Source organism: Methanobrevibacter oralis (genome assembly GCF_001639275.1).
Lineage (GTDB): Archaea > Methanobacteriota > Methanobacteria > Methanobacteriales > Methanobacteriaceae > Methanocatella > Methanocatella oralis.
On record NZ_LWMU01000070.1, the window covers coordinates 57,672 to 108,787 of the forward strand.

Genomic DNA, 51,116 nt, shown 5'->3' on the forward strand with positions numbered 1-51,116 from the left:
CGTTTACCTACTATTGTAGGAGCTGTTGAATCATTTGTTCACCCAGATACAATCTTAATAATTGCTATATTAGTAGGTATTGTTTATCTTAATATTGGTTTTATTGTTGGTACAATCAATAATTTAAGATATGGTGATAAAAAAGAAGCTATTGGATCCCAACTTTGTTGGTTTGTTTTAGAAGCTGGTATTATATTATTAGCTTTAGGATTCGTAATGCCTGCAATTGGCATGATTGGAATGATATTAGGAGTTATACTAATACTTGCATGTATTGGAATGTTAGTTTATGGAAATGGTGCTTATGGAGTTATGGATATCTTCGGATATATGGGAGATGTTTTATCTTTTGCTCGTCTTTTAGCACTATGTTTAGCTACTGGTGGTATTGCTATGACAGTAAATATTTTAACTGTAATGGTGGGCGATATGATTCCATATGTAGGTATTGTAGTAGCTATTTTTGTCTTTATTTTTGGACATATAGCAAACTTTGCGTTCCAAGTATTAGGTGCATTTGTTAATTCATTACGTCTTAATTATGTAGAATTTTTTGCTCAATTCTTTATGAGTGGTAAAAATAACTTTGAAGCTTTTAAAGCAAAAAGAACATTTACCAAACTTAAAAATTAAAATTTTCATTTAAAGTTAAATTTATAAAATTAATATATTCAAAAAGGTGAATTAAATATGGTAGAAATTACTTTAGGTACTGCTTTAGCAGCTATTGGTGCTGGAGTAGCAATTGGTTTTGCTGGATTAGGTTCTGGTTTAGGGCAAGGTATGGCAGCAGCTGGTTCTGTAGGAGCAGTTGCAGAAGATAACGACATGTTTGCTCGGGGTATTATTTTCTCTGCATTACCAGAGACTCAAGCTATTTATGGTTTCTTGATTGCTATTTTATTATTAGTATTCTCAGGTTTATTAGGTACTGGAAAACCATTAAGTATTGAAGCAGGTATTGTAGCTATTGGTGTAGGTGCATCTATTGGTTTTGCAGGTTTAGGTTCTGGTATGGGACAAGGTATTGCAGCATCCTCATCTGTTGGTGCTATTGTAGAAGACAATGACATGTTTGCTCGTGGTATTATTTTCTCTGCATTACCAGAGACTCAAGCTATTTATGGTTTCTTGATTGCTATTTTACTTATGGTATTCGGCGGAATATTGGCGGCAGCTTAAGGAGGCAATTTGTATGAGCTCAGGCACAGATAAAATTGTTTCAAGCATAATGTCTGAAGCCCAGGAGAAAGCTGATATAATCATTCAAAATGCTAACGCAGAAGTTTCAACTATTAATGCTCGTGCAGAAAAAACTGCAGAAGCAGAAAAAAGTAAAATTTTAGAAAATGGTAAAAAACAATCTGATATGAGATATCAGCAAATCATTTCCGAAGCTAAGATGAATGCTCGTAGAGCCGAATTAGGTGCTAAAGAAGAAGTAATTGAAGCAGCTTTTACTAAAGCTAGTGAAGAGCTAAAAGCAAAAGCTTCTTCTTATGATGATGAGTACTCCCAATCTTTAATTGCAAATATAAAAGAAGCTGCTAGTGAAATTGGTGGTGGAGATTTAATTGTTCAATTAAATGGTGCAGACTCAAGCAAAATTGAAAATAAACTAAGTGAACTCTCTTCAGATATTTCTCGTGAAATTGGTACATCTACTACTCTTAAATTAGGTGAACCTATTGAAGCTATTGGTGGAGCTATTGTAAAAACCAGTAATGGATATATTGAAGTAAATAATACTATCGAATCTAGATTAGATAGATTTAAAAGTGTATTACGTAGTGAAGTTGCTAGCATATTATTTAAATAAGGAGGATAAATTATGGCTGATGAAATTGCTACATTGATTAGTTCAGTAGGACTTACACCAGAAGCATTCATTGCATTTTGTGTAATTGCAATCCTTGTAGTAGGTGCTGTAGTTGTGATCATTACATCTAGACCAATTTTGGATATTTATCCTTATCTTAATCCAAGTGCAAGAGTAAGAGCTAGAAAAGGAAGATTATTTACAGAAAAACAAATCTCTGAAATCGTTGAAACAAATGATGTTGGAGAAGTTGAAAATTATCTTAAAGGTGTTCCTGAATATGCTGATGCATTAGACGATTATCCTCTTGATAAAGCATTGGATGTTCAGCGTGCTAATACTTATGACTTTATTGCAAGAGTAGCTCCTAAGGAAGTTAAAAAGCCTTTTGTTGTAATGTCTAAGAAAACCGACATTAACAATATTAAAAGTCTTTTAACTGCTAAGGAAGTTGGCCTTACAGCAGAAGAGACTAAAGAATTATTAGTTCCATGTGGATCTTTATATGATGAACTTGAATCTTTAGTTGATGCAGAAAGTGTAACTGATATTGTCACAAGTTTAGATTCAACTGAATATGCAACTGCATTAGAAGATGCTCTTCCAAAATATGAAGAAACAAAAATGGTTCTTTCATTAGAATCTGCTTTAGATAAATTTTATTTAAGCAATTTATTACGCTCTTCAGACGTTCCGTCAGATGAAAACAAACAAATCATATTTTCATATGTAGGAACTCAAGTTGATATTGATAATCTTAAATTAATCATAAGAGCAAAAGAAGATGGATTAGATTATGATACTATTGCTCCTTATATGTTAGAAGATGGATACCAATTACGTGAATGGAAACTTAAAGATTTAATGGAATCTCCTGATGTTACAAATGTAATATCTGGTTTAGATGGTACTAAATATTCTGAAGCATTAACTGATGCTATTCCATTATACAATGAAACTGGATCAATTTATGTATTTGAAAAAGCTTTAGATGTTTATTTAGTTAACTATGCAAAATCTTTATCCTCTAAAAAACCATTAGGTGTTGGTCCAATTATTGGTTATTTAAGTCAAAAAGAAAACGAAATTAAGAATTTAAAAATTATTTCAAGAGCAAAAAGGGAAGAAGGATTTCCTAATTCTAAAATTATGGAGATGTTAATATGAGTTCAGTAGCAGTTATTGGAGATAATGACACAGTATCTGGTTTCAGATTAGGTGGCATCAAACAAGCAATTGTTGTAAATAATGCTGAAGAAGCAATTGTAGCTTTTGATAAATTTTTAGATGATGAAATTTCAATTATTATTATTACTCAACAAATGGCTAATGAGATTAGAGAACATATTAATAAAAGAATTGGTTCTGAAGTTTTACCAATGATAATTGAGATACCTGATAAAGATGGGTCCTCACAAGGATCATCTGATCAAATTAATGACCTTATTAAAAGAGTTATCGGGGTAGAGATGGTTAAATGATTATTGAAGGAAAAATTATTAAAATTGCTGGGCCTGTTATTGTCGCAGATGGTATGAGAGGGGCTCAGATGCTTGAGATGGTTAGGGTAGGTGAACAGAAGCTTATCGGGGAAATCATTGAGCTTGAAGGTGACACTGCAACTATCCAAGTATATGAAGAAACAGCCGGTATTCAACCGGGTGAAGTAGTTGAATGTACAGGAGGCGCATTATCTGTAGAACTTGGTCCAGGTGTAATGAGTTCTATTTTCGATGGTATTCAAAGGCCTTTAAGAATTATCAGAGAAGAATCTGGTGACTTTATTGCAAGAGGTATTGATGTAGAATCTATCGATAAAGAGAAAAAATGGGAATTCAAACCTGTTGCAAAAGTTGGAGATGTAGTAACTGGTGGAGATGTACTTGGTGAAGTACAAGAAACTTCTGCAGTTTTACATAAAATATTAGTTCCTCCAACTATGGAGGGTACTGTAAAAAGTTTAGCTAGTGAAGGCGAATACACAGTTCTTGAAGATATTGCAGAAATTGAAGCTGATGGTGAAGTAAAAGCAGTTCAAATGCTCCAAAAATGGCCTGTTAAAAAAAGCCGTCCATATGTAAGAAAATTAGACCCAGATATACCATTAGTAACTGGTCAAAGAGCACAAGATACTTTTTTCTCAGTAGCTAAAGGAGGAGCAGCAGCCATTCCAGGTCCATTTGGATCAGGTAAAACTGTTACCCAACAACAATTAGCTAAGTGGGCTGATGCAGACATTGTTGTGTATATTGGATGTGGAGAACGTGGTAACGAAATGACTGAAGTACTTACCGAATTCCCTTACCTTGATGACCCTAAAACTGGAAACCCATTAATGGATAGAACTGTTCTTATTGCAAATACTTCTAACATGCCAGTAGCCGCTCGTGAAGCATGTGTATATACCGGTATTACAATTGCTGAATATTACCGTGACCAAGGTTATGATGTTGCACTTATGGCAGATTCAACCTCAAGATGGGCTGAAGCTATGAGAGAAATCTCTGGAAGACTTGAAGAAATGCCTGGAGAAGAAGGTTATCCAGCTTACTTAGCATCCAGATTGGCACAATTCTATGAAAGAGCAGGAAGAGTAGAAACTATTGGTAGTGAATCAAAAGAAGCTTCAATTTCTGTTGTTGGTGCTGTATCTCCTCCTGGTGGAGACTTATCTGAACCTGTTACTCAAAACACATTACGTATCTGTAAAGTATTTTGGGCTTTAGATGCATCTCTTGCAGATAAACGTCATTTCCCTTCAATTGACTGGTTACAAAGTTATTCTTTATATGTTGATAGTATTGAAGGTTGGTGGACTGAAAACATTGCAGCAGATTGGAGAGAAACTCGTGATCAAGCAATGAGTTTATTACAAAAAGAATCTGAACTCCAAGAAATTGTTCAATTAGTTGGTCCTGATGCATTACCAGAAGCAGACCAAGCTACATTAGAAACAACTCGTATGTTAAGAGAAGATTTCTTACAACAAAATGCATTTGATGATGTGGATACATACTGTGCACCAGATAAGCAATATAAAATGCTAAAAACTATTCTTTTATTCTATAAAGAATCTCTTGCAGCTGTTAACAGAGGAGTTTCAATCCATGATATTGTTGCTTTACCTGTTAAAGAAGAGATTGGTAAAATGAAATATGTACCACAAGAAGAATTTGCATCTAAAATAGAAGAAATTCAAGCAGCAATTACTAAACAATGCAGTGAGGCTTAAAAATGAATACAAATATTAAAACAAGAGAATATACTACTGTATCTGAAGTCTCAGGTCCTTTAATGATAGTTGAAGGAGTAGAAGGCGTTGGTTACAATGAAATTGTAGATATTGAAACACCTACTGGTGAAAAAAGAAGTGGACAAGTTCTTGAAGTAACTAAAGATGTTGCTGTTATTCAAGTATTTGAAGGAACTAATGACTTAAACACTAAAAATACAAAAACTAGATTTACTGGTGAAACAGCTAAAATTGGTGTATCTAGGGATATGATGGGCCGTATATTCAATGGTATTGGTAAACCTATTGATGGTGGACCAGAAATCATTCCTGATGAAGAATTGGATATTAATGGAAGTCCAATGAACCCTGCTTCTAGAGAATTCCCAGAAGAATTTATTCAAACTGGTATCTCTACCATTGACGCAATGAATACTTTAGTAAGAGGTCAAAAACTTCCTATTTTCTCAGGATCTGGTTTACCTCACAATGAACTAGCTGTACAAATTGCAAGACAAGCTAAGGTACTTGGGGACGATGCAGAATTTGCAGTAATTTTTGCAGCAATGGGTATTACAAATGAAGAAGCAAACTTCTTTATGAGAGACTTTGAACGTACTGGAGCACTTGAAAAATTAACAGTGTTCATGAACTTAGCTGATGACCCAGCTATTGAAAGAATTTTAACTCCTAAAATGGCTTTAACTACTGCTGAATATTTCGCATTTACCTTAGGCATGCAAGTATTAGTTATCTTAACCGATATGACTAATTACTGTGAAGCTTTAAGGGAAATTTCTGCAGCTAGGGAAGAAGTACCTGGAAGAAGAGGTTATCCTGGATATATGTATACTGATTTAGCAAACATCTATGAACGTGCAGGACGTATTGATGGAAAAGAAGGTTCAATTACACAGATGCCTATCTTAGTCATGCCTCAAGATGATATTACTCACCCAATTCCAGATTTAACTGGGTATATTACAGAAGGACAAATTGTATTAAGTAGGGAAATTAGTAGGAAAGGTATTTACCCTCCTGTTGATGTACTTCCTTCACTTTCTCGTTTAATGAGTGGTGGTATAGGGGAAGGAAAAACTCGTGATGATCATAGTGGTGTATCAGATCAACTTTACTCTGCATATGCAGAAGGTCGTGAATTAAGAGATTTAGTTGCTGTTGTAGGGGAAGAAGCTCTTACACAAAGAGATCAAAAATTCTTAGAATTTGCTCAAGCATTTGAAGATCAATTCATTACTCAAAGTAAAGATGAAGATAGAACTATCTTTGAATCTTTAGATCTTGGTTGGGATTTACTTAAAATCTTGCCTAAAACAGAACTCAAAAGGGTTAAAGAGGAATTCATTGAACAATACCTTCTTAAAGACGAATAGTCTTGTTAAAATTATTTAGGTGATTATATGGCACAAGATATTATAGATGGAATTAATCCAACTCGTATGGAGTTATTGTCTCTTAAAAATAGGACTAAACTTGCTGTTAAAGGGCATGGTTTACTTAAAGAGAAAAGGGACGCTTTAATTAAAGAGTTTTTTGATATCTTGGATCGTGTCAAGGGTATTCGTGAAAATGCAGAAAAAAGCCTTAAAGAAGCTAATACAGCTTTAATTGAAGCTCAAATAGCCATGGGTGATTTGTCTGTTAAAAAAGCAGCTTTATCTGTTAAAGAATCAATTGATGTAGAAATTTCATCTAGAAGTGTAATGGGAGTATCTGTACCTGTAACTAATGTTAAAATGGAAAAAAGATCCATTGTTGATAGAGGTTATGGATTTTCTGATACTACTATACAATTAGATGAGGCTGCAAAGAAATATGAAGAATCAATTAAGTATTTAATCGAACTTGGTGAAGTAGAAAAAACTATATTCTTACTTGCTGAAGAAATCGAAGCTACTAAACGTAGAGTAAATGCTTTAGAACATATTATGATTCCAAGATTTCAAAATACTGAAAAGTATATTGATATGAGACTCCAAGAAATGGAAAGGGAAAACTTTGTAAGATTGAAAATGATTAGATCGACTATTGAGAAAAATAAAGAAGCAGAAAAAAGTGTTCAAGAAGCAGTTGATAATGCTTAAATTTTTCTTAAAGTTTTTCATTTTCTTCTTTTTTTATTTACTTTTATTATAATTTAATATTTTTAAAAAATAGCTTAAATTATTTATTTACTGTAAAATTTTTTTTTACTAGAAATTATAGAAAAACTGGTGCTAATATGAAAAGAAATCCAATAGACCAATTTATGAAAGATCCAGATAATAAAGCTAAATTATTTGTATGGATTACACGTACTATGATTATTACAACATTCTTAGTAACAATTGGGTTTATATTTTTTATATTGTTCTTATTGGGTGTTTTTTAGATTGCTAATAACTTTCTGGTGACTTAATTCTACTTTTTTAAAAACACTTTCAAAATTTTTATCTTTATCAATTATTGTAAGTAATGGCTCTGATTTTTCTGTAATAGATCCGATATGTGGTAAATCATAAATATTATTTAAATTCATGTTTTTATATTTTGTTTTAAATGGAGAGTAAATAATTTTTTTATAAGAGTAGTATTTTGCTTTTGGTATATTTATTATTTCGCCTAAACATGATTTAATGTGGGCTTCAATCATATTTATTCCAAATGACTTTTCAACACATTCAAATGTGCCCTGTATTCTTGGATTAACTTCAATAACATATAATCCATTTTTATTTAAAATATAGTCTACTCCACTAGAACCTATTAAATCAAGTTTATTAGCTATTTTTTCGGAATTAATTTGTAATTTTTTGTTTATTTCATCTGTATTTTTAATATTAGCTAATATTGATTTACTAGTTAATGGTAGAATGTTTCCAACATATATGTAGTTATTATTTTTCTTAAAGTCGTGTATTGTTAAGAGTCTTGAATTGGTAATTGTTTTTTTAGTATCACTGCTGCCTAAAATTGATGAACTTAGATTTATCCCTTCTATATGTTCCTGCAGGATAAATTTTTCATCATTGTTTAGTTGAAGATAGCTATCATTATTTAAAATATTTATATCATACCCACCAGATCCTTTAATGGGTTTTATAATATATCGTTTATTAGGATTATTTTTTTTAATTTCAAACGCTTCATCTACATCATTAAGTAAAAAAGTTTCAGGTGTTTTAAATTCTTCTTTAATTTCTTTGTAAAATTTGTATTTATTTTCTATATTTTCAACATGTACTGTTCCTAAAATCTTTTTTTGTATTTTTTTAGGAAATTGGGATGGTGAAATTCCTGAAATAGGAATAATATAGTCAACTTCATCAATATAATCCTTTGAAATGTCTAAAAGTTTTTGACTATTAAATCCATCTTTAAAAATACCACAACTTTCTCCATTTTCTTCTTTTAAAATTATCTTTTGGTTTTTAATATGTGGCATGTCTGAAGTTGAAAAATAGCTAGTAGAATAAATTGAATAATCTAATTTCAATGCACTTATAAGCATACTTCTAGTATTTGTTCCAATTAATAGAAGTTTATTCATAAAATATCAGTAAAAATAGTTAATTATAAATAAAATAGTCCCGAGCGGAGTCGAACCGCCGTCTCCGGGTCCAAAGCCTAGAAGGATTACCACTACCCTACGGGACTATATTTGTTGTTTTAGTATACTTAGTACAACATTATAAATTTCTTTATCAACTACTATTTAAAGCTTTTGATAGAATAAGCATTTTTCCTGCCAATTACATTTAGGGCAAATCTTATCAACACTTTCTTTTGTATTGAATAAGAAGTCTATCTTTTCAAATAATTCTTTGGAATTATATATTTTTTTAGAATTTAGCTTAGATAATACTTCATTATCCATCATAATTATTTTTTCATTTTGACTTTTGTTTTTGCAAATGTTATTTTTTAGATTAGGACAGGCTTTACAGATATCATCTGGATTGTCAACAAGAACAATATCAGTGTTTTTATTTTTTCTTAGATTATTAACATTAATCATATTTTTAACAAAATCTTCACTATATCCATAACCTTGAAAACCTTTAAGACATAATAAATGATGCCCTCTCAAAATTAGTGTCATGTTAATCAAAAAAAGAAAAAGTAAGATATTAATCTTATTCCTTTGGTAAAAAGATTTTAGAGATACTTGCAGCACCTAATACTTTTATAATATCTCCAAATATAAATGGGATAAAACCCATAATTAATAAATCAATGATTCCTAAAACACTTCCTTGTGTTAAATAAAACCAAAGAGCTAGTCCTAAAAGTCCAGGAATATATATGATTGCAAAATTTGCAATACCAACAGTAACTATCATTCTTTTAAAATTACGTGATTTGGCACTTCTTTGGGATATGTGTCCTATAAAGTAAGAAGCAAATATAAATCCAATTAAATATCCTCCAGTAGATCCGAGTAATGTTTCAAGTCCACCAGTCATGCCTCCGAACCATGGAATGAATGCAACCCCTAAAATAACATAAATTATTTGACTTAAACATCCATATTTTTTACCTAAAATTAATCCAGAACATAATATAGCGAAAGTTTGAGCAGTTATTGGTACGGGGGTCCATGGAAGTGGAATAACAATTTGAGCCATTATACCAGTAACACATGCCATAATAAATGCCATAATTACTTTAGAAAAGGTGCTAGATTTTTGAATTTTGTCAAAAGCAACTTTTCTAGCATCATAATAATTATTAATTTTTATATTCATGTTTAACCTCCATAATAAAATAATCCTTAATTATTTATATTCAATCAATTATTTAATGTTTTTGACTACTAACAGACAACCAAGAAGAAATACAAATAATAGTTAAAGAAATAATTGACATGGCCAAAAAAGATTTGGTTTACACAAAAATTAAACCACCAACAAACAAAAAAAGAGATAAAAAGAATTTTTATCATAAAAAATGCAAATCAAACCTACAGGATAGTTTTTAAAAAAATTAAAAACCATTAGCTTGACAGCAATGGTGTAATTGTGAATATTGTTTAAAAAAATAAAAAATTGAGAATATTAATATTATATCCTCATTAGTACATAGTTATAATCTTTATATTAGATGGTTTTTTAACTATGTTCATAGATCTAAAAGCAACTAATTTATTAATATTTTTAAGAGAAGCAATATCAGCTAATCTTTGACTTATAATTCCATCAAAGATAATAGTATCTGCAGTTTCTATATTTTTAATTTCTTCATATAAATCTTCTACATCTACTTCTTTTGTTATATTTAATGCTTCATCTAATATAGCTCCGCTTCCAGTACCTTCAAATTCTTTAAGCATATCTTTTAATAAGCTGATTTCATCATCTTCGATAACTTCTTCAACTGTAGGTTCTTCTTTTGGAGTATACTTTTGATATTTTTTACCATTGTTTTTATCGTTGCGTTTTTTATTGTTATTATTTTTAGTATTATCATTTTCTTTTTTAGATTCACTGAATATGTTGTGTGTTGCTAAGAATTGTGCAGTTGGAACCTTATCTCTCAAAGCAATTAATGCTTCATCTTTTTCTAAATCTTCAACTTCTTTTCCTTTAGGTGCACGTGTAATATAGTCAACATCACCAATTTGTATGAGTTCTTTTAAAATAAGTTCTCCACCACGATCACCATCTACAAAGGCTGTTGTTGTTCTTTTTTTACTTAACTCTCCAATTGATTGTGGAACACTAACTCCTTCAACAGCAACAGTATTTTTGATTCCATATTTAAGTAAGTTTAAAACATCACTACGTCCTTCTACAACGATAATAGCATCAGAAGTATGTATATTTGGACCTGCAGGTAATTTATCTTCTCCATATTCGGATATTTCGTGAATACGCATAGCCTCTCTTACTTCTTCAATCATTTTCATACTGGCTGGACTAACGCTTTCAACCATGTTTTTATAAATTTCTTTTGCACGATTTACTACTTGTTCTCTTTTAACAGCCCTAACATCTTCAACTTTAATAGTTTTTATTTGTGCTTCACAAGGGCCAACACGGTTAATTGTTTCAAGGGATGCAGCAAGTATGGCAGTTTCAATTCTGTCCAAGCTAGAAGGGACAATTATTTCACCTTTAGCTCTTCCACTATTTGAATGAATCATAACTTGAATTCTACCAATTCTTCCGGTTCTTTGAAGTTCTCTTAAATCTAAATCATTACTAAGTAATCCTTCAGTTTGTCCGAAAACTGCACCTACAACATCGGGTTTTTCTACAATTCCATTTGCAGTAATTTGTGCATGAATTAAATATTTTGTTGTAGTTAATTCTTCACCTTTTCCCATTTTTAAGCCTCCTTAGCTTAATTTAATCGGGATAATTTATTTTTTCTAAAAATCAAATTATTTTTAGGCAATAATATTGCATAAATTATACGATAAACATGTATTTTTATAGAATATACTACATACTAAAAAGAGTTATTAATATCGTGGGAGTATGCTTTTATAAGATTAGAATTCTTTAAATGTACTTTTAGTTATTTTAACTTATAATTTTCAAATAATAATTCTCCCAGTATTTAGTTAAATTAATAATAATTGTAATAAATGATTTAATGCAATAAACTCTATGAGTATATAATATTATGTTTTAGTATTTTTATACTATGTTTACTAATTTTGGTAAAACTAATATATAAAATATTTTATATAGATTTTTCATCATATTATAATATTATAATGGAAAATTTTTTTTATTGGTGAGTAAATGTCAATAACACCTAATGATATTTTAAAAAGAAAAAAAGATTTAAATAAACACTTAAAAATTAAAGATATTAATCTTAATAACATATCTATTGATGATTTAAAATTTAATGGGAATAATTATGATGAGTATATTGCATTAAAGTCTTTGCTTGATTCTGTAAATTCATGTCAAATTTCTGATGCATACAATGAAATTTCAAGGAGATCTGGTATTATATCGGGATTAAAATCTATTAATAATTTAAAAGTTTGGGGCAAAATTTTTCCATGTGAAACTGCTTTTGATGACTGGGGGACTTCTGCACTAGCTATTGATGAAGCTTGTGAGGGTGATGTTTTATTCATAAAAACAGATAGTTGTGATGCAGCTGTATGGGGTGAATTAGCTTCGACTTCTGCAATGAAAAACGGTATTAAAGCTACAGCTGTTTATGGTTCTGTTAGAGATATGGATGCCCTTTATAATTTAAATTACCCACTATTTTCTCTTGATTTTGTATCTAATGCAGGAACTGCTTTGGGTTTAGGTATTTTAAATCAAAGTATTGAAATTGAGGACGTTGAAATTCATCCTGGTGATTTTTTCTTTGGCGATGAATCAGGAGTCATTACTATTCCTAAAGAACTTTTTACACAAGTTATGAACACCACATTAGCTATAAAAATAAAAGAATCTAATATTATTGAAGCTTTAAATGCTGGTAAAACATTAGCTCAAATTATAGGTTTAAAATAGCCAATCGAAAATCAAATAGCAAAGCTTTTAAATATGCATTAACTTTAATATATAAATATATCGATACTTTTATATATTATCCGTTTCATATTTAATAAATGATACAGATTTAATATTAAGCTTGATTTTATGAAATTTTTAGGCAATACTTTGCACATTGCAAGTTCTGGAAAATTAATAGCTAGATCTTCTAAAACACCTACTGAAGGTGGAATTGTTTTTAATAATAAAAAAGACAAAATAGGCAGGGTCAACTATGTTTTTGGACCAACAAAACAGCCTTATATTTCTATTCATTTATTTGAATCCACGAATAGAGATGAAATTAAAAAAAATTATGGAGAAAAACTATTTGTATCAAAATCAAAATCCAAAAAACCTAGAAAACGGAGGATGAGAACACGAAACAAAAAATAAATAGCACTTATATTCAGGAACATAAAAAAACCGAAAAAGAATTAATGCAACAAGATGTTTTTGACAAAGATAAACAAACTGTATGTCCTGAGTGTGGTTCAACTGAATTAATTGGTGATTATGAGAGAGCAGAAGTTGTATGTGCTCACTGTGGATTAGTAATTGATGAAAATCTTGTTGATATGGGTCCTGAATGGAGAGCATTCGACCATGAACAAAGAGATAAGCGTACAAGGGTGGGAGCTCCTATTACCTACACTATTCACGATAAAGGTTTAAGTACCATGATTGACTGGAGAAATAAGGACATCTATGGTCGTGATATTCCAGCTAGAAATAGAGCACAATGGTACCGTTTAAGAAAATGGCAAAGAAAAATTAGAATTTCTGGTGCTACTGAGAGAAATTTAGCTTTTGCTTTAAGTGAACTTGATCGTGACTCTTCAAGATTAGGTCTTCCAAGAAGTGTAAGAGAAGCTGCTTCTGTAGTTTATAGAAGTGCTGTAGATAATAAACTTATTCGTGGAAGAAGTATTGAAGGAGTAGTGGCTGCTTCATTATATGCTGCATGTAGGCGTTGTAATGTTCCACGTACTTTAGATGAAATAGCTGAAGTATCAAGAGTGACTAAAAAAGAAGTAGGTAGAACTTACAGATTCCTTACAAGAGAATTAGGTATTAAATTACCTCCAACTTCACCTGTCGATTATGTTCCTAGATTTGCTAGTGAACTTGGATTGTCTGGTGAAGCACAATCCAAAGCTATTGAAATTATTGAAAAAGCTATGGAAAAAGGATTAACTTCAGGAAGGGGGCCAACTGGTGTAGCTGCAGCTGCATTATATATTGCATCTGTTTTGCTTGGTGAGAGAAAAACCCAAAGAGATGTGGCAGATATTGCTGGTGTTACTGAAGTAACAATCAGAAACAGATATAAAGAGTTAACAGAACAACTTGATATGGGCGTTACTTTATAGGTTTTCTCTATTAAGAGTATTTATTTAATATAAATACGTTTTTCTTTTTTTTTTAAATTATTTGAGATTAGTTTTTTCGTGAATATTTTTCAATACGATATATTAATTCACGCACGATTCCTTTATTATTAGTTTTTTTAACTTTAGCTAGTTTTTCTTGATATTTTGGTAGTCTTTTTAAGAAATTAGCTAGTTTTTTAATACTTAATTTTTCATGATATTCTCCATATCCAAGCTTTTGCACGTAAAATCCATTAAGGGTTTGTTCAAAGTTCCCAATAGCCGGAATACTGTATATTGGTTTTTTAAGACTAATAGCTTCTGATATGAATGTGAATCCTCCATTACAGATTACTGCCTTTGCACTAGCTAAATCATCATAAAATTCATTTTCATTAAATAATTTGTATGTTAAATTTTCATCACGTTCTTCTTTATTAAATCCATATACTATGAATTTTTCATTTTTAAGAGATTTTAGTTTATTAACTAATTTGACGCTTTCTTTACTTGTTTGGTAAACTATAATATGATTTTTAATTGTTGGTTCTAGTTTTAATATGTCTTCACGTATTATTGGAGGATATATTACTGCATTCTTTTTTGATCTTACTTTTGGATAGAAGAAACTTGTTAGAATGTGGACTTTAGGTTTTACAACATAGGTTTTTATTACTCCTTTTGCTTTTAACATTTCTCCGTAATGATTAGTAGGATAGCTGATTTTTGTTTGTGTAATCATGTGGATGTTATCTAGGCTAATCATAGGTATATTGAGAAGTTTTGATACTATACTGGAGTATATTTCGAAATCTGTTACTATAATATCTGGTGATAATTGTCTTGCTTTTTTGTATAAGTTTTCATAACCTATTTTCATATTTGTTGGATTGGTTTTTAAAGCATTAAAAAAGGTTCGTCTATTGTTTACTTTATTATTGATGTATACTGTGTTAAACCCACCTATCTCGTAAACATTATCGAATTTACTAGCTAGATATTTATATGCTCTATCGCTTGAGAATATATGGACCTCATATTTGTCTTTTATTTTATCTACAATGACTCCAGTTCTTATTGCATGACCCATTCCTTCCCCACAAACACAGTAGAATATTACTTTTTTTCCTTTTCTTTTTTTATTTGTTTTAAAGTAAGATCTTGCAGAGTTAATTTTTTGAATTGATTCTTCGTAGTTTTCTATTAATTTTTCAGATTGCTTGGATATTTTATCTAGTCTTGATTTACTTACATGTTCTTTTTTATGTTCAAAACCATAGTTTAGCTCTTCTGCATCTGTTCTAATACCTAAAAAGTCATTTAAAGTACTTTTTCCATATTGTTTAAGTAAGGTTTGAATTCCTTCTTCTTCAAGTCTTCGTGTTGAAACACCTATTTTTGCATTTCTAAGTACTTTGAATCTTTCTTTTTTTGCTAATCTTTCAATATAGTCGGTATCTTCTCCAAAGGTTAGATTTTCATCAAACCCTCCACAGGCATCATGAAGTTCTTTTTTAGCTATTATTCCATAACAACCTGCTCCATGAGGTTTAATATTTTCAACTCCTATCATAAATAGGTTAGCTAAATTGTGGAGTACTTTGTCTTCTGTTTTTTTAGAAAGAGGTTTCATTTGTGTTATTCCAATACCTAATCTTTCCATTTTAAATTCATATATGACTTTTCTTAAATAATCATCTGTAAGTTTTAAATCAGAATCCAGGAATAATAAGTATTCACCTTTAGCTATATTAGCCCCATTATTTCTACCTACTGCAGGCATTCCTCCTTCAACAATAATACAATCATATTTTTGAGCAATTTCGCAGGTTTTATCGGTTGAATTAGCATCAGCAACAATTATTTCGTAGTCTGTAAAATTTTGAGTTTTAATACTTTCTAAAAGGATTGGTAAATACTCTTCTTCATTGTATGTAGGTATAATAATGCTTAAAATCATATACTATTATCTTAGATTTTTAAAACTTATATATTTAGAGGTAAGAGTATATGTTCCAAGAAACCGTGTAGTAGTCACATTTTCCATTTAATGGAATTTTTAAATCATTTATTAATTTCATTTCATTATATGTTGAATTAGCATGGTATGTACAGTTATTAGTACTTTCACCTATTTTTTCTAATCCTAGTTCATTTAAATCAATATTTTCTCCAGGATTTATAATGTTTATTGTATAATAGTCAGCTTCTGCTCCTGCAAATGCAACACTAATTCTTAAAACTAAAAATAATGCTATGGCGATATATGGGAAGAGTCTATTAAATAGGAATCTTTTTTTACTTAGTTGTTTATTTTGATATGGTGTGGGATAATTTGATGATTTTTTAATTAACTTCTCATTTTTAATTAATTTACCAATAAAGTAATCAAAGTAATATCCATTTCTGTAAACTAAAAATATTCCTATAATTCCTGTTGCTGCAGGTGTTGAAAATAAACCACCATCAAAAGAACCGATAATTAAACATGATGAAAAGAAGGCAAGTAAGAATTTACTAACAGCTGGACGTTTTTGATTTGATAAAACTAAGGTTATAAACAATATTGGGATTAAAAACACAATCAAATTAGCAATACTTGGTGTGTAGGCGTATAATCCAGTACCAGTATTGATCCCGTTTTGAATAAATGGACCTATTAAGATCACGATAAGGTTTCCTATAACTGATTTTAGTAAATGTGTATGTAAAATACTGGTTGAAGACATTTCTCCATTCATTGAAACAAAAACACAATTTAAACTAATTCCCATTTGATATCTAAATAATATTTCTAATAAGATTCCTAAAATTAATAACATACATCCAAGAAGTATTGAAATTTTTAGATATTTATTTTCATTTATGTTCTTTTTAAAAACATTGCCAGCTTGACTTAACATTAAAAATAATCCTAAAAGACTAAAAAATATTATATCTTTTCCTTTTGATGATCCCATTAAGAATAAATAGGTAATTGGCCTTATAATAGGATTTAAAGTATTAGTTATAAATATTGTTCCAGCAATTATTATAAATATTATTCCAACTAATATAGTTTTGTTGCTATTCATTAGAATTTATTTTATAATCTAATACTTTAAATATATTTAGAAAATGGTGATTCATGTTTCCTGTTGAATTTTTCATTGGTTTAATATTGATTGGTGTTGCTGCTGGTTTTGCATCAGGGCTTTTAGGAGTTGGTGGAGGATTTTTAATGGTTCCTCTCCAATATTATCTCTTACAACATATTGGTGTTGAAAATAATCTTGCAATGCTCATTTCACTAGCTACTAGCTTAGCAATTATTATTCCAACTACTTTAACTGGTGCTTATAGACATACCAGAAAAATGGATAATATTTTGCATAATGGAATTAGATTAGGATTATTTGGTGTTTTTGGAGGATTATTTGGTGGTTTTGTTGCATCTTCTCTTCCTTCACGCAGTCTTGAAATCATTTTTGGGATTTTATTATTATTTGTTTGTATTAATAACATTTATTCTATTAATAAAGAAATTCAAAAGCCAAAAATTTCTTTTAATTTGCTTTCAACTGCAATTATTGGTTTGGTTGTTGGATTTTTATCAGGGCTTTTAGGTATTGGAGGAGGAGTCTTTTTAATAGCTATTTTAACAATCTTTTTTGGATTTCCAATGATTGAATCTATTGGTACTTCTTCTATATTTATTTCTCTAACGGCTGTTGGTGGTTTAGTTTCTTATATAATTTCTGGTTGGGGAGTTAATACTTTTCCATTTTCTGTTGGTTACGTTAGTTTAATAAATTTAATAGTTATTTGCATGTTTTCTGTACCTGTAGCTAATTTTAGTGCTAAATTAGCTCATAAAATGCCTGAAAAAAAGTTAAAAATTATATTTTCAATATTGGTAGTATACATTTCATTTAAAATGTTGGGAATTTTTTCTTAATTATTTTTTAGTTTTACACCCATTCCTCTAGTAGTTATTTGAAAAAAACCTCCTCCAATTCCAATTAATGAGTAGGTTATTTCTAAATCAACAACACCATTACCATTAGCCGATTTTATTTTATTTGCTAATTTTGTTAAACACTCATCTTTTCCTTTTTTAAGCATATTTAATGATTCTTGCTCACTTTTAACTGGGTCAGTTGTGATTATTTTTTTACTTTTTTCTATAATCACTGTTGTATCAAATTGCCCTAAATTGGTGTAATTTTCTTTTAAAATATATGTACTGGTCATAAATGTAAAATCAAGGTTATTGATTTTTTCATTACTTTCATTTTCATTAAATTGATCGAATTTATATATTTTTAAGTCTTCTTTTTTCAAGATATATTTGAAATAAATTTGTCTTATTTTCTTATAAAAGCAATTGGTTATCTTTTTAAAAATTCCAAGTAAATAGGACATTATTCCTAAAATTACTACTAAAAGAATGTGATTAATTAATGTTGGAAAAGCAGCTTGTAAAATTACAACAATTGCTCCAAAGGTTATAATGTTCATTCCAAGAGTTGGGTTTTTTAAAATAAAACTGTAGAATGTTGTGTAGATAAATAAAATAAATGCACTAATAGCACCTATATCTTCTTTTTTAACTTTATGGGCTATTTTGGTTTCAATATATCCTGCAGAGAGTGGTGCGAATATTAATCCTAAATTCCATCCAAAAATATCTATGTGGAAGTATAGAAAAATCCCATAGACTAAAAGTCCAATAATGGTACCTATTAGAATACAAAGAGTGCTTTCAGCTATGTCGGATAGTCTAACTTCATTTCCTCTAATATTCATTTTATTCGTATTTTATAGCAGTACCATAGGCTGTTACAAGTATTGTATTTCCCATAGTACCTCCTAAGTTATCATATGAAATTTTAAGTCCGATAATTGCATTTGCATCTAAGCTTTCTGCTTTTTCTTCCATACTTTTTAATGATATTTCACGTGCTTTTTGAAGTTCTTCTTCATATTTAGAAGTTCTTCCACCTACTACATCACGAACACCTGAAAACAAGTCTTTGTAAATGTTAGACCCAATTAGGGATTCACCTGTAACTAATCCTTTATATTCAATTATTTTTTTATTTTCTAATGTGTTTGATGAAGTAAGTATCATTTTAATCACTTTAAAAAGGTCAGCACTGCCCAAACAGCTAAAAATATAAGAATAACTACAAATAATGTGATTCTACTTTTTCTAGTTTGAGTTAATCTTTGATCCCAGACTTTTTGACAATCAGGGGAGCATACAAGTTCATCTAAAGGAATTGGGGTTCCACAAATTGGACAATGTTTATGTGGTTCTACTGCCATATTTTCACCATTTTTATTTTTTATATTTTAAAGAATTTTTTTGTATTATTAGTTATTTGACGAGCAAGTTCATCTACATTTTCATAATTTTTAAAGTAAGCTATTGTTTTTAGGATATGAGGTAAATATTTAGGTTCATTCCTATTTTTTTTAGGTTTTTTATCAAAGTTTTTAGGTATTAAGAAGGGAGCATCGGTTTCAATCATTAGTTTATCCTCTGGAATTATTTTTACAGCATCTTGTAAATCTAATCCTCTTTTCATATCACAAATCCATCCTGTAATTCCAATGTATGCTCCTAAATCTATATAATTTTGAGCTTCAGCTTTATTCCCTGTAAAACAATGAATTACACATTTTTCAGCTACACTGTCATGTTTTTTTAAGATATTATATAAATCTTCATGTGCTTCTCTTTCATGTAAGAATAAAGGCATATTTAAACATTCTGCTAGTTCAACTTGTTTTTCAAACCATTCTCTTTGAGTTTTTGGATGTGAAAAATTTCTATTATAATCAAGTCCACATTCTCCAACAGCTACAACACAATCTTCTTGAGCAATACTTTCTAATGTTTTTAATGTAGTTTCATCACAGGTTTTAGCATCATGAGGATGCACTCCTGATGTTGAGAATAAAGTTTTAGGATATTTAGATGCAAATTCACAAGCAATTTCACTAGAGTTGATATTAGTTCCAGTTATTATAAATTGATTAACTCCAACTTTTGATGCTTCCTTTAGTATTTCTAAACGGTCTTTTTTAAAAGAAGAATGCATTAAATTAAGACCAATATCAATAAGCTCTTCCACTTAACCACCTATTCACTAATAACTTTAGTACCAACTTTTTCGCCATTAATAGCTTTAATTAAGTTTTCTGGTTCATAACCATTAGTAATAACTGTTTCAAGTGATGATCTTTTAATCATTTGAACAGCTGTTGTATCAAAGAATTCATAGGTTCCAGCTTTAATGTCTTTTCCACTTAAAAATTCAAGTAGTTCTGTAGCTGTAATTTCACTTATTAATTCTGCATCATCGTATTTATTAGGATCTTTTGTATACATTCCATCTACTGATGTTAAATTAATAAGTTTGTCTGCATTAATATATTCAGCTAAAATTGCAGAAACTGCATCAGTACTATGTGCAGGTTCAGTTCCTCCCATAACAATAATTTTCCCACTTGTTGAGAATTCTAGTGCTTCTTGAAAGTTATGAGGTACTTTTTGATATGCTGCTGAACCTAAAGATGATAATAATAATTTAGCGTTAATTCTTGTAATTTCAATTCCAATATCGTCGCATTGTGCTTCACCAGCACCTAAATCACGAACTATATTAATATAATCCCTTGCTGGTTTTCCTCCACCAACAACAACAAATAACTTATGTTTTTCTGTTAATTTTTTTAGGATTTCACTGTATTTTTTAAATTTTTTACTATCGTATTCTTTTAATAAAATAGATCCACCAATAGCAACAACAATTTTCATATATTCACCTTTAATATATTTATCATTGAAATATTATTTAAAGTTAAAGATATCTAAAAAAAGAAAAAAGAGGAGTTAAGCTTCCTCTGTGTAAAGATTTTTGTGAAGTAAACCAGCAATTACACCACCAATGGTTGGTGATAAAATAAATACCCAAACTTGTTGTAATGCTAGTCCTCCCATGAATAACGCTGGTGCAAGACTACGTGCAGGGTTTACTGAGGTACCAGTTAGTGGAATTCCCATAATATGTACAAATGCAAGGGTTAAACCAATAACAATTCCTGCAATATTACTTGTTTTTTCAGTTCTAGTAACTCCTAAAACAGTAAATACAAATACGAATGTCAAAATGATTTCAATAAGTACAGCTCCACCAGCACTTAAACCAACACTAGATGCTTTTCCAAATCCATTTTGACCTAATCCGGTAGCTAAATATCCTCCTAAGTCCAAAGATGAATTGATAATAGCTACAAGAATTGCAATTCCTAATATTGCGCCAATGCACTGGAAAAGAATATATAAAAGTAGGTCTTTTTCATCCATTCGCCCGTCAATCCACATTCCTACTGAAACAGCAGGGTTGATATGACATCCTGAGATGTCTCCAATTACATATGCCATTGCTACAATGGATAGGCCAAATGCAAACGCAATTCCAAGATTACCTAAAATAGAACCTGCTATTGCTGCACTTCCACATCCAAATAAAACAAGAACCATTGTTCCTATTAATTCAGCTAGATATTTTTTCATAAATTTTATCCCTCTTAGATTTTTTTTTAAAATTTTTTATTATTTAATGTCTTCTTAGTCTTTTCCATATTGAATAAGCAATATACAATACTATGATCACTAAAATTATTGGGAAAACATGTAATAATATTGAATCGTTTGTTTTTTCAAATTCATATTCACTATCAAAACCCATATGTTGGGTGTTTGTATGATTTTGGGTTATTTTTGCAAAGTTATATACTAAATCATAATAGCTGATATAAGCTCCTTCATAGTTGATATAATCTGGAGCTTGTCCATTTTCATCCATATAAGTTTTAACTATTCCACCCATTTTAATGTAATCATTAATTGTGTATGAACCTTTTGTTAAAAGTGAAAATTTCATTGGAGATTCTGGTGCAGTAAAATTCTTAGGATTATCTAATCCGTTTCCATTTAAATAAGAACTAGTTTGATATAATAATTGTGGAGCAGAATAACCTCCATATGTTCCATTCATTTCTGTATCATTACTTTTTACTAATTCTTTACTTGCACTTGCCATTATTGATGGTTCAATATGATGATAAACAATTAATGAATCACTTAAAATTTTTGATTCGTAATTATAGTTTTTAACTTGATTAACTACTTCTTGAGCAATGTATTTGTTCATTTCTTCATCATATTTATCAATATTATCGCCATCACCTGCATCTGGGTACTCTTTTAATGGTTGTATATATGTTACTCCAGAGTTTTTAAGTAGTGTTCCTGGGTCATGAACTCCTGCAAAGTATTGATTAGAGTAATTGTCATCCCATGCTCTTCTAAGATAATTAGAACTATTATCTAAGTCATAACTTCCAGAATTTACAAATATAATGTGTTTATCATTATATACAGTGTAATTAGCTAACTGTAAATAGTTTCCAGCATCTGAGGCAGCTATATTTACACATATGTCACTTGTCACTTGAATAGATCTATATCCTTCTCCAGGTCCAGGTGCTTGATTATCAACGATAACTTGTAGTTCTCCATTACTGAGTTCTTCTATATGTTCTTTAATAGAATTTAACATTCTAACATCAGTGTCATGATCAATTATATTATCTGATGTTATAAATACTGTTTGTGCAGCCGTGACTCCTTGTAGTACGGGTGCAACTAATAAAACGAGCATTAAAAATATTGCAATTTGTTTTTTCATAATAATTCCCTGGAAATTTAATATTATTTATGTATATTAATTTCATTGTTTAAAATACTTATTTTATAATTCTCATTATAAAATTATTGTTATAATCAAATATTTTCTCATTTAAAAGAATTTAAATTATTTATAAGAAAAAATTTAAATATTTTTCATTCTAATAGTTTTTTTGAGGATTTAAGAAGATTATCTTTTATTTTCAGTTAAATTTTATCCAGTTTTAAAAAAATTTAATGATTAACTATAAATTGGTTTTACTTAATAAATTATGGCAAATTATTTATTTGAAAATAATTTGTGTTAGAAATTAAATAATAATTATCTATTAATTTATTGATTTTCTCCAAATTTAAGCTATAAATTAATATTTTTTAAGATTTTATACTAAAATAAAAAGGTTAATTGCTGATTAATAGCATTTGTTAATTAATTGTAGTTATCGCATCCTCGAGTGGTGATGAAATGTTAGAAAAAGACCAAAAGATAACTATTATTAAATATATCCCACTAATTCTTTCGATGTTCATATTAGTGTTATTAATGACTACATTTGCAATAGATGAAATTCATGCAGTTGAACTAAACGAAAGTTCCAATGAAGTGGGTCTTTTAATAAAAAATGAAGATAAACTAGAAAATTCTCAAGAAAAAGAAATACTATCTACAACTTATAGTTCAAATGGAGGTACATTTACAGATATTAAAAATTTAATTAGTAGAGCAAAAGCAGGAGATACAATTAATTTGAATGGTAATTTTTATGCAGATAAATCGGATTCTCCAATTTCAGTAAATAAAAAACTAAAATTCACATCAAAAAATGGTGCAGTTTTAAATGGCAAAGGCATTACAAGAATCATGAATCTTCCGCTTGCATCTACAGGTACTACATTATTTAATTTAAAGTTTATTAATGGAAATACAAAGTTAGCAGCAGGAGCTATACTTTTAGGAGGTAATAATTTAGTAATAGATAAATGTGTTTTTAACAAAAATCATGCAAAAAATGGTGGAGCAATTTATAGTGCTTATAATTCATCTCGTACATTAAATTTAATAATTAAAAATTGTAATTTCACAAAAAATACAGCTTTAAGAGGGGGTGGAGCAGTTTCGGCATTTGGAAATAATTCAAAAGTTATTAATTGCATATTTGATTCTAATGGCGCTACAAATAAAGAAGGAATAATTCCATATGGAGGTGCATTACAAATTGGAATGGATGAAAAAAACATTGTTGAGAGAGTTTCTAAATGTATTTTTAAAAATAATTATGTAAGTTATAATGGTAATGATCCAATTGCTCATGGTGGAGCAGGTTGTGTTCGTTTTGGAACAACATATGAAGATTGTGTTTTTATTAATAACCGCGCAAATCAAGGAGGTGCTTTAACTTTCCATTCATCAGGAAGTATTAAAAATTGTAAATTTTACAATAATACAGCATATTGTTATGGGGGAGCTCTTTCAACAGGATTTTTAATTAAAAATAATAAAATGAATTTAAATGTTAATAATTGTATATTTGAATGTAATAAAGCTCCTTTAGGTGGAGCTGTACAATTATGCGGATTAAATGTTAATATGAACAATAATACTTTTAATAGAAATAAGGCTTCTAAAAATGGTGGAGCAATAAATATTGAAGCAACCACTGTTAAGATAGATAAATCCAAGTTTAATAATAATATTGCAAATGTAAATGGTGGAGCTATTTTTATCATTGGTAATAATACCTTTATTAAAAATTCCGTATTTATAGCTAATAGTGCCATTCCTGATAAATTAAAATTAGATGATGGATTAGGTGGTGCTATTTATGTAAACTCTACATTAGCTGAGGTTTCATATAATATCTTTAACTTTAACACTGCTAGAAATGGTAGTGCTGTTTATTATGATAAATATGGTGATAAACTTAGTTTAATTAACAATGAAATGTTTCAAAATCAAGCATGGGTTTATAAACTTCCAATATATGCTCGTAATATTTATTATGGGGATGTTGAAGAAATTTCATCTATAATTCATGGTGGAAACAATATTGCAGATTACGATAATCTAGCAGTATCAAATGCAATTTATAATGCAGCTAAAAACTCAAACATTGTTATTAATGGCCAAAATCCAGTTTCAGGTGCGACAAATACGGGTGAGATATATCAAGACGATCGTGAATATAATATGGATATATTACTCAGTGTAACTCATGAAGATGGAACTTTAGTGTATAATAATACTTTAAAATCTAGCTATTTAGGGAAAGTTGATATTGCTTTAGATGATTTAAAAGTTGGAAAATACTATGTAAAGGCTCAACATTTTGAAGATACCTATTATAAAGGAATTACTAATGTGACATCATTTATAGTCTCTGCTAAGGTTGATAATGAAATTAATAAATCAACAGAAAGGGAAAATTATAATTTTGAAGAAATTGTAATCTGGACTTTAAATTTCACAAACAATGGTCCATGTAATGCAAGTGGTGTTTTAGTTCATGATGTTCTTCCAGAAGGTCTTATATGGATTTCCGATGATAGTGAAGGAAAGTATGATTCTAAAACTGGTATATTAACTATTGGTGATTTTGCAATTGGTGAGAGAATTGTTGTAAACATATTGACTGTAATAAATAAAACCGGAAAAATTATTAATCGGGCAAACATTACTGCTAATGAATATGATTTTAACTTATCTAACAACAATGATGAGGTGGTTATTGTAGTTAATCCTGCATGTGACGTTGATATTATTAAAACGGTTAATAATTCACTACCTAATTATGGTGATATTGTTAAATGGACATTAGTTATTACAAATCATGGTCCAGATGTTGCTCATGATGTTATAGTTTCAGATATATTACCAAATGGACTGATTTTAATTAATTCAACAGGTAGTTTTGATGTTCCTATTTTAAATGTTGGTGAAAGTGTTGTAATTGAATTTATAACTAAAGTTAATAAAACAGGTTTAATTGAAAATAATGCATCAGTTAGTCTTAATGAGTTTGACCATGACCTATCAAATAACAATGATTCAGAGATAATTAAAGTAAATCCTGCTTGTGATTTAGAAATAGTAAAATCATCTAGTGTTTCTCAAGCCAATTATAAAGATATAATTAAATGGACGATTAAAGTTTCAAATAATGGTCCAGATAATGCAACTGGAGTTAAAATAATTGATATATTGCCAAATGGTTTAATTTATTTAAATTCAACAGAAAACTATGAAAATAACACATTTAACATAGGTAATTTAGCTATTGGAGAAAGCATATCTATTGATATTTTTTGTAAAGTAAACGTCACAGGTAATATTACAAACTGGGTTAATGTAAGTGGAAATGAGTATGATTTTAATTTAGATAATAATAAAGACTCTGCATCAATTTATATTTCTCCTGCTAGTGATATTGCAGTTACAAAAACAGTAAATGAAACAGATGTAAATTTTGGTGATTTGGTTAAATGGGTTATTAATGTAACTAATAATGGTCCAGATGTTGCTCATAATATTGTAATAAATGATGAAATTCCAGATTCATTAATAGTAATATCTAATAATGGAGGATTTAACATTGATAAATTAGATGTTGGAAAAAGCGTTATTTTAGAAATTATTACAAAAGTAAATAAAACAGGAGTTATTGAAAACGAAGTATCCGTTACAGCTCAAGAATTTGATTATAATCTAGAAAATAATCAAGATAATGATTTCACATCAGTTAATGCATCAGCAGATGTTCAAATTATCAAAACAGTTAATGAAACCAGTCCAAATTATGGAGATTTAGTCAAATGGAAGATAACAATTTCAAATAATGGTCCAAATAAAGCTACTGGAGTATATGTTGAAGATAGGTTACCAGAAGGTTTGGTTTTAGTTGAATATTATGCAAGTAAAGGAAGCTATGAAAATGGAATTTGGTCTGGATGTTGTTTGGAAAATGGGGAAGAAGAGTATTTAGAATTGATTTGTCTTGTTAATAAAACTGGCCAATTAATTAACATAGTTACAATTTATGAAAATGAATACGATCCAAATTTAAAAAACAATAATGACTCTGAAATAATTGATGTTCCTCCAGCTTGTGATATTTCAGTTACAAAAGAAGTCAATAATAAAACTCCATTCTATGGTGACAAAATAACCTGGATTATTACAATTACCAATAATGGGCCGAATACAGCTAGTGACGTTGTTGTAAATGATGATTTGCCAAGTGGTTTAATTTTAACTAACTACACAGCTAGTAAAGGAACTTATAATAAGGGAATTTGGAGTATTAACTCACTTAATAAAGGTGAAAGTCAAATATTAACTATAACTTGCATTATTAATGAATTGGGTGAAACTACTAACTTTGTAGATGCAACAGCTAATGAATATGATTGGAATTTATCAAATAATTATGCAAATGAGTTAATAAATACAGATCCAATTTGTGATTTATCTATTGAAAAATTAGTTAACCAAACAAATCCTAATTATCTAGATTTAGTTAAATGGGTTTTAATTATCACTAACAATGGCCCAAACAATGCTAGTGATGTAGTTGTTTGTGATACTTTGCCTAATGGCTTAGAATTAATTAGCTGTGATGGGAATTATGATGGTGAGTTTATAAATGTTGGTCAGTTAAATGTTGGAGATAGAAAAGAATTTGAAATAATTTGTAAAGTTACTAAAACAGGTAAAATTACAAATACTGCTAGTATTGCTTGCAATGAAGAAGATTCTAATTTAGATAACAATTATGCTGAAAAATCAATTGATGTTCCTCCAGCAGCAGATTTAGCTATTACAAAAACTGTAACTAAATTTAAATACAAAAAAGGAGATCTAATTGAATATTTTATAAAACTCACAAATAAAGGTCCTAATGATGCTAAAAATATTAAAGTTAAGGAAATTTTAGAGTCTCCATTAATTTTAAAATCATTTAAAGTTAGTAAGGGAGATTTTAATCAAAAAACTAATATTTGGTCTATTAATAAACTTGCAGCCGGTGGTGAAGCAGATTTAAAAATTAAAGCTTTGGCTAATAAAAGTGGGGTTTTTAAAAATGAAGTTCAAGTTACAAGTGATAATTACGATCCAGATTTGGAAAATAATAATGATTCTGTTGAGGTAAATGTTAGTGAATCTCCAAATAAAACTTCCAAAAAAGTTAATTTAGATAAAAAAAGTATTTTTAAACCTAAAACAGCTTATAAAAATGTAATGGCACTTACAACAGCTAATCCTATAGCTATATTTCTTTGTTGTATTTTGGCTTCATTAGTATTTTCTAGTGGCAATTTATTTAAAAGAAGATAATTTTTAAGTAGCATTTAAGCTACTACCTTTTATTTTTTCAAACCCTTTTTCAAAATTTTACATCTATTGTAATTATTAATTTTATGAGTAATTATTTCACATGATTATTATATTCTATTATAAAATATTATAGCTACTATTAATTTAAGGCATAGTTTTATATAAAACTTCTAACAAAGTTATTAGTAGATATTGATGTATTGTCGATTTTTATCAAATTTCGCTTCAAGGATCAATATTACTAATTTAATTAAAATGAGGTGTAATCATGTCTGAAGAGGAAATGATTGAGAATACTGAAGAATTTATAGAAGAAAATGAAGATGAAAAATTACCATTTGCTAAAGCAGAAGTTGTTCGTTTAATGAAAGAAAATCTTGATAGTGACAAGATGATTAAAGAAAGAGTTAAAGTAGAAATGAACAAATTCTTAGGTGATGTCTTAAAAAATGTGTGTAAACAATTAAATGAATATCCTTATACTACAATTGATTATGAAATGTTAAAAGAATCAACTTATCCCTATACTAACATTGAAAGAATCAATCAAGAAAAAGAAAGGATTTTATTACATTTAAATGCTATTAAAGCTGATTGTGATGCTTTATCTATGGATGTTGAAAAAACTTTAAAATTAAAAGATGTAGATGAAGAAGACAGTACATTCGCAAGCTTTTCTGTAAACGATGAAGAAGATGAAGAATAATTCTTCTTCTTAATTATCTTCAATATGACTAAAACCTGTTTTTAAATGTTTCAATTCATCATCAGGAATATCTAATATTTCGACCGAATCACTTACAATGTTACTTTGACCAAATGGGTCTTGAATAATTAAAGTAGCTACTTTATTTCCTTTTATTAACTCTTGTATTTCATAAAGAGTGTTTTTACCGTTTTCTTGTGAATTTGCATCTTCAAATAGATTTAATGCTTTTTTAACAGCATCTTCAAAACGAGTAAGTATTCCTTCAACATTGGTCACATAACCTTCTGATTTTGGACCAGGTTCTACTTTCACTCCAATTTCAGGTATTGAAACAGTTGCTGATTGTGATCTAACAACTCTTATAGATAAATTATCTTTATTAATTTCAAGAATATATTTAGCAGGATCGTTTTGTTCTAAACTAATGACATCGCTGTGTTTAAATCCACATTCAGGGCATTTAATAGTTGTTTCTAGCACATTACCAAAATGAGGTATTTCTATTTCTTTCATTATTGATTTTGCTTTACCTTCAACATGGCAAACTGGACAGTTAATAATCATTTCATTTATAGTATCATCATTCATTGTACACATATCCTTTTTCTATAAGCTCTTTTTTAATTTTATCAAGAACTTCTTGACTTGGTCCACTAACAGTCATTTCTCTGTATTTAGATAAGTTATATAATTTGTTCAAATCTGCTTTATTATCTTTTTTATTATTAATTGTTTTAATAAATCTATTAACAGCTTCAGCATTTGTTGCTGTTACTTTTCTAATTAATGGATCTTTAAATCCTGCAATTGGATAAGATACTTGTTCTAGATTTCCATTATTTTTATTTATTATGATATTTACAACATCTTCTAATTGATCTACTGTATTAATTAATTTAATTGTAGTTGTACTTTTATTAATATGGGCTAGTATTTGTGCAATACTTTTTTCAATAGAATCTGTATCAATAATTTTTATATTATTTGCATCAGCTTGACTTAGAAGGTGATCGTGAATGATTCTATTTTCACTAAAGAATTCTAGTTGTTTGCCTCCACGATGTATTTGGACTGCTCTTTTTACAAATCTTTCTTTGTGTGATTCTTCATCAGAACTTAAGACAAAGAAATATATGCTTGCATCAGAACCAAATTGGTCTATATCAATTAATCCTGGAACTAAATGCACTCCTTCTATTATTATGTCATCAAAATCCGTAATAGCTCTTTGAATAACTTTTTCAACAGCAGGTATAACATAAGACGCATGTTCATCAAATCCTGCTGATACTAATTCGGTATAGTTATCGTATTTATTTTTAGTTCTAAGGTTTTTATACGCGTCATATGATGAACTATGTAATGCGGGAGCATATTCTCTTCCAATAATTCCACGAACAACTGCTCTTAAAAAATCACTTTCAATTAAATGTTTAATATTTAATTTTTTAGCTAATTCTGCAGCAATTGTTGATTTACCAATACCCGATGCACTTCCAATTAATATAACATAAGGTTTTCTCATGGGAATATTCTCCTATTTTCTATTGATTAAAGTATTATATGAATTACTATTTATTAATTATTTTTCATCAAAACATTATACCTTTATTAATATGAAAAATTATAAGTAGTAATATACTATATTTTTAGAATGATTTAAAAAAATATCATGATAATAAATTTTCATTAAAGTTATAAATTATAAGTTAGAAGCATAGGAGTGATGGTGTTGTATTCAGTAAAATCTGTAAAAGAGATTCAAGATTTAAATCCATTTATTGTAGTTGGTTGTGGTGGTGGAGGTGAAAAATTTTCCAATCTTGAAGGTGTTGAAGCTATTGGTTTTATAGATGATGATGTAAAAAAACAAACAAAACCCTTCTGTGGTCGTGTTGTTTGTGGTAATTTAGAAGACTGTTTGAAGGAAAATCCTCATGCAAAATCTCTTGTTATAATGTTGCCAATTGGTGCTGAAGGTACTGCTTTGAAATATGCAGCTCAAGCTATTGATGAGGGATTAAATGTTATTACTTCATTTAGATCATTATCTATTAGTGAAAATATCTCTTTGAAAAAATTTGCTGATTCAAAAGGTTTAGTTATTAAAGAAATAGGTCCTAGGTTAGATGTTATTGAGAAAATTGCAGGTGTCGCTCCTAAAAAATCCTGTGAAATCCTTCCAAAGATTTCTTATAACCCAAAAGCTCCTGTAGTTTTCGTTGGTGGAACTTCACAAGAATGTGGAAAAAGAACCACTACTAAATCCTTAGGTATAGCGGCTAGCGAAAGAGGATTAACACCAGCTATTATTTCTACTGATGAAATGGGTTTAGAAGAACCTACTGACTTTAATTTTAGAGCAGGAAGTTTATCTGCAATGGATGTTCCTGCAGCTGTTTTATCTGCAATCAAATATGTTGAAGAAATTAAAAAACCAGATATTATTTTCATTGAAGGTCAATCAAGCTTAACTGAAAAAGGAAATCCTCATCCAAGAGGATTATCTGCAGCTATTTTAATTGGAGCTGCTCCTGATGCAGTTATTGTGGGACATAGACCAAATCATCCATATAGAAAACCAAGAGGTATTGAAGAAGAAATTAAAGCTATTGAAGCTGTTGAACCGACAAAAGTTGTTGGTTTATCAATAAATCTTAAAGATGCTAACTTGGATATGGATGTTAAATATTTTGAATCTAAATTTGGTTTGCCTGTTGAAGATGTTTTCAATAATGGTGCTTCAAAATTATTAGATGCGATTTTTGATTATTTAAAGGAGTAATTTAAATGAGTTTCACTAGTGCATTAAAAAGAAGTTTAGGATTTGAAGAAACAGAAGAAGAATCTAAAAATAGAAAGAACAATGAGAATTCATTCAGTATTGGGAGTATTATAGATGCTCTTAAAAGACCTACTGAGAATAATTCATCAAATAATCAACAACAGTCAAGACCTCAGCAACAATATACTCCAAGGCCAACTCCTAGTTCGACTCATGCTTATTATGATGATGTAATTTCCCCTGAACAATCTTTTTATGAAATTGTTTTAATTAGGCCTAAAACTATTGATGATGTTAATTATATTGTTGATCAGGTAATTGAGGAAAATAATCCAGTAATAATTGATTTATCATTTTTAGAAAAAGAAAGCCCAGCTAATTTTAAATTAACTGGTGATAAGATTAAACAAATGAGAGCGCATTATGGAGCTCAAGCTTTATTGCTTTCTCGTTCTTCTGAGAAAAATTTAATAATAGTTGTTCCTAAAAGAGTAGCTATTTCAAATAAAGGATAATGTCCTTTATTTTTTTATATTTTAAAGAATTTTTCAGCATTTAAAAAAGACACTTTTTCTATATCTTTTTTGTTGTAATTTTGTTTTTGAAGTTCTCTAATTGTTTTTGGAACAGAAAGAGGGTCTGATGCTTTAGTACTAATGTCACTATTTAGTAGGAATTTATCAAAACCATATTCATTTAAAATCGTTATTGCTTCTTCCTTGGTCATTTTTTGAGGTTGAACAGTTAAACCTAACATACAATCTTTATTTATAACACTATTAACAACGCTTGGATTAATATGGTCGATTACAGCTAATTTTTCATCAATATGTTGAGGTAATATGTCTAAAATAACTTTTAAAACTTTTGCTTTATTTTTACGTGGTGTGTGGATAATTACTTTTGTTTTAGTTTCATCAGCAATGTCAAGTTGTTTTTTAAAGATATTAATTTCATCAACGGTTAAATTTTCTAATCCTATTTCTCCAATAGCTATAATTTCTCTTGATTTAATCCAGTTATATAAACTCTCATAAATCATTTTTGGATTTATTTTAGTGTTTGTGGGGTGTATTCCTAATGCTACTTTTAGTTTAAGTCCATGTTCAAATGCCCTTTCAGTTTCTAGTTTTAAAATTCTATTCAAATGATTTAAAAGCACGATTTCGTTATCTACTTTGTATGGATAAAAACCACATGTAATTGCAACGTCTATTCCAGATAAATACATCTCCTTAAAATCTTCACCACTTCTTAAGTCAGCATGTATATGTGTGTCTATCATTTTATCCCTTACTCTACTATTTGTTGTTTATATTTTAAAAAATTTTAACCTTATAGAAACCCTATTAAAATTTAAGTGAATATCGATATTATTTTCTTTTTTTGTTAAATATTTTTGTTTTATTCTTTATTTTTTGATTTTAACATGTTTATTGTTCTTTTTATTTTACACTTGAAGTTGTTCATCACAAAAAAATTTTACAAGAAATGTTTTGATTCTAGTTTTAAGTGATTTTATTGCTTTAGTTTTTATATATTTGAAATAATACTTGTTATTAATTAAAAAACTTGATAATAATTTATAAATAGTAGAATGGAGAATAATTTATTAATATGAACAAGAAAATAAACTATTTTCTGTATTATTATTTGAATTTATAGACATTTAAACCTTTTGGATTTTGGACTTAAAATTGATGGAAAAACTAGACAAAAACAATAAAAAAATGCATAAACAAAGAAATAGGAAATAAAAGGAAAATTCAACGGAAAAAACTATAGTGGAAGCACAAAACTCCAAAATAAAGAAACAAAACTCAAAAATGTATTATATAACATTTACAGGGCAATACAAATATTTTAAAGGAGGGTTTCTACAAGGTTAAAATTTGTTTATTTTTAAATTTTATGGAAGTGTTATTTGATGAGATTGTTCACTTCAATAGATTTTATATTTTTTGTAATAAAAATTAATATTATACGTAATACTATTTTCTTTGGTGATTTATGTGAAAAACAATAGCTACTTAAAAGAATATGAATCAGTATCAGACGAAATAAAATACATATCAAACTCTTTAGTGAGATTAAAAATACTTGAAACATTATATGAATGTCCATTAAATATGAAAGAAATCAATAATACAACAGGTTTAAGTTATAGTTCAATATCTAGTAATATTCATGGTTTAGAAACGGAAGGTCATGTTTATCGTGAAATTAATAACTATTATTTATCTAATTGTGCTAAATTGCAAATGAAAAATATTTTGGAGTTTAATATGGTTATTAAATTATTAAACAAATTTTTTACTATTTTAGATAATCACATTGTTGATATAATTCCGAGTAAGTCAATAACCGAAATATTTTTACTTGAAAATGCTAAAATTTTAGAATCCAATGAAATTAATGCATATAAAACATATGATTTTATTGAAGAGTGTCTTACACAAGCAAATGAGGTTAAATGCGTTTTACCATTTTTTTACAAAAATTTTAATAATAAATTAAATGAATTAATCGAAAATAAGTCTAATATTGAGTTATTAGTTCCTAGTAATGTTTATGAGCTTTTTAATAAAAATTTAGAGATATCTAATATAAATTATTTTAGTGAAAATAACATGTTTTTATTAATTTCAACCAATGATGTAATGGTACTTGGATTATTTAAGGAAGATGGTTATTTTGACCAGAATAGATTATTAACATCTAAAAATGAAAAATCTATTAAATGGGCAGATAATTTATTTAATAATTTTAAAAATAGTTTAAATAAATGAGTTTTCACACTCATTATTTATAATAATTTTCTAAATGCTCTTTTAAATCACTAATAGAGATTCTATCTTGTTCTTCGTTGTCTCTGTTTCTAACAGTTACTTTATTATCTTCAAGAGTTTCAAAATCAATTGTTATTGCAAGAGGAATACCAATTTCATCTGCCCTTGCATATCTCCTACCAATAGTACCACTAGCATCATATTCCACTCTAAAACCAGCATTTCTTAACTCTTCAGTTAAATCAAGTGCTATTTCACGTGGTCCTTCTTTATTTAAAAGTGGGAAAATTCCTAACTGTACTGGAGCTATTGATTTATTAAATTTAAAATAATCTTTTTTTTCTGTTTCTTTAAATGAATGTAATAAAACAGAATATACGATACGATCAATTCCAAAAGATGGTTCGATTATGTGTGGAGTAATTTTTTCTCCGGCTATTTCTTCTTCAATGTCTTCAAAGATAAGTAAATCTTCGGTTATTTCATAAGTTTTATCTAAATTAATCACAAATTTTCCATTATCTTCAATAGCTTTTTTAATTTCATCCACATTTGCTTCTTCAATTGCTTGTTTTACTTTAGGAGAATCTCCTTTAAATATTGGTCCGAATTTAGCTAAATTAGGTTTAGCAACACTTTTTTTGACTTTTTTAGGTTCATTATATTCTACAAAGACATTTAAATCATCATTACTGAATTTAGAATGTGAAGTTAAGTCATAATCTCCTCTATCTGCTATTCCAATGATTTCAACCCAACCATATTTATCTGTGTTTACTTCAACATCCCAACAGTCAAGAGCATAATGAGCCATTTCTCCTTTTAAATGTTGTCTGAATCTTAAAACATCATTTGGTATTCCAATTTCATTTAAAAATTTACGAGCTAAATACAATTGATACATTAGGATTTCATTAGCTACAATTCCTTTATCTAATGCTTCTTTTGCAGTAATTTCTAAAGGTTTTAGATTATTTTCTTGTACTTCTTGTGAAGACAGGGAAAATATTTCATTTTCAATTTGTGCAAATTTGGGGCTTGTTTTATCTTTTGGATTTAAGAATATTTCTGCTTCTGCTTGAGTAAATTCTCTAAGCCTTATTACTCCTTGTCTAGGTGAAATTTCATTTCTATATGCTTTTCCAAGTTGAACTACACCGAATGGTAGTTTTCCTCTGAAAAATCTTTCTAAACGTTTGAATAAAATGAATATTCCTTGAGCTGTTTCAGGTCTCATGTAACCTATTTTATCCCCTTTAGCTCCAATCATTGTTTTGAACATGAGGTTATAATTCCAAATATTAGATAGTTTCCCACCACATTCTGGGCAGGTTATATTATTGTTTAAAACTATTTTATCAAGCTCTTCATTTTCAAGGCTTTCAACATCTTCACCAATTTCTTCTTCAATAACATGATCTGCTCTAAAAACTTCATTACAGCTTTCACATTTACACATTGGATCGGTAAAGTTATCAACATGTCCTGATGCTTTTAAAACTTCTTTTGGCATTATTGTTGGACCTTCAATTTCATAAAATCCTTCACCAGAAACATATTGTTTTCTCCATTTTTGCATTATATTATTTTTTAAACTAGCTCCAAGAGGTCCATAATCGGTAAAACCAGATACTCCTGAATAAATTTCAAAAGATGGCCATAAAAATCCTCTTTTAGCACTAATATTTGTCATTTTATCATGATTCATAAAAATAACTTCCATTTATTTTTTTAATTCATAATCAAGTTTCACCCTACTACTTTCAGGTTTAACTTGACCCATATATTTACTATTTCTGTCAGGATGTCCATATGGAACTTCTGCAGGTGTGGTCATGGTTTCAAAGACGATTTGACATACTCTTTGACCAGGATAAAGTGCTACGGGCATTGCACCAATATTAGATATTTCTAATGTGATTCTTCCTTCAAATCCAGGATCAATGTATCCTGCAGTAACGTGCATTGTAACACCAAGTCTTCCCATACTGGAACGACCTTCTACTCTAGCTACTAAATCATCAGGAACTTTAACATATTCTAATGTGGTAGCTAGTGCAAATTCATTCGGATGTATAATAAATGCATCTCCACCTTCTACAATACTTGATTCCATGTATGATGCAATATCTTCTTCATCTTTAGGATCAATATATGGTTTTCTAATAACCTTAAATACTTTAAATTCATCTCCTAGTCTCATATCTACAGAAGATGGTTGTATTTGTTTTTCGTCTAAAAGAGGGTCAATTATTATTTTTTCTTCTTTTAAATATTCTTTAATTGTTTTATCACTTAAAATAGCCATTTTATCACACAAATAATTTGATAAATATTCATTCTTTAACTTTAATTAAATTTCCAATTCTGTTTACAACATTGTCAATAGCTTTTGAAGTGTAATCTATTGGAATAACGATAATTTCTCTTTCAAATAGCATTTTATTAATAATTTTTTTAGCAGTTTTTGATTTTTTAGTTAATTCAGCTATCCAAAATCTCCAATTGAAAATCCTATTAACAATAAACATGCTGATTTCTGCGAATCTAATTTCTTCTCATTCTTCACCTAATTTCATTTTCAATCTTCTTAAAATGCCTTTTAAGGTGTGTGCTTCCCTACCAGTTATAAATGCTCGATTAATAATATTTTTAAAAGATTTAAATCCAGTTTTTTTCTTATGTTCTGGAATGTTTAAACTATCTATTAAATCATACATATCTTTTAATAAGTATTCTTTTTCGGTTTTAGTACTTTTTTCAAGACCTTCAACACCAAATTCATGTTTATTTTTAAATAACTCATAAAATATTATTGCTGCGGCGTGGGAAATATTCATTATTGGATAAACTGGGTCTGTTGGAATTGAAACACAGATATCACAATCATTTATTTCTTCATTTGTAAGGCCATTTCCTTCTCTTCCAAATAATATTGCAACATTATTTGAAATATTAATGGACTTACCTAATTCATCAGGTTTAATTGGGATTCTAGATAGGTTATAGCTGCCTCCAACAGTACCTGTAGATGCAACTTTAAAATCTATTCTTTGGCTTTGATAAAATTCATCTAATGAATTATAAATTTTAGCAGTTTCTACAATGTATTTTCCATGTGTAGCTTGATAATATGTTTCATTAGTTAATTTAGGAGGATTAATCAATATTAAATTTTTTAATCCAAAATTTGCCATAGTCCTTGCAAGAAAACCAATATTTCCAGGGGTTTCACATTCCACAAAAACAATATAAATATTTTCTTTAAATGATGATATTTCATTTTTTTTCGATTGTTTTGTAATCTTTACTCTTCCAAGTCCTCTGGATTGCTTTTTATCCTTTGATTTTTTGGTGGAGCTTGCTTGTTTTTCTTTTTTTTCTTTATTTTCAGGAGAACTTATTTTAGGGGTTTCTACAATTTTTTCTTCCTCAACAGCAACATCTCCTATTTTAACCAACTCCTATTCATATGCTTTATCTAATAATTCAAGAATGTGCATGGATTTTATATTAGAATAGCCTGATTCATCAAGACCATCTTGAAGGTTTCTCTCACAGAATGGACAAATTGTAATTACGGCTTCAGCTCCCGTATCTTTAATCATTTTAGCTTTATCTTTTGCTAATTCAAGTGCAATTTCTGGTTTTCCAGATTTTATTCCTCCACCGGCACCACAACATTGACAAGGATATTTCATTTCTTTAAATTCAACTCCTTTAATCATTTCTATGATTTCACGTGGTTCATCTTTAATACCTTGCCCTCTAGCTAAATGACATGGGTCGTGCCATGTTACAATCATATTTACATCTTTCATTTTTGATGTATTAAGTTTATCAACTAAAAATTCACTAATATCCATTACATTTAGCTTTGAGCCAAATTGCGGATGATTATTTTTAAGTGTAGCTCCACAACCAGAGCAAAGAGTAATTACGGTATCATACTCTTTAAATACTTCCTTATTTTTATCAACAAGACTTTGAACAGCATCTACCTGTCCAGTTCTTAAAAGTGGAGAACCACAGCAAACTTGACCCTTAGGCACATCAATTTTTATTCCATTAGCTTCGCATACTTTAAGTAATTTATGTCCAACATGTTGGAGACGATAATCAAGCATACAACCAGTAAATAAAGCTATTTTGGAATTTTTATAGTTTTCAACTTCATCAATAAATGCAGTACCATTAGGTTCTTGTAGAGATCTTCCAGTTTCTAAAACATTTTTTTTAATTGCTACATGTTCTAGGAGAGGTCCTAAATCATCTGCACATGCAATTGCTCTCATTCTTTCTATTGCATCACCAAATGTGTTAATATCTTTAGGACAAACAGATTTACATTTACCACAACTAGTACAATTGTATAGTCCTTCACTTAAACTTTCTTTTATTCTGGTTTTAAATTCATCTCTTGGGTCTGATTCAAACTTAGAGATGTACCTCATAATATAAGGTCCACCAAAGTCTTCAGTTGCAATATTAACCACTGGACATGTTGATAAACATGAATAACATTCAATACAGCTTCTAACTTTTTTTGTCTCTTTTATATTATCTTTAGTTAATCTATTATCTAATCCATTTGTGTGTTGGTTATCTAAGGTTAATTGTAAATCTTTAACTTTATTTTCAATACTACTCTTATCCACTATTAAATCTTTAACAATTGGGAATTTTAAAGGCTCAATTATAGCACCATCTTTTATATCTTTTTGGCAAGCTAGTGCTCCATTCCCGTTAAATAAGATTCCACAAGATCCACACTGACCTGCTCTACAAGAACTTCTAAAACTAATGTCTTCATCATATTTATCATTAATAGCTTGAAGAGCATCTAGAACTTTCATTTGAGGTGTCATTTCGATTTTATAACACTCTAAATGTGGTTCAGAGTCGGTTTCCTTATTGAATCTGGAAACATATACTTTTATCATTTATTCTCCCCTCATTTAATAAAAGCTTAACAATTCATTATAATATAATATTTATACTGTGAACTATTATATAATATATTGTATTAGATTTTTGAATTATTTTTTGGTGAAAATAAAATGAGTTTAAAAGAGTTAGTTACAGGCAAATCTGGTGAAAAACAGTTTTTATTAGGTAATGAAGCAGCTGTAAGAGGGGTTATAGAAGCAGGTGTTTCTATTGCTGCTACCTATCCTGGAACTCCATCATCAGAAATTGGAAATGTATTATCTGTTTTGGCAAAAAAGGCTAATATTTATTTTGAATTTTCAACTAATGAAAAAGTTGCAATGGAAGTAGCTGCAACAGCTGCTGCTTCTGGACTTCGTTCATTTACTTTTATGAAACATGTAGGTATGAATGTAGCTAGTGATTCATTTATGAGTACTGCATATACTGGTGTTAAGGGAGGAATGGTTGTTTTATCTGCTGATGATCCTTCACTTTTTTCATCTCAAAATGAGCAAGACACACGTAATTATGCAAGACTAGCTAATGTTCCGATTTTAGAACCTTCAAATTGTCAAGAAGTAAAGGATATGGTTAAATACGCTTTTGATTTATCTGAACAGATTGGTTTACCGGTAATTATTAGAACAACCACACGTGTATCTCATATGAGGGGTGTAGTTGAATTTGGAGAAGCTAATGACAATGCTACAAATAATGATAGTCATTGGAAGAGAGGTCATTTTAATAAAAATCCTTCAAAATATGTTCCAGTTCCAGCATTTGCAGGAAAGATGCATGAACGATTATGTTTTAAAATAGAGGAATTGAATTTAATTACAAATAAAAGCGGTTTAAATAAAAAAATCGATGTTGCATCATCTAAAAAGTATGGTGTAATTGCATCAAGTAGTGCTTATAATTATGCTCATGATGTTATTAAATTTAATAATTTAGATGTAGATATCTTAAAATTAGGATTTTCTTATCCATTTCCAGATAAATTAGTTAGAGAATTCTTAAAAGATTTAGATGAAGTTTTTATTGTTGAGGAAGTTGATCCGATAATAGAAAAAGATACATTAGCTTGTATTGGGCAAAATGAATTAGATGTTACTATTCATGGTAAATTGGATGGCACATTTCCAAGATGTATGGAATTTAATTCAGATATTGTCGGAGATGGCTTTAATAAATTTTTAAATTTCAAAGAAAATAATGAAATTAAATTTAGCTCAAGCTTAGAAAAATTAGCTAGTGAAATTCCATCTAGAGCACCTGTATTCTGTGCAGGTTGTTCTCACAGAGCAATGTACTATGGAATTAATAAGGCTATTGAGAACATTGGATTAACTTCAAGAGATGTTGTATTTGCATCAGATATTGGTTGTTACACATTAGGAATTAATCCACCTTATGAAGCTGCCGATTACTTATTATCTATGGGTTCAAGTGTAGGTAATGGTTGCGGATTTTCAGTTTCCACAGATCAAAAAGTTGTAAGTTTTATTGGGGATTCTACATTTTTCCATAGTGGTATTTCTCCATTAATTAATGCAGTTCATAATAAACATAATTTTGTATTAACTGTATTAGATAATCGAATTACTGCAATGACAGGAGGTCAACCAAATCCTGGAATTCCTGTTGATGGAATGGGGGATGAAGCTCCTGAAATTTCGATTCGTAAAGTAGCTAAAGCTTGCGGATGTTCATATGTAAGAGTAATAAATCCATTTAATTTAGAACAGGTCATTAAAACATATTCCGAAGCACTTCAACGAGACGATGTTGCAGTTATTATTTCAAAAGCTCCATGTACTTTAATTAAAGGCTTAACAAAGAAACCTCCAGTTAAGTTAGTTGAATCTAACTGTAATCATTGTGATAAATGTATAAATGAGTTAGCTTGTTCAGCTATTTCAAAAGTCGATGGAAAAATCGTTATTGACCAATCATCTTGTGATGGATGTAATGTCTGTACTCAAGTTTGCCGATATGGTGCTATTGAATCAGGAAGGATGTGAGAATATGAATAATCATTATAATATATATATTTGTGGTGTTGGTGGTCAAGGAATCATTAAAACTTCCACAATTATTGGTGAAGCTGCAATGAATCAGGGTTTGGATGTAATAATGAGTGAAATTCATGGAATGTCTCAGAGAGGAGGATCTGTTTCTACGGAATTAAAAATTGGAGGGTTTGATAGTTCTATTATTCCAGCTCAATCCGCGGACATGTTACTTTCTTTTGAACCTATTGAAACAATTAGGGGTCTTAATAAAGTAAATAAAGATAGTAAAATAGTGTTTAATACTCATCCAATTGTCCCATCTTCTTCAAAAACTCCATACCCTAGTGTTGATAAGATTACAAGTGTTCTTAAGGAAAATTTTAATAATGTTCTTCCAATTGATGGAACAGCACTAGCTTTAAAAGCGGGCAATGTTTTATCTTTAAATATGGTTCTTTTAGGAGCAGTAACAGCTGATGATAAGTTTCCACTTTCTAAAGACTCAGTAATTGAAGCTATGAAAAATAGTTTAAAACCTAAGTTTCATGAATTAAACTTAAAAGCTATTGAAAGTGGCTACAAGTGGATTAAAGGTTAAATATTAAATAGTATTAGGTTTATATTTTTAATTAATTAAGATTGTTGTGGTATTATGACTTACAAAATTGATAATGCTATTGTTAAAAAAGGAAAAGATGGTAGGTTAACATTAATTGACCCTGAAAACATTTTCCAAAATGAAGATGCTTTTATAGCTATTAAAAGTGATGATTTAATTACTATTCAGCTTTTAATTAACAGTATTTTAACTAATGACTTTAAAAAATGGAAAGAATTAGGTAAAATTCCAGATAGGGAACCTATTAAAAGTCTTTTCATTCGTTTAGGATACTCTAGAAACGATATTGTTAATTTATTAAAAGAGTTTTAAAAAAATCAAAATAAGGAAAAATTGTTCCTTATTTATTTAATTTTTAGATTAAAAATTACTGAAGTTATATCTTTTTAATATCTTCTTCAGTTAATATTTTTATTTCACTATTTTTCAATGCTTCAATAGCTTCTTCCATATTTTCTAATCTCATAACAACAATAGCTTCATCAGTGTTACTACTTACAAATGCATATAAGTATTCTAAATTAATATTTTTATCATCAAAAACAGCTAATGTTGAGTTTAGTCCATTTGGTTCATCAGGAACTGCTACAATAATAACTTTATTTTCTTTTACAATAAACCCATTATTTTCAAGTGCACTAACTGCTTTTTTGTTATCTGATGTAATTAATCTTAAAATTCCGTATTTTGTTGTATCAGCTATTGAAAGAGCACGAATATTCACTCCTTCTTTAGCTAGTGTATCAATAGCTTTTTTAATTCTTCCTTCTTTGTTTTCTATAAAAACTGAGATTTGTTGAACATCCATTTTATCACCTTTTATAAGTTACGCTCATCTATTACACGAATAGCTTTTCCTTCGCTTCTTGGAAGAGATTCTGGTTCACATAATGTTACTTCTACTCTTAAACCGGTTTCAGATCTAATTGAAGAGGCAATTTCTTTTTCTACTCTTTCCATTTCTTTCATTTCATCAGAGAATAATTCTTTTGATGCTTCTACTTTAACTTCGACTTCATCTAAAATTTTAGGTCTAGTTACATGTATTAAGTAGTTAGGGCTAATTCCGTCAATTTTAAGCAATGCTTTTTCAATTTGTGATGGGAATACCATAACGCCTTTGATTTTAAGCATATCATCGCTTCTACCAGTGATTTTTGTCATTCTTATAGTTGTTCTTCCACATTCACATTCATCTGCTATTAATGAAGTTAAGTCTTTTGTTCTAAATCTTAAAATAGGCATTCCAGTTTTTGTTAATGAAGTTAAAACAAGTTCTCCTTCTTCACCATAATCTAATGTTTCACCAGTTTCTGAATTTATGATTTCTGGGTAGAATTGGTCATCTTGGATGTGCATGCCATTTTGTTTGCTACATTCTTGAGCAACACCAGGACCCATTACTTCGGTTAGTCCATATATGTTATATGCTTTAATACCTAATGATTTTTCAATTCTTTTTCTCATTTCATCGGTCCACATTTCAGCTCCATGTATTCCTGCTTTTAAATTAATTTCATCTAAGCTAATCCCTGCTTTTTCTCTAGATTCACCTAAATACATAGCATATGAGGGGGTACATGTTAATATGTTACTTTGAAAATCAATCATTGTGTCAAGTTGTTTTTTTGTATTTCCTGCAGAAATTGGAACTGTAATTGCACCTAATTTATTTCCTCCGTGGTGAATACCAAATCCACCAGTAAATAATCCATAACCATAGGCGTTTTGGATAATTTCATCTTTTTTACACCCTGCCATTACAAGTCCTCTAGCAATACATTCTCCCCAAATATCTAAGTCATTTTGTGTATATGCAGTTACACTTGGTTTTCCTGTTGTTCCAGAGGATGCGTGAATCTCAACTATTTCTTCACGAGGAACTGCAAGTAGTCCTAATGGATAAGCTTCTCTTAAATCATTCTTTGTTGTAAATGGAATTTTTTCTATGTCTTTTAATGTTTTAATATCTTCAGGTTTTATTCCTGCATCATCAAGCCTTTTTTTGTAAAATTCAACATTTTCATAAGCTAATTTTACAGTTTTTTGAAGTCTTTTAAGTTGTAATGCTTTTTTTTCTTCTTTTTCCATACATTCGGCTTTTTCGTTAAACACCATAGTATCCCTAATTTAAAATTTTTCTTCAATGTATTGATTTATTGTTAGTTTATTCATATAAAACTTTACAATTGACGCCATTATTGTACAAATATGAACATTAATGTAATTTATAGTAATATTTAAATAATTTTTTAATTAAAAGTTAATGTGTTAATATTATTAGGTTAATATTAGAGGTTTTTTATTATGGACATTATGATTTTGGCAATTGTATTTATAGTTTACATATTTGCTTTAGTTTATGTGGGTTATTATGCATGGAAAAAAACAAATTCATCTGAAGATTATATGTTAGCAGGTAAAGATACACATCCATATATTATGGCATTAAGTTATGGAGCTACTTTTATTTCGACAGCAGCTATTGTAGGTTTTGGAGGAGTTGCTGGTGAGTATGGGATGAGTGTCTTATGGTTAGCATTCTTAAATATTATTATTGGTGTATTTATCGCATTTGTATTTTTAGGTAAAAGAACTCGTAGAATGGGACACAGTTTAGGTTCTCTAACATTCCCTGAGTTTTTAGGGAAACGTTTTAATAGTAAATTTATTCAATATGCATCTGGATTGATTATATTTGGTGCAATGCCACTTTATGTAGCCGTAGTTCTTATTGGGGCAGCGAGATTTTTAGAATCTTCTTTAATGCTTGATTTTACTATTGCATTATTCATTTTAGCAATTATTATTACATTTTATGTATTCTTTGGAGGGATAAAAGGTGTAATGTATACTGATGCCTTGCAGGGTACTATAATGGTTGTTGCAATGTTATTTTTACTTGGATATATCTATTGGTTACTTGGAGGAGTTGATACTGCAAATTCTGCTCTTACAAATATGGTTAATTTATATCCGGCTTCATCTATTGAGACTGGAGGAACAGGTTGGACGACTTTCCCAAAATTTGGGACACCCTTCTGGTGGAATTTAGTATCATCAGTTTTTGTTGGTGTAGGTATTGGTGTACTTGCTCAACCACCATTAATTGTAAGATTCATGACAGTAGAATCAGATAAAGAATTAAACAGATCTGTATTGATTGGGGGTATTTTTATTGCAATAATGCCAACTACAGCTTATATTGTAGGATCACTTTCTAATGTTTATTTCTTTGATAAATTAGGTAAGATAGCAGTAGATGTTGTTGGAGGAAATATTGATAAAATTATTCCAACATTTATTACAATGGCTTTGCCTGAATGGTTTATTTATTTATTTTTATTGTCATTAATAGCAGCAGCTATGTCTACAATTTCATCTCAACTTCACACCCAGGGAAGTGCATTTGGAATAGATATTTATGGTACTTTAAGAGACAAATCCAAACAAAAATTAGATCAAGTACCTATTACTCGAGTAGGAGTATTAATAGCTATAATATTAGCTATTGTCATGGCTTATACTCTTCCAGGAAGTATTGTTGCTCTTGGAACAAGTTTATTCTTTGAAATTTGTGCAGCTGCATTTTTACCAGTATTTTTAGGAGCTCTTTATTGGAGAGGAATTACAAAAATGGGAGCTATTGCAGGAATAATATCTGGAACATTTGTAAGTTTATTTTGGTTAATTTTTGTATTTGCAAAAACAGCTACTGGCCTTGGAATATGTAAACTTATTTTTGGTGTTGAAACATTACTTTCTACAGTCCCATGGCCATTTATTGATGTAATGATAATTGCAGTTCCTGTATCTGCATTTTTCACCATTGTTGTAAGTTTGCTTACTAAACCATTAGAACAAGAGGTTCTTGATAAAGCATTTGAGGATATTGATAATAAAGGAAGTGGAGTATAATGATGGTTTTTGGTATTGAAGACCCATGGATATGGGGTGTTTATGTTCTAATCATATTATCCGCTCTTTTATGCGTGGTTTATGGTATTCTAAATTGGAATAATGGGGATTAAATCTTTTTCTAATCGGGAAAAATATTTATTTTTATTTTTTCCCAATTATTCAATGTTTGCTGTTTTAATGCATTCATTTTAGGTTTGTGCGAGTCACGATTAATGCTTTTTACTTTAAATTTCATGCTCTTAAATATGATCTTTTTAAGGGGTCTGAATTTTTTTATAAAAATTCTTTCTATTTTTTTTTTTTACTTTTGTAATGTTGAGTTATTTGTGTTTGTAAAAATACATGGTAATTATTTGCTATTTTTAAAAATGGTTCAACAATATCGTTAAATTTAAAGATCAAATTTACAAAAATCTTTCACAACAAAACCCACAAAATCTTCTAAAATGCACTAAATATGATATTAAATTTTCAAAATAGAGTAAAAAGGCTTTTATTTTGATGTTACACCAATTGACTTGGATTTTAATTTCAATAGGAATAAAAAGACAAAAGAACACCCCAATTCTTTAAATTTAAAATAAAGTTATTCGTCATTTAAAGGATATTACATTGGATTTAAAGCAATTGTTGCCATAGATTTCAATAATATGAATTCTGTTTGTATTTTAATCCGTTCAGGAGCTCCAAATGATGCAAAACTTTTTGAATCAGGGAAACTCTCCAAAAAAGACGAATTATACAAAAGGTGAGGCCATAATTTTTGATAAAGATTATTATAGCTATAAAAACTACCAATTAGGAATCAATACAACTCAAGAACAGCCATACAACAATTTCCTATCAAAATGCAATTATGGATTAAATTAAAAAAGTTAATGATTTCAAAAAACCTCAGATTTTATTAACTAAACCATATCATAATCATCAACCCACATGCTTTTTTTATTTTTAATTAAAATTGTTTAAATCATAAAATAATCAATTTGAAGAATTTTCAAAAATTAATCATCAACCAAAAAACATCTTAATCATCAACCACATATATTAATATTAATTAATAAAAATAAGTTGATACCATGTTTGAACCTCAATTTACATATACAAATAAAATTGTAGATTATATTGCAAAAATTGCTTCAGCTAAAGAAATTATTATTAATGCAAAATTAATTCCATTATATGATACTCAATTAAAACAAGAAGCCCTTATTAAGTCTTCACATTATTCAACATCAATTGAAGGAAATCCTTTAAAATTAGAAGAAGTAAAAACATTAATCAATAACAATCAAGAGCCAACTACAAAAGCAGAACAAGAAGTACTAAATTATTTCAATGTATTGAATAATTTAAATAGATATTCAGATAAAATTGTTACCAAAAACACGATTTTATCAGTGCATAAAGATTTGACTAAAGGTTTATTAAGAGATTCTGAATATGAAGGCAAATTTAGAGATACTAAGGTATTTGTTGGTAACCTACATACCAAAGAAATAAATTACATGCCCCCGGATGCTTATAAAGTACCTTATTTAGTAGATGAATTATTGGATTGGTTAAACAATTCGACAGATGAAATATACCCCATTATTATCGCAGGAATTCTTCATTATGAATTAGTACGTATCCATCCATTTATTGATGGAAATGGACGTACCAGTAGACTTATGGCAACATTAATTTTATCAATACACAAATTTAATATTTATAACTACTTCACTTTAGATGAATATTACAATCAGGATAGACAGGCTTATGTTGATGCTCTAAAAAGTGCAGATAAAAATCACGATTTAACTAATTGGTTGGAATATTTCTGTTATGGTGTATTATATTCAATTGATAAAGTTAAATCAGAAGTATTAAGTCTAGCTCAAATTACATCAAAATATGATAATGCCATTAAATTAACTCCAAATGAAATTTCTGTATTAACTCTTCTTGAAGAAAAAAACCATATTCAAAATAAGGATATTCAAAAGTTGCTAAATATTTCTCCTCAGGCCAGTTATAAAATTATTAAAAAATTAAAGGATAAAAAAATAATTGAAAGTACTGGAAAAGGTAGAAATACAGAATATATATTAAAATAAACTTTTTCATAAAACATGAATCAACAACATTAATCATCAACCAAAATATATTTTTTATTTTTAATAAAAACAGTTTAAATCCTAAAATAATTAATTTTAATAGTTTTCAAAAATTAATCATCAACCAAAAAATATCTTAATCATCAACTAGATATGATAGCTGCAAAAGAAAATACTTATAGAGGGTCTGAAATTTTTAGTTTTCTGAAAAGTTGTTGTATTGCTGTTGGGTTATTATTTTCTTATTTTTCTTAAATACTTGTAATGGGTAAAATTATTGTTCATTAAGTTTTGTTATTTTGAAATTATACTGTTGGAAAAATAAAAGAGATGATTTCATACTTGCTAATTCCTAATTGATAATTTTTATAGCTGCAATAACCTTTGTCAAATATTAAAATATCTCATTTTTGTATAATGTGCCTTTTTTATAGATTTTTCATAATTTCATCAAAGCTTTGAATTCTTTGGGTTCCAGATTGAATTAAAATAGAAACTGAATTCATATTATCAATGATAGCTATAGCTTTAAATCCAATGTAAAATCCTTTAAATGATGAATAACTTCATTTTAAATTTAAAGAATTGGGGTGTTCTTTTGTCTTTTTATTCCTATTGAAATTAAAATTCAAATCAATTGGTGTAGCATCAAAATAAAAGTCTTTTTTCATATTATAATTATAATATAATTCTATTTAGTTTTTTAGAAGATTTTGAGGGTTTTTTGGCCTATTTTTAAAAATAACAAATAATTCAACATTACAAAAGTAAAAATTAAGAAAAATTAGAAAGAATTTTTATAAAAAAATTCAGGCCTATAAATCTTTTATTATATTATGCAAGGATAATATTCAATTCAAGATAGAATCAAGAAACCGCCCGCTACCATTACATCAATATGTAACCGTACACAAGCTGAAAAACACAAACAATTAATAACTAAATTATTCTCATGAATTGGAAGTTAGCAATCTGAGTATTATGTGGGTGTTAATAAAGCTGCAGTCAGTACTTAGTGTTGATAGCATAACTAGAGATTATTAAGGCCCTTCACCATCATAAGTAAATGGATCATCATATATTTCATCATCCCAATAATTATCTTCTATATAATCATCAATTTTCTGATTTAATCCATAATTATGATTATCATAGTAGGTATAAGCATCTAAACTCCCATCACTTTTAACTGTAACTTCCTTTGTTAACTTAGCTTTTCTATAATGAGAATCTCCATCAAATTTAACATTGACTTTGTATTTTCCAGCAGGTAGTCTTAAAACAATCTTTCCATCATAAGGTTCATATGCCCAGTTATAATTTCCAAATTCGTCAGTAATATTGTAATGAATGGTTCCTTTACTGTTTATTTCTTTTCCTTTTGAATTTGTAAGTTCTATGGTGATGTATCCTTTGTATGAGAAAACATGTTCTGCGGTGTCTATTTTTATTTTTACTTTTTCTTTTGCAAAAACAGGACTAGTTAATAATAAACAAATCCCTAAAATCATAAGTATAAATAAAATTTTTTTATTCATCCTATCTCCTCATTTTATTGATTAAAATTATATTAATCTAATCCTGTATATAAAATGTTAGTATTATTCAAAGATATAGGTTTCTTCGATTTCCATCATATTTCTGATTTCGGCGGTAGCGTTTTCAATTTAGAAAGTTTCCATTTCCCATCCATTAGCTTTATAAGCTTCGGCTATTTCAGGCATTAGTTCAAATGCTTTATCAACTATTTCAGGATTATAATCAAGATTAGCTTTTCCATAATACCTTAAAAATTTCTCTCCATTCCAAGCGACAATTTCAATGTTTGGATTAACTTCCATTTGTTTGTAAACATCTTTAAAATTTTCAACACCAAAATAAATTTCACCGTCACTTAACATATGGAAACCTAATGGCCTACATTTTGGTTTATCTTCTTTAACAGTTGCAAGGTAGAATACTTATGCTTCACTTATTATTTTATCTATTTTTTCTATATTTGACATATTATCACTTAAAATTTAAAACATTCATGGGTATGATTATTTATAATCCCCACGGCTTCTAAATAGGAATAAATAGTTATGGATCCAATATATTTCATTCCTCTTTTTTTCAAATCATTAGATATCTTATATGAAATAGCAGATTGCGTTTTGTAGTTTTCTGGGGTATCTTTCAAGATTTTTCCATTACTGAATGACCAAATGTATTTGCAAAATGATCCGAATTCCTTTTGAATATCCAAATAAATATTGGCATTGTTAATTGCAGCTTTTAGCTTTCCACGGTTTCTTATTATTCCGGGATTATTAGCTAATTCTTCTAGCTTTTCGTCATCATAATTAGCTATTTTTTGAACATCGAAGTTATCAAAAGCTTTTTTAAAGTTTTCACGTTTCTTTAAAATTGTTATCCATGAAAGACCAGCTTGAAAACATTCTAAAAGAAACATTTCATATAGTTTTTTATCATCATAAACTGGAACACCCCATTCAAAATCATGGTATTTAATGTATATCTCTTCTTTATCTTCAACCCATTTGCAACGTTTTTTAGTCATGATTGATTATTTATTTAATTTTATATTATATTTTTTTCTAAAAAATTCTAGTTTTAAGAGTTGGGGCACTTTCAAAAACTTAAGTGATTTGAATTTTTCTTAAATTTTCGTGCTGAGATTTTTTTTCTTTTTATTTTTCTTTGTTTTTAATTTAAAAGTAGTAAATTTAATATATTGGGTGAAGCTAATATATTAATTTGTCTAATTCAAATATAAAAGCTTCAAATAATTATTATGTCTGATAAACAATTTAAATTTTCCGATTTGATTCCGGGTTTTCGATTTCGCACTAATGAGGATAAAACTCGTATTGGATGTCAATCTATTGATGATTCGTTGTTTGTTTCTACAAGAAAAGGTGAAAAGTATTTTAAATCATTAAATGTTGTTTGTTATGAGTGTAAATCTTATGATGTTGTTAAAAATGGAATTTATTCTAGAAAATTGATTTTTTTAATAAATGGGGAACAAAATTGTATTGTACAGAAATATAAATGTAATTAATGTGGTCATGTTATTTATACTGATTTATTTAGTATTGTTAATTGAAATGCCAATATTTCTATTCCTGTAATTGAACATGTGGAGTATTTGTATAGTTATTTTTTTAAATCAATCACTCCGCAATCAAAATAAAAAATGCATTATAACAGATTTAAAACCAGAATATAAAG

51 protein-coding genes, 1 tRNA gene and 2 pseudogenes (1 of these 54 only partly in view) are annotated in these 51,116 nt (G+C 28.8%); 26 read left to right on the forward strand and 28 right to left on the reverse strand.

The window, feature by feature from the left end:
• The 9 genes from MBORA_RS05920 to MBORA_RS10835 form a co-directional block, all read left to right on the forward strand.
• Positions 1-633: the 3' portion of a V-type ATP synthase subunit I gene (locus MBORA_RS05920; protein WP_042694178.1), read on the forward strand. Its footprint begins 1,371 nt before the window's first position; the window shows 633 of its 2,004 coding nt (coding positions 1,372-2,004); its start codon lies off the left edge, out of view; the stop codon is at positions 631-633.
• 57 nt (positions 634-690) lie between these two features.
• Entirely contained in the window at positions 691-1,182 is a 492-nt protein-coding gene (locus MBORA_RS05925) for an ATP synthase subunit K (RefSeq protein WP_042694179.1), read from the forward strand.
• 13 nt (positions 1,183-1,195) lie between these two features.
• A complete protein-coding gene (locus MBORA_RS05930; RefSeq protein WP_042694180.1) occupies positions 1,196-1,819 on the forward strand; it encodes a V-type proton ATPase subunit E in 624 nt (207 codons plus the stop codon).
• A 12-nt stretch (positions 1,820-1,831) separates the two neighbouring features.
• The gene (locus MBORA_RS05935; protein WP_042694182.1) at positions 1,832-2,986 is read left to right on the forward strand and encodes a V-type ATP synthase subunit C; all 1,155 of its coding nucleotides are present in this window, start codon (positions 1,832-1,834) and stop codon (positions 2,984-2,986) included.
• Complete coding sequence (locus tag MBORA_RS05940; RefSeq protein WP_042694184.1) at positions 2,983-3,300, forward strand: V-type ATP synthase subunit F; 318 nt, start codon at positions 2,983-2,985, stop codon at positions 3,298-3,300. Before MBORA_RS05935 ends, MBORA_RS05940 begins: the two co-directional genes overlap by 4 nt.
• Positions 3,297-5,051, forward strand: a complete 1,755-nt coding sequence (locus tag MBORA_RS05945; protein ID WP_042694185.1) for an ATP synthase subunit A — start codon at positions 3,297-3,299, stop codon at positions 5,049-5,051. The genes MBORA_RS05940 and MBORA_RS05945 overlap by 4 nt, the downstream gene beginning before the upstream one ends.
• A 2-nt stretch (positions 5,052-5,053) precedes the next feature.
• Positions 5,054-6,445, forward strand: coding sequence for a V-type ATP synthase subunit B (locus MBORA_RS05950; protein WP_042694186.1), 1,392 nt, complete (start codon positions 5,054-5,056; stop codon positions 6,443-6,445).
• Between the two features lie 27 nt (positions 6,446-6,472).
• Positions 6,473-7,156: a V-type ATP synthase subunit D gene (locus MBORA_RS05955; RefSeq protein WP_042694188.1), complete on the forward strand. Its 684-nt coding sequence runs from the start codon at positions 6,473-6,475 to the stop codon at positions 7,154-7,156.
• Between the two features lie 137 nt (positions 7,157-7,293).
• The gene (locus tag MBORA_RS10835; protein ID WP_169805468.1) at positions 7,294-7,443 is read left to right on the forward strand and encodes a hypothetical protein; all 150 of its coding nucleotides are present in this window, start codon (positions 7,294-7,296) and stop codon (positions 7,441-7,443) included.
• Here the strand turns inward: MBORA_RS10835 and MBORA_RS05960 are convergent.
• The 5 genes from MBORA_RS05960 to dnaG all read right to left on the reverse strand — a co-directional run bounded on the left by MBORA_RS05960 (position 7,426) and on the right by dnaG (position 11,379).
• Complete coding sequence (locus tag MBORA_RS05960; RefSeq protein ID WP_063720375.1) at positions 7,426-8,601, reverse strand: ATP-grasp domain-containing protein; 1,176 nt, start codon at positions 8,599-8,601, stop codon at positions 7,426-7,428. The genes MBORA_RS10835 and MBORA_RS05960 overlap by 18 nt on opposite strands.
• Before the next feature lie 35 nt (positions 8,602-8,636).
• Positions 8,637-8,708: transfer RNA gene (locus MBORA_RS05965), tRNA-Gln, on the reverse strand.
• A 58-nt stretch (positions 8,709-8,766) separates the two neighbouring features.
• Positions 8,767-9,153, reverse strand: a complete 387-nt coding sequence (locus MBORA_RS05970) for a DUF1284 domain-containing protein (protein ID WP_063720376.1) — start codon at positions 9,151-9,153, stop codon at positions 8,767-8,769.
• A 34-nt stretch (positions 9,154-9,187) separates the two neighbouring features.
• Positions 9,188-9,793 carry a biotin transporter BioY gene (locus MBORA_RS05975; RefSeq protein ID WP_081738405.1) on the reverse strand — a complete coding sequence of 202 codons (606 nt, stop codon included), beginning with the start codon at positions 9,791-9,793 and terminating at the stop codon, positions 9,188-9,190.
• A 332-nt stretch (positions 9,794-10,125) separates the two neighbouring features.
• Positions 10,126-11,379: a DNA primase DnaG gene (dnaG, locus tag MBORA_RS05980; RefSeq protein ID WP_042694191.1), complete on the reverse strand. Its 1,254-nt coding sequence runs from the start codon at positions 11,377-11,379 to the stop codon at positions 10,126-10,128.
• 424 nt (positions 11,380-11,803) lie between these two features.
• Here dnaG and MBORA_RS05985 point away from each other — a divergent pair, with 424 nt between their 5' ends.
• The 3 genes from MBORA_RS05985 (at position 11,804) to MBORA_RS05995 (ending at position 13,935) form a co-directional block, all read left to right on the forward strand.
• Entirely contained in the window at positions 11,804-12,541 is a 738-nt protein-coding gene (locus MBORA_RS05985; RefSeq protein WP_042694192.1) for an RraA family protein, read from the forward strand.
• Between the two features lie 129 nt (positions 12,542-12,670).
• Positions 12,671-12,958 carry a Gar1/Naf1 family protein gene (locus MBORA_RS05990; RefSeq protein WP_042694194.1) on the forward strand — a complete coding sequence of 96 codons (288 nt, stop codon included), beginning with the start codon at positions 12,671-12,673 and terminating at the stop codon, positions 12,956-12,958.
• Between the two features lie 44 nt (positions 12,959-13,002).
• Positions 13,003-13,935 (forward strand): transcription initiation factor IIB, encoded by a 933-nt coding sequence (locus MBORA_RS05995; protein ID WP_042694195.1) that lies wholly within the window; start codon positions 13,003-13,005, stop codon positions 13,933-13,935.
• A 67-nt stretch (positions 13,936-14,002) separates the two neighbouring features.
• Here MBORA_RS05995 and MBORA_RS06000 read toward each other — a convergent pair whose 3' ends face one another.
• Together MBORA_RS06000 and MBORA_RS06005 are read right to left on the reverse strand one after the other, a co-directional pair.
• Positions 14,003-15,895 carry an MJ1255/VC2487 family glycosyltransferase gene (locus MBORA_RS06000; RefSeq protein ID WP_063720377.1) on the reverse strand — a complete coding sequence of 631 codons (1,893 nt, stop codon included), beginning with the start codon at positions 15,893-15,895 and terminating at the stop codon, positions 14,003-14,005.
• 34 nt (positions 15,896-15,929) lie between these two features.
• On the reverse strand, positions 15,930-17,009 hold the full coding sequence (locus MBORA_RS06005; RefSeq protein ID WP_231475990.1) for a hypothetical protein: 1,080 nt from the start codon (positions 17,007-17,009) through the stop codon (positions 15,930-15,932).
• Between the two features lie 53 nt (positions 17,010-17,062).
• On the opposite strand from MBORA_RS06005, the gene MBORA_RS06010 reads away from it, so the two are divergent.
• On the forward strand, positions 17,063-17,872 hold the full coding sequence (locus MBORA_RS06010) for a sulfite exporter TauE/SafE family protein (protein ID WP_042694197.1): 810 nt from the start codon (positions 17,063-17,065) through the stop codon (positions 17,870-17,872).
• On the opposite strand, the gene MBORA_RS06015 is transcribed toward MBORA_RS06010, so the two are convergent.
• From MBORA_RS06015 to MBORA_RS06045, 7 genes are all read right to left on the reverse strand, one after another.
• Positions 17,869-18,723 carry a hypothetical protein gene (locus MBORA_RS06015; protein WP_063720378.1) on the reverse strand — a complete coding sequence of 285 codons (855 nt, stop codon included), beginning with the start codon at positions 18,721-18,723 and terminating at the stop codon, positions 17,869-17,871. The two genes, MBORA_RS06010 and MBORA_RS06015, sit on opposite strands and share 4 nt — an antisense overlap.
• A 1-nt stretch (position 18,724) precedes the next feature.
• Positions 18,725-19,048, reverse strand: a complete 324-nt coding sequence (locus MBORA_RS06020) for a heavy metal-binding domain-containing protein (RefSeq protein ID WP_063720379.1) — start codon at positions 19,046-19,048, stop codon at positions 18,725-18,727.
• A gap of 5 nt (positions 19,049-19,053) precedes the next feature.
• Positions 19,054-19,245 carry a DUF2116 family Zn-ribbon domain-containing protein gene (locus MBORA_RS06025; RefSeq protein ID WP_042694199.1) on the reverse strand — a complete coding sequence of 64 codons (192 nt, stop codon included), beginning with the start codon at positions 19,243-19,245 and terminating at the stop codon, positions 19,054-19,056.
• Positions 19,246-19,265: 20 nt separating this feature from the next.
• The gene (locus MBORA_RS06030; RefSeq protein ID WP_063720380.1) at positions 19,266-20,057 is read right to left on the reverse strand and encodes a TatD family hydrolase; all 792 of its coding nucleotides are present in this window, start codon (positions 20,055-20,057) and stop codon (positions 19,266-19,268) included.
• A gap of 8 nt (positions 20,058-20,065) precedes the next feature.
• Complete coding sequence (pyrH, locus tag MBORA_RS06035) at positions 20,066-20,743, reverse strand: UMP kinase (protein ID WP_063720381.1); 678 nt, start codon at positions 20,741-20,743, stop codon at positions 20,066-20,068.
• A gap of 75 nt (positions 20,744-20,818) precedes the next feature.
• A complete protein-coding gene (locus tag MBORA_RS06040; protein ID WP_332870918.1) occupies positions 20,819-21,535 on the reverse strand; it encodes an MIP family channel protein in 717 nt (238 codons plus the stop codon).
• 10 nt (positions 21,536-21,545) lie between these two features.
• Complete coding sequence (locus MBORA_RS06045) at positions 21,546-22,679, reverse strand: hypothetical protein (RefSeq protein ID WP_042694202.1); 1,134 nt, start codon at positions 22,677-22,679, stop codon at positions 21,546-21,548.
• 465 nt (positions 22,680-23,144) lie between these two features.
• On the opposite strand from MBORA_RS06045, the gene MBORA_RS06050 reads away from it, so the two are divergent.
• The gene (locus MBORA_RS06050; protein ID WP_063720382.1) at positions 23,145-28,010 is read left to right on the forward strand and encodes a DUF11 domain-containing protein; all 4,866 of its coding nucleotides are present in this window, start codon (positions 23,145-23,147) and stop codon (positions 28,008-28,010) included.
• Positions 28,011-28,278: 268 nt separating this feature from the next.
• Positions 28,279-28,716: a hypothetical protein gene (locus MBORA_RS06055; protein ID WP_042694205.1), complete on the forward strand. Its 438-nt coding sequence runs from the start codon at positions 28,279-28,281 to the stop codon at positions 28,714-28,716.
• A gap of 9 nt (positions 28,717-28,725) precedes the next feature.
• Here MBORA_RS06055 and MBORA_RS06060 read toward each other — a convergent pair whose 3' ends face one another.
• A complete protein-coding gene (locus MBORA_RS06060) occupies positions 28,726-29,307 on the reverse strand; it encodes a ZPR1 zinc finger domain-containing protein (protein WP_042694206.1) in 582 nt (193 codons plus the stop codon).
• Positions 29,300-30,244: a 3H domain-containing protein gene (locus MBORA_RS06065; protein WP_042694208.1), complete on the reverse strand. Its 945-nt coding sequence runs from the start codon at positions 30,242-30,244 to the stop codon at positions 29,300-29,302. Before MBORA_RS06065 ends, MBORA_RS06060 begins: the two co-directional genes overlap by 8 nt.
• A 207-nt stretch (positions 30,245-30,451) precedes the next feature.
• Here MBORA_RS06065 and MBORA_RS06070 point away from each other — a divergent pair, with 207 nt between their 5' ends.
• Together MBORA_RS06070 and MBORA_RS06075 are read left to right on the forward strand one after the other, a co-directional pair.
• Positions 30,452-31,504 (forward strand): DUF1611 domain-containing protein, encoded by a 1,053-nt coding sequence (locus tag MBORA_RS06070; protein WP_063720383.1) that lies wholly within the window; start codon positions 30,452-30,454, stop codon positions 31,502-31,504.
• A 5-nt stretch (positions 31,505-31,509) separates the two neighbouring features.
• The gene (locus MBORA_RS06075) at positions 31,510-32,019 is read left to right on the forward strand and encodes a cell division protein SepF (RefSeq protein WP_042694210.1); all 510 of its coding nucleotides are present in this window, start codon (positions 31,510-31,512) and stop codon (positions 32,017-32,019) included.
• Positions 32,020-32,033: 14 nt separating this feature from the next.
• On the opposite strand, the gene MBORA_RS06080 is transcribed toward MBORA_RS06075, so the two are convergent.
• Positions 32,034-32,789, reverse strand: a complete 756-nt coding sequence (locus MBORA_RS06080; RefSeq protein ID WP_042694212.1) for a TatD family hydrolase — start codon at positions 32,787-32,789, stop codon at positions 32,034-32,036.
• A gap of 727 nt (positions 32,790-33,516) precedes the next feature.
• On the opposite strand from MBORA_RS06080, the gene MBORA_RS06085 reads away from it, so the two are divergent.
• Complete coding sequence (locus MBORA_RS06085; protein ID WP_106787289.1) at positions 33,517-34,293, forward strand: helix-turn-helix transcriptional regulator; 777 nt, start codon at positions 33,517-33,519, stop codon at positions 34,291-34,293.
• Positions 34,294-34,306: 13 nt separating this feature from the next.
• On the opposite strand, the gene glyS is transcribed toward MBORA_RS06085, so the two are convergent.
• Genes glyS through tfrB form a run of 5 tightly spaced genes read right to left on the reverse strand, consistent with a single transcriptional unit; the run spans position 34,307 to position 39,236 of the window.
• Complete coding sequence (gene glyS / locus MBORA_RS06090; RefSeq protein ID WP_063720387.1) at positions 34,307-36,001, reverse strand: glycine--tRNA ligase; 1,695 nt, start codon at positions 35,999-36,001, stop codon at positions 34,307-34,309.
• A 15-nt stretch (positions 36,002-36,016) separates the two neighbouring features.
• Positions 36,017-36,601, reverse strand: a complete 585-nt coding sequence (dcd, locus tag MBORA_RS06095) for a dCTP deaminase (RefSeq protein WP_063720384.1) — start codon at positions 36,599-36,601, stop codon at positions 36,017-36,019.
• Positions 36,602-36,629: 28 nt separating this feature from the next.
• Positions 36,630-36,824 carry a hypothetical protein gene (locus MBORA_RS06100; RefSeq protein ID WP_042694216.1) on the reverse strand — a complete coding sequence of 65 codons (195 nt, stop codon included), beginning with the start codon at positions 36,822-36,824 and terminating at the stop codon, positions 36,630-36,632.
• A gap of 27 nt (positions 36,825-36,851) precedes the next feature.
• Positions 36,852-37,754, reverse strand: coding sequence for a TrmJ/YjtD family RNA methyltransferase (locus MBORA_RS06105; protein WP_063720385.1), 903 nt, complete (start codon positions 37,752-37,754; stop codon positions 36,852-36,854).
• A gap of 3 nt (positions 37,755-37,757) precedes the next feature.
• Entirely contained in the window at positions 37,758-39,236 is a 1,479-nt protein-coding gene (tfrB, locus tag MBORA_RS06110) for a fumarate reductase (CoM/CoB) subunit TfrB (protein ID WP_042694217.1), read from the reverse strand.
• Between the two features lie 117 nt (positions 39,237-39,353).
• Between tfrB and iorA the strand changes: the two genes are divergently transcribed.
• Genes iorA through MBORA_RS06125 form a run of 3 tightly spaced genes read left to right on the forward strand, consistent with a single transcriptional unit; the run spans position 39,354 to position 42,171 of the window.
• The gene (iorA, locus tag MBORA_RS06115) at positions 39,354-41,249 is read left to right on the forward strand and encodes an indolepyruvate ferredoxin oxidoreductase subunit alpha (protein WP_042694219.1); all 1,896 of its coding nucleotides are present in this window, start codon (positions 39,354-39,356) and stop codon (positions 41,247-41,249) included.
• Between the two features lie 4 nt (positions 41,250-41,253).
• Positions 41,254-41,838, forward strand: a complete 585-nt coding sequence (locus MBORA_RS06120) for an indolepyruvate oxidoreductase subunit beta (RefSeq protein ID WP_042694222.1) — start codon at positions 41,254-41,256, stop codon at positions 41,836-41,838.
• 54 nt (positions 41,839-41,892) lie between these two features.
• Positions 41,893-42,171 (forward strand): hypothetical protein, encoded by a 279-nt coding sequence (locus tag MBORA_RS06125; protein WP_042694224.1) that lies wholly within the window; start codon positions 41,893-41,895, stop codon positions 42,169-42,171.
• Positions 42,172-42,235: 64 nt separating this feature from the next.
• Here the strand turns inward: MBORA_RS06125 and MBORA_RS06130 are convergent, their stop codons facing one another.
• Complete coding sequence (locus tag MBORA_RS06130) at positions 42,236-42,667, reverse strand: amino acid-binding protein (protein WP_042694225.1); 432 nt, start codon at positions 42,665-42,667, stop codon at positions 42,236-42,238.
• An 11-nt stretch (positions 42,668-42,678) separates the two neighbouring features.
• Positions 42,679-43,977 carry a phenylacetate--CoA ligase family protein gene (locus MBORA_RS06135; protein WP_042694226.1) on the reverse strand — a complete coding sequence of 433 codons (1,299 nt, stop codon included), beginning with the start codon at positions 43,975-43,977 and terminating at the stop codon, positions 42,679-42,681.
• 189 nt (positions 43,978-44,166) lie between these two features.
• On the opposite strand from MBORA_RS06135, the gene MBORA_RS06140 reads away from it, so the two are divergent.
• The 4 genes and pseudogenes from MBORA_RS06140 to MBORA_RS06145 all read left to right on the forward strand — a co-directional run bounded on the left by MBORA_RS06140 (position 44,167) and on the right by MBORA_RS06145 (position 47,879).
• The gene (locus MBORA_RS06140) at positions 44,167-45,777 is read left to right on the forward strand and encodes a sodium:solute symporter family protein (RefSeq protein WP_042694227.1); all 1,611 of its coding nucleotides are present in this window, start codon (positions 44,167-44,169) and stop codon (positions 45,775-45,777) included.
• Entirely contained in the window at positions 45,777-45,890 is a 114-nt protein-coding gene (locus MBORA_RS11385; RefSeq protein WP_331280284.1) for a symporter small accessory protein, read from the forward strand. The genes MBORA_RS06140 and MBORA_RS11385 overlap by 1 nt, the downstream gene beginning before the upstream one ends.
• A gap of 286 nt (positions 45,891-46,176) precedes the next feature.
• Positions 46,177-46,611 (forward strand): annotated as a pseudogene (locus MBORA_RS11145) (IS5/IS1182 family transposase); the annotation flags it as partial.
• A gap of 248 nt (positions 46,612-46,859) precedes the next feature.
• Positions 46,860-47,879 carry a Fic family protein gene (locus tag MBORA_RS06145; RefSeq protein WP_042694231.1) on the forward strand — a complete coding sequence of 340 codons (1,020 nt, stop codon included), beginning with the start codon at positions 46,860-46,862 and terminating at the stop codon, positions 47,877-47,879.
• 211 nt (positions 47,880-48,090) lie between these two features.
• Here MBORA_RS06145 and MBORA_RS11150 read toward each other — a convergent pair.
• From MBORA_RS11150 to MBORA_RS06160, 4 genes and pseudogenes are all read right to left on the reverse strand, one after another.
• Positions 48,091-48,547, reverse strand: a pseudogene (locus MBORA_RS11150) (IS5/IS1182 family transposase); the annotation flags it as partial.
• A 372-nt stretch (positions 48,548-48,919) separates the two neighbouring features.
• Positions 48,920-49,417, reverse strand: coding sequence for a hypothetical protein (locus tag MBORA_RS06150; protein ID WP_042694232.1), 498 nt, complete (start codon positions 49,415-49,417; stop codon positions 48,920-48,922).
• 129 nt (positions 49,418-49,546) lie between these two features.
• Positions 49,547-49,780 carry a hypothetical protein gene (locus tag MBORA_RS11155; protein ID WP_231475996.1) on the reverse strand — a complete coding sequence of 78 codons (234 nt, stop codon included), beginning with the start codon at positions 49,778-49,780 and terminating at the stop codon, positions 49,547-49,549.
• A gap of 113 nt (positions 49,781-49,893) precedes the next feature.
• Entirely contained in the window at positions 49,894-50,442 is a 549-nt protein-coding gene (locus tag MBORA_RS06160; protein WP_042694233.1) for a DNA-3-methyladenine glycosylase I, read from the reverse strand.
• A gap of 234 nt (positions 50,443-50,676) precedes the next feature.
• Between MBORA_RS06160 and MBORA_RS06165 the strand changes: the two genes are divergently transcribed.
• Complete coding sequence (locus tag MBORA_RS06165) at positions 50,677-50,946, forward strand: hypothetical protein (RefSeq protein ID WP_042694234.1); 270 nt, start codon at positions 50,677-50,679, stop codon at positions 50,944-50,946.
• The last annotated feature ends 170 nt before the right edge of the window (positions 50,947-51,116 follow it).

Excerpts from the sequence above, each read along its gene's own strand:
- MBORA_RS05925 (WP_042694179.1), top strand. The coding sequence starts at position 691 with ATGGTAGAAATTACTTTAGGTACTGCTTTAGCAGCTATTGGTGCTGGA.
- MBORA_RS05930 (WP_042694180.1), top strand. The coding sequence starts at position 1,196 with ATGAGCTCAGGCACAGATAAAATTGTTTCAAGCATAATGTCTGAAGCC.
- MBORA_RS05935 (WP_042694182.1), top strand. The coding sequence starts at position 1,832 with ATGGCTGATGAAATTGCTACATTGATTAGTTCAGTAGGACTTACACCA.
- MBORA_RS05940 (WP_042694184.1), top strand. The coding sequence starts at position 2,983 with ATGAGTTCAGTAGCAGTTATTGGAGATAATGACACAGTATCTGGTTTC.
- MBORA_RS05945 (WP_042694185.1), top strand. The coding sequence starts at position 3,297 with ATGATTATTGAAGGAAAAATTATTAAAATTGCTGGGCCTGTTATTGTC.
- MBORA_RS05950 (WP_042694186.1), top strand. The coding sequence starts at position 5,054 with ATGAATACAAATATTAAAACAAGAGAATATACTACTGTATCTGAAGTC.
- MBORA_RS05955 (WP_042694188.1), top strand. The coding sequence starts at position 6,473 with ATGGCACAAGATATTATAGATGGAATTAATCCAACTCGTATGGAGTTA.
- MBORA_RS10835 (WP_169805468.1), top strand. The coding sequence starts at position 7,294 with ATGAAAAGAAATCCAATAGACCAATTTATGAAAGATCCAGATAATAAA.
- MBORA_RS05960 (WP_063720375.1), bottom strand. The coding sequence starts at position 8,601 with ATGAATAAACTTCTATTAATTGGAACAAATACTAGAAGTATGCTTATA.
- MBORA_RS05970 (WP_063720376.1), bottom strand. The coding sequence starts at position 9,153 with ATGACACTAATTTTGAGAGGGCATCATTTATTATGTCTTAAAGGTTTT.
- dnaG (WP_042694191.1), bottom strand. The coding sequence starts at position 11,379 with ATGGGAAAAGGTGAAGAATTAACTACAACAAAATATTTAATTCATGCA.
- MBORA_RS05985 (WP_042694192.1), top strand. The coding sequence starts at position 11,804 with ATGTCAATAACACCTAATGATATTTTAAAAAGAAAAAAAGATTTAAAT.
- MBORA_RS05990 (WP_042694194.1), top strand. The coding sequence starts at position 12,671 with ATGAAATTTTTAGGCAATACTTTGCACATTGCAAGTTCTGGAAAATTA.
- MBORA_RS05995 (WP_042694195.1), top strand. The coding sequence starts at position 13,003 with ATGCAACAAGATGTTTTTGACAAAGATAAACAAACTGTATGTCCTGAG.
- MBORA_RS06000 (WP_063720377.1), bottom strand. The coding sequence starts at position 15,895 with ATGATTTTAAGCATTATTATACCTACATACAATGAAGAAGAGTATTTA.
- MBORA_RS06005 (WP_231475990.1), bottom strand. The coding sequence starts at position 17,009 with ATGAATAGCAACAAAACTATATTAGTTGGAATAATATTTATAATAATT.
- MBORA_RS06010 (WP_042694197.1), top strand. The coding sequence starts at position 17,063 with ATGTTTCCTGTTGAATTTTTCATTGGTTTAATATTGATTGGTGTTGCT.
- MBORA_RS06015 (WP_063720378.1), bottom strand. The coding sequence starts at position 18,723 with ATGAATATTAGAGGAAATGAAGTTAGACTATCCGACATAGCTGAAAGC.
- MBORA_RS06020 (WP_063720379.1), bottom strand. The coding sequence starts at position 19,048 with ATGATACTTACTTCATCAAACACATTAGAAAATAAAAAAATAATTGAA.
- MBORA_RS06025 (WP_042694199.1), bottom strand. The coding sequence starts at position 19,245 with ATGGCAGTAGAACCACATAAACATTGTCCAATTTGTGGAACCCCAATT.
- pyrH (WP_063720381.1), bottom strand. The coding sequence starts at position 20,743 with ATGAAAATTGTTGTTGCTATTGGTGGATCTATTTTATTAAAAGAATAC.
- MBORA_RS06045 (WP_042694202.1), bottom strand. The coding sequence starts at position 22,679 with ATGAAAAAACAAATTGCAATATTTTTAATGCTCGTTTTATTAGTTGCA.
- MBORA_RS06050 (WP_063720382.1), top strand. The coding sequence starts at position 23,145 with ATGTTAGAAAAAGACCAAAAGATAACTATTATTAAATATATCCCACTA.
- MBORA_RS06055 (WP_042694205.1), top strand. The coding sequence starts at position 28,279 with ATGTCTGAAGAGGAAATGATTGAGAATACTGAAGAATTTATAGAAGAA.
- MBORA_RS06060 (WP_042694206.1), bottom strand. The coding sequence starts at position 29,307 with ATGAATGATGATACTATAAATGAAATGATTATTAACTGTCCAGTTTGC.
- MBORA_RS06065 (WP_042694208.1), bottom strand. The coding sequence starts at position 30,244 with ATGAGAAAACCTTATGTTATATTAATTGGAAGTGCATCGGGTATTGGT.
- MBORA_RS06075 (WP_042694210.1), top strand. The coding sequence starts at position 31,510 with ATGAGTTTCACTAGTGCATTAAAAAGAAGTTTAGGATTTGAAGAAACA.
- MBORA_RS06080 (WP_042694212.1), bottom strand. The coding sequence starts at position 32,789 with ATGATAGACACACATATACATGCTGACTTAAGAAGTGGTGAAGATTTT.
- glyS (WP_063720387.1), bottom strand. The coding sequence starts at position 36,001 with ATGAATCATGATAAAATGACAAATATTAGTGCTAAAAGAGGATTTTTA.
- dcd (WP_063720384.1), bottom strand. The coding sequence starts at position 36,601 with ATGGCTATTTTAAGTGATAAAACAATTAAAGAATATTTAAAAGAAGAA.
- MBORA_RS06100 (WP_042694216.1), bottom strand. The coding sequence starts at position 36,824 with ATGTTTATTGTTAATAGGATTTTCAATTGGAGATTTTGGATAGCTGAA.
- tfrB (WP_042694217.1), bottom strand. The coding sequence starts at position 39,236 with ATGATAAAAGTATATGTTTCCAGATTCAATAAGGAAACCGACTCTGAA.
- iorA (WP_042694219.1), top strand. The coding sequence starts at position 39,354 with ATGAGTTTAAAAGAGTTAGTTACAGGCAAATCTGGTGAAAAACAGTTT.
- MBORA_RS06120 (WP_042694222.1), top strand. The coding sequence starts at position 41,254 with ATGAATAATCATTATAATATATATATTTGTGGTGTTGGTGGTCAAGGA.
- MBORA_RS06125 (WP_042694224.1), top strand. The coding sequence starts at position 41,893 with ATGACTTACAAAATTGATAATGCTATTGTTAAAAAAGGAAAAGATGGT.
- MBORA_RS06130 (WP_042694225.1), bottom strand. The coding sequence starts at position 42,667 with ATGGATGTTCAACAAATCTCAGTTTTTATAGAAAACAAAGAAGGAAGA.
- MBORA_RS06135 (WP_042694226.1), bottom strand. The coding sequence starts at position 43,977 with ATGGTGTTTAACGAAAAAGCCGAATGTATGGAAAAAGAAGAAAAAAAA.
- MBORA_RS06140 (WP_042694227.1), top strand. The coding sequence starts at position 44,167 with ATGGACATTATGATTTTGGCAATTGTATTTATAGTTTACATATTTGCT.
- MBORA_RS11385 (WP_331280284.1), top strand. The coding sequence starts at position 45,777 with ATGATGGTTTTTGGTATTGAAGACCCATGGATATGGGGTGTTTATGTT.
- MBORA_RS06145 (WP_042694231.1), top strand. The coding sequence starts at position 46,860 with ATGTTTGAACCTCAATTTACATATACAAATAAAATTGTAGATTATATT.
- MBORA_RS06150 (WP_042694232.1), bottom strand. The coding sequence starts at position 49,417 with ATGAATAAAAAAATTTTATTTATACTTATGATTTTAGGGATTTGTTTA.
- MBORA_RS11155 (WP_231475996.1), bottom strand. The coding sequence starts at position 49,780 with ATGTTAAGTGACGGTGAAATTTATTTTGGTGTTGAAAATTTTAAAGAT.
- MBORA_RS06160 (WP_042694233.1), bottom strand. The coding sequence starts at position 50,442 with ATGACTAAAAAACGTTGCAAATGGGTTGAAGATAAAGAAGAGATATAC.
- MBORA_RS06165 (WP_042694234.1), top strand. The coding sequence starts at position 50,677 with ATGTCTGATAAACAATTTAAATTTTCCGATTTGATTCCGGGTTTTCGA.